Origin of the sequence: Aporhodopirellula sallentina SM41 (assembly GCF_000346505.1) — a bacterium.
GTDB classification, from domain to species: Bacteria; Planctomycetota; Planctomycetia; order Pirellulales; family Pirellulaceae; genus Rhodopirellula; species Rhodopirellula sallentina.
Genome location: NZ_ANOH01000275.1, coordinates 1 through 52,411, shown reverse-complemented (window position 1 = coordinate 52,411; position 52,411 = coordinate 1). Strand labels below are relative to the sequence as shown.

Annotated in this window: 38 protein-coding genes and 2 pseudogenes; 24 read left to right on the top strand and 16 right to left on the bottom strand. The window is 58.2% G+C overall.

The features are described 5' to 3' along the window. Positions 1-279 precede the first annotated feature (279 nt). Positions 280-4,632 (top strand): FHA domain-containing protein, encoded by a 4,353-nt coding sequence (locus RSSM_RS18715; RefSeq protein WP_236621233.1) that lies wholly within the window; start codon positions 280-282, stop codon positions 4,630-4,632. Positions 4,633-4,883: 251 nt separating this feature from the next. Here RSSM_RS18715 and RSSM_RS35490 read toward each other — a convergent pair. The 3 genes and pseudogenes from RSSM_RS35490 to RSSM_RS18705 form a co-directional block, all read right to left on the bottom strand. After that, positions 4,884-6,179, bottom strand: a pseudogene (locus RSSM_RS35490) (zinc-dependent metalloprotease); the annotation flags it as partial. Between the two features lie 999 nt (positions 6,180-7,178). Then, positions 7,179-7,877: pseudogene (locus RSSM_RS35485) on the bottom strand (DUF5117 domain-containing protein); the annotation flags it as partial. A 482-nt stretch (positions 7,878-8,359) separates the two neighbouring features. Continuing rightward, on the bottom strand, positions 8,360-9,907 hold the full coding sequence (locus RSSM_RS18705; protein WP_008682183.1) for a GIY-YIG nuclease family protein: 1,548 nt from the start codon (positions 9,905-9,907) through the stop codon (positions 8,360-8,362). Between the two features lie 176 nt (positions 9,908-10,083). Between RSSM_RS18705 and RSSM_RS18700 the strand changes: the two genes are divergently transcribed. Together RSSM_RS18700 and RSSM_RS18695 are read left to right on the top strand one after the other, a co-directional pair. Then, positions 10,084-10,527 carry a hypothetical protein gene (locus RSSM_RS18700; protein ID WP_008682181.1) on the top strand — a complete coding sequence of 148 codons (444 nt, stop codon included), beginning with the start codon at positions 10,084-10,086 and terminating at the stop codon, positions 10,525-10,527. A 5-nt stretch (positions 10,528-10,532) separates the two neighbouring features. Continuing rightward, positions 10,533-11,690, top strand: a complete 1,158-nt coding sequence (locus RSSM_RS18695; protein WP_008682179.1) for a DUF4272 domain-containing protein — start codon at positions 10,533-10,535, stop codon at positions 11,688-11,690. 370 nt (positions 11,691-12,060) lie between these two features. Here RSSM_RS18695 and RSSM_RS18690 read toward each other — a convergent pair whose 3' ends face one another. The 3 genes from RSSM_RS18690 to RSSM_RS18680 form a co-directional block, all read right to left on the bottom strand. Beyond that, positions 12,061-12,489 (bottom strand): hypothetical protein, encoded by a 429-nt coding sequence (locus RSSM_RS18690; protein ID WP_008682177.1) that lies wholly within the window; start codon positions 12,487-12,489, stop codon positions 12,061-12,063. Then, on the bottom strand, positions 12,490-12,819 hold the full coding sequence (locus tag RSSM_RS18685; RefSeq protein ID WP_008682175.1) for a hypothetical protein: 330 nt from the start codon (positions 12,817-12,819) through the stop codon (positions 12,490-12,492). Between the two features lie 797 nt (positions 12,820-13,616). Then, positions 13,617-14,540 (bottom strand): helix-turn-helix domain-containing protein, encoded by a 924-nt coding sequence (locus RSSM_RS18680; RefSeq protein WP_008682171.1) that lies wholly within the window; start codon positions 14,538-14,540, stop codon positions 13,617-13,619. A 212-nt stretch (positions 14,541-14,752) separates the two neighbouring features. On the opposite strand from RSSM_RS18680, the gene RSSM_RS18675 reads away from it, so the two are divergent. From RSSM_RS18675 to RSSM_RS18665, 3 genes are all read left to right on the top strand, one after another. After that, entirely contained in the window at positions 14,753-16,048 is a 1,296-nt protein-coding gene (locus RSSM_RS18675) for an L-rhamnose isomerase (protein ID WP_008682170.1), read from the top strand. A gap of 123 nt (positions 16,049-16,171) precedes the next feature. After that, positions 16,172-17,611 (top strand): purine-cytosine permease family protein, encoded by a 1,440-nt coding sequence (locus RSSM_RS18670; protein WP_008682168.1) that lies wholly within the window; start codon positions 16,172-16,174, stop codon positions 17,609-17,611. 168 nt (positions 17,612-17,779) lie between these two features. Beyond that, on the top strand, positions 17,780-17,977 hold the full coding sequence (locus RSSM_RS18665; RefSeq protein WP_008682166.1) for a hypothetical protein: 198 nt from the start codon (positions 17,780-17,782) through the stop codon (positions 17,975-17,977). A gap of 28 nt (positions 17,978-18,005) precedes the next feature. Here RSSM_RS18665 and RSSM_RS18660 read toward each other — a convergent pair whose 3' ends face one another. The 4 genes from RSSM_RS18660 to RSSM_RS18645 all read right to left on the bottom strand — a co-directional run bounded on the left by RSSM_RS18660 (position 18,006) and on the right by RSSM_RS18645 (position 21,731). Further along, complete coding sequence (locus tag RSSM_RS18660; protein WP_144059936.1) at positions 18,006-18,653, bottom strand: class I SAM-dependent methyltransferase; 648 nt, start codon at positions 18,651-18,653, stop codon at positions 18,006-18,008. 322 nt (positions 18,654-18,975) lie between these two features. Continuing rightward, entirely contained in the window at positions 18,976-19,401 is a 426-nt protein-coding gene (locus RSSM_RS18655) for an Rrf2 family transcriptional regulator (protein WP_044302995.1), read from the bottom strand. 106 nt (positions 19,402-19,507) lie between these two features. Further along, positions 19,508-20,125 carry a 5-formyltetrahydrofolate cyclo-ligase gene (locus RSSM_RS18650; RefSeq protein ID WP_008682160.1) on the bottom strand — a complete coding sequence of 206 codons (618 nt, stop codon included), beginning with the start codon at positions 20,123-20,125 and terminating at the stop codon, positions 19,508-19,510. 88 nt (positions 20,126-20,213) lie between these two features. Beyond that, complete coding sequence (locus RSSM_RS18645) at positions 20,214-21,731, bottom strand: rhamnulokinase (protein ID WP_044302994.1); 1,518 nt, start codon at positions 21,729-21,731, stop codon at positions 20,214-20,216. Positions 21,732-22,394: 663 nt separating this feature from the next. Between RSSM_RS18645 and RSSM_RS18640 the strand changes: the two genes are divergently transcribed. Further along, positions 22,395-23,216, top strand: a complete 822-nt coding sequence (locus RSSM_RS18640; RefSeq protein WP_236621231.1) for an NIPSNAP family protein — start codon at positions 22,395-22,397, stop codon at positions 23,214-23,216. A 47-nt stretch (positions 23,217-23,263) separates the two neighbouring features. Then, positions 23,264-25,921 carry a DNA mismatch repair protein MutS gene (gene mutS / locus RSSM_RS18635; protein ID WP_044302993.1) on the top strand — a complete coding sequence of 886 codons (2,658 nt, stop codon included), beginning with the start codon at positions 23,264-23,266 and terminating at the stop codon, positions 25,919-25,921. 94 nt (positions 25,922-26,015) lie between these two features. Here the strand turns inward: mutS and RSSM_RS18630 are convergent, their stop codons facing one another. Then, positions 26,016-27,257 (bottom strand): hypothetical protein, encoded by a 1,242-nt coding sequence (locus RSSM_RS18630; RefSeq protein ID WP_008682148.1) that lies wholly within the window; start codon positions 27,255-27,257, stop codon positions 26,016-26,018. Between the two features lie 303 nt (positions 27,258-27,560). Here RSSM_RS18630 and RSSM_RS18620 point away from each other — a divergent pair, with 303 nt between their 5' ends. Continuing rightward, positions 27,561-28,298, top strand: coding sequence for a WecB/TagA/CpsF family glycosyltransferase (locus RSSM_RS18620; protein ID WP_044302986.1), 738 nt, complete (start codon positions 27,561-27,563; stop codon positions 28,296-28,298). Between the two features lie 309 nt (positions 28,299-28,607). Here RSSM_RS18620 and RSSM_RS18615 read toward each other — a convergent pair whose 3' ends face one another. After that, positions 28,608-30,113: an ammonium transporter gene (locus RSSM_RS18615; protein WP_044302985.1), complete on the bottom strand. Its 1,506-nt coding sequence runs from the start codon at positions 30,111-30,113 to the stop codon at positions 28,608-28,610. Positions 30,114-30,288: 175 nt separating this feature from the next. Here RSSM_RS18615 and RSSM_RS18605 point away from each other — a divergent pair, with 175 nt between their 5' ends. The 9 genes from RSSM_RS18605 to fliO all read left to right on the top strand — a co-directional run bounded on the left by RSSM_RS18605 (position 30,289) and on the right by fliO (position 38,565). Then, positions 30,289-31,605 (top strand): PDZ domain-containing protein, encoded by a 1,317-nt coding sequence (locus RSSM_RS18605; RefSeq protein ID WP_236621230.1) that lies wholly within the window; start codon positions 30,289-30,291, stop codon positions 31,603-31,605. Then, positions 31,602-32,813, top strand: coding sequence for an A/G-specific adenine glycosylase (gene mutY / locus RSSM_RS18600; protein ID WP_008682136.1), 1,212 nt, complete (start codon positions 31,602-31,604; stop codon positions 32,811-32,813). The genes RSSM_RS18605 and mutY overlap by 4 nt, the downstream gene beginning before the upstream one ends. A 981-nt stretch (positions 32,814-33,794) precedes the next feature. Continuing rightward, entirely contained in the window at positions 33,795-34,499 is a 705-nt protein-coding gene (locus RSSM_RS18590; protein WP_044302983.1) for an RNA polymerase sigma factor, read from the top strand. A gap of 406 nt (positions 34,500-34,905) precedes the next feature. Further along, entirely contained in the window at positions 34,906-35,169 is a 264-nt protein-coding gene (locus tag RSSM_RS18585) for a flagellar FlbD family protein (protein ID WP_008682130.1), read from the top strand. 12 nt (positions 35,170-35,181) lie between these two features. Next, a complete protein-coding gene (locus RSSM_RS18580; RefSeq protein ID WP_008682128.1) occupies positions 35,182-35,943 on the top strand; it encodes a motility protein A in 762 nt (253 codons plus the stop codon). Further along, positions 35,943-36,695, top strand: coding sequence for an OmpA/MotB family protein (locus RSSM_RS18575; RefSeq protein WP_008682126.1), 753 nt, complete (start codon positions 35,943-35,945; stop codon positions 36,693-36,695). Before RSSM_RS18580 ends, RSSM_RS18575 begins: the two co-directional genes overlap by 1 nt. A gap of 81 nt (positions 36,696-36,776) precedes the next feature. Beyond that, on the top strand, positions 36,777-37,334 hold the full coding sequence (locus tag RSSM_RS18570) for a hypothetical protein (RefSeq protein ID WP_008682125.1): 558 nt from the start codon (positions 36,777-36,779) through the stop codon (positions 37,332-37,334). Positions 37,335-37,351: 17 nt separating this feature from the next. Then, positions 37,352-37,771 carry a flagellar motor switch protein FliN gene (gene fliN, locus RSSM_RS18565; RefSeq protein ID WP_044302981.1) on the top strand — a complete coding sequence of 140 codons (420 nt, stop codon included), beginning with the start codon at positions 37,352-37,354 and terminating at the stop codon, positions 37,769-37,771. A 2-nt stretch (positions 37,772-37,773) separates the two neighbouring features. Then, positions 37,774-38,565: a flagellar biosynthetic protein FliO gene (fliO, locus tag RSSM_RS18560; protein ID WP_008682122.1), complete on the top strand. Its 792-nt coding sequence runs from the start codon at positions 37,774-37,776 to the stop codon at positions 38,563-38,565. A 68-nt stretch (positions 38,566-38,633) separates the two neighbouring features. On the opposite strand, the gene RSSM_RS18555 is transcribed toward fliO, so the two are convergent. Further along, a complete protein-coding gene (locus tag RSSM_RS18555) occupies positions 38,634-40,730 on the bottom strand; it encodes a multiheme c-type cytochrome (RefSeq protein WP_008682120.1) in 2,097 nt (698 codons plus the stop codon). Between the two features lie 351 nt (positions 40,731-41,081). Here RSSM_RS18555 and RSSM_RS18550 point away from each other — a divergent pair, with 351 nt between their 5' ends. The 3 genes from RSSM_RS18550 to RSSM_RS18540 all read left to right on the top strand — a co-directional run bounded on the left by RSSM_RS18550 (position 41,082) and on the right by RSSM_RS18540 (position 46,092). After that, entirely contained in the window at positions 41,082-42,731 is a 1,650-nt protein-coding gene (locus RSSM_RS18550; RefSeq protein WP_236621228.1) for a M12 family metallo-peptidase, read from the top strand. Positions 42,732-43,022: 291 nt separating this feature from the next. Next, a complete protein-coding gene (locus RSSM_RS31785) occupies positions 43,023-44,600 on the top strand; it encodes a TlpA family protein disulfide reductase (protein WP_144059935.1) in 1,578 nt (525 codons plus the stop codon). Between the two features lie 148 nt (positions 44,601-44,748). Next, positions 44,749-46,092, top strand: coding sequence for a hypothetical protein (locus RSSM_RS18540; protein WP_008682113.1), 1,344 nt, complete (start codon positions 44,749-44,751; stop codon positions 46,090-46,092). 1 nt (position 46,093) lies between these two features. Here RSSM_RS18540 and RSSM_RS18535 read toward each other — a convergent pair whose 3' ends face one another. Further along, positions 46,094-46,408 carry a DUF1294 domain-containing protein gene (locus tag RSSM_RS18535; RefSeq protein ID WP_008682111.1) on the bottom strand — a complete coding sequence of 105 codons (315 nt, stop codon included), beginning with the start codon at positions 46,406-46,408 and terminating at the stop codon, positions 46,094-46,096. 48 nt (positions 46,409-46,456) lie between these two features. On the opposite strand from RSSM_RS18535, the gene RSSM_RS18530 reads away from it, so the two are divergent. Continuing rightward, entirely contained in the window at positions 46,457-48,712 is a 2,256-nt protein-coding gene (locus RSSM_RS18530) for an AAA domain-containing protein (RefSeq protein ID WP_008682109.1), read from the top strand. 195 nt (positions 48,713-48,907) lie between these two features. Here the strand turns inward: RSSM_RS18530 and RSSM_RS18525 are convergent, their stop codons facing one another. Both RSSM_RS18525 and RSSM_RS18520 read right to left on the bottom strand, forming a co-directional pair. Beyond that, a complete protein-coding gene (locus RSSM_RS18525) occupies positions 48,908-50,254 on the bottom strand; it encodes a MerR family transcriptional regulator (protein WP_008682105.1) in 1,347 nt (448 codons plus the stop codon). A 130-nt stretch (positions 50,255-50,384) separates the two neighbouring features. Continuing rightward, on the bottom strand, positions 50,385-50,906 hold the full coding sequence (locus tag RSSM_RS18520; protein WP_044302978.1) for a CBS domain-containing protein: 522 nt from the start codon (positions 50,904-50,906) through the stop codon (positions 50,385-50,387). Between the two features lie 313 nt (positions 50,907-51,219). On the opposite strand from RSSM_RS18520, the gene RSSM_RS18515 reads away from it, so the two are divergent. Continuing rightward, entirely contained in the window at positions 51,220-51,699 is a 480-nt protein-coding gene (locus RSSM_RS18515) for a hypothetical protein (RefSeq protein WP_044302977.1), read from the top strand. A 185-nt stretch (positions 51,700-51,884) separates the two neighbouring features. Beyond that, on the top strand, positions 51,885-52,411 hold a 527-nt coding region (locus RSSM_RS18510; protein WP_008682099.1), incomplete at its 3' end, for a flagellar hook-basal body complex protein.

The following is a 52,411-nucleotide window of genomic DNA, read 5'->3' as shown; positions in this document are numbered from 1 at the left end:
GATCCCACGTTTTTCACTTCGCTTCAGCGAATTTTCCGAATCAGTGGCAAAAAGTCCGCAGTTCCTTTCATGCGTATGACCCATACAACCGATCCATTGTGAAAGTGGGCTCTCGTAGCCGACTTTGAACACACCCCCGTGAGAAGGACATCCGTGGTGGCCAACGAACACTCCCCCTCCAGACCATCTGCAACGACCACCCTCGACGAAGCTGCAGCCAGCTTTGACGTCTCGTCGTGGCAGTCGGAACTCTCGCAGCCCCCGATGACAGGAAACGCCGTGAGTACAACCGCGAGTGACGTATCGCAAGGAAACCGGGACGCCGCCGACGGACACGATGCAGTCCCCACCGACCGTTGGGCGAAAACGCCGTCAACATGGCGACGCGACCCGAGCATCGAGTTCCGCGTTCGTTGCGAAGGCCAACCGACTCGCCGCCTGCGACTCTCGGGGGCACGTTACACGCTCGGGAACGGCGTCGGTTGTTCGATCCGGTTGGAAGATGATTCACTTCGGTCGCTGCATGCGGTTCTGATCCGTGACCACGAACGAATTTTGGTTCGCGCGTATTCCGTGCCGATTCAAATCAACGGCGTCCGCGTCACCGAGGGTATGATCACGCCGGGCGATCGGCTGCGTCTCGGTGCGTATGAGTTCGAATTGCTCGAAAGTGAGCCGCGTCCGGTCGACGCGGTTAGCCAAGCGGTTGCGCACGGGTTGGTCGGATTCGACGGCCATGTGGACTCACGGGGCGAATCGGCCCAGGACTGGTCAAAGTCGTTTCACGAGGAAGCCAAACAGTGGCGGGCGTTGAAACAAGACGTCCAACGTCGCGACGAATGGTGCAAAACTCGCGAGCAGGAATTGCTCGAACAGCAGCGGAAACTCGAACTGCAGATGCAGTCTTTGCAACAACGCGAAGACGAACTGCAAACGCAAGAGTCGGCCGCGATCGAAGTCCACGAGGAGTTCCAACGCCGCTACGAGGATTTGCTGAAGCATCGCGACGAACTGCAGATGCAACAGGAAGAACTCGCGACCGGTCGCGAGCACCTGCGTTTGCAACAAGAACGCCTCGACGGACGTGACCGTCTGCATCGCCAACAGATCGAACGTCTGCTCGAAGAACAAGAGCGATACAAACGACAAGAATCCGTTCACGCGCAGAAGATTGCCGAGAGCGAGGAACGCGTTCGTGCGTCTCGCATGCAAGCGGAAGCTGCCACGACGGCCGTCGAGCAAATGCGAGAGAAGTTCGCGTCGCTCAACGAGCAACTCGTTCAGTTGTCGTCCCAGCAGGAAACGCTGCAACAGCTCGAACTCGAACGCAACCGCGAACACCAACAGCGGATCGACGATCTGCAGTTTGACCGCGATGAAGCGATCTCACAGCGAAACGAAATCGCTGAAGAACGCGACGCATCCCGTGAAGCCCAAGCGAAGACGGAGGCGGAACGCAAAGAGCTCGCCTCCCGTTGCGTCGAATTGGAGTCGATCGAAGAGCAACTGCGTTCGGAGATCCAAGAGCTGCAGAGCGAAATCGCACGCACCCGGATGGACGCCGAGTCGCTCGACAAAGACTGCGAGCTCGCTCGCCGGACGATCACCAATCTCGAAGACACCATTCGCGAAAACCGCGAACGCCACGAAGCCGATCGCCAATCCTGGACCGCCGAAGTGGAAACACTCCGTAGCAGTCTCGAGGAGCTATCGGTCGACCTCGCCGGTGCTCAGGCTCAGTTGTCGAAACTGCGGGAAGAGAACGATCGACTCGTCGAACAACTCACCGGTGCCCATGCCGAACGGGATGAGGCTCGCGCCGAACGCGAAACTGCCGTGCGAGAATGTGAGATCGCTCGTGGGGAATGCGATGCCGCGAAGATCGAATGCGAGGCCGCTCGCCGTGATCTCGAAGCCGCACGCAACGAAGTCGTTCAGGCACGTCAGGAACGTGACGATGCCGCTGCGGAGCGCAACGCACTGATCGCCGAACGCGACGATTTGCTCTCGTTCAAACAACGGGCCGGCCAGGATCGCGAAAGTGCCGAGCGGACTCGCGAACAGTGGGCTCTGCAACAAGAGCAAGCCGAACGTCGCTACCAGGAAGCGCAAACGCATCTCGCCGACGCTCGTCAAAAGTGCGAGCAAGCGGTACGGGTTCGCGACGAAGCCGAGTCGGCGCGCCAGGCCGCCGAAGCGAAACTCGAATCGGCGATGGAAGAGCTGAAGGCGATGCAAGCCGAACGCGACCTCGCGATCCGTGAACAAGACGAACTTCGTCGCCAACGTGACGATGCGTTGAAGGACGCCAAGGACTCTCGCGAGCTGTTTGATCGTTCCAACCGCGATCACGACGACACGTTGGATCGGATCGAATTCCTCGAACAACAGACGCGTGAGATCATCGGGGCACCCGGCGCACCGGAGCAACCAACGACTACGCCGAAACTCGGCTTGGTCGGCGGCGGTCTGGACGTCGCCGAAGACAACATCACGGAGAACGATGTTGAGGCCAGTAGCGTCAAGGCCAGTAACCTCGAGGCCAGTAACCTCGACGCCAGCAGCGTCGCCAATGAAGAGGACGCGCCTCAGTGGAGTGTCGAGGATTCGGCTGAGACGCCTGAGGTCGCTGCATCGACAGCTTTTGAAACTGAACAACCTGAAGCCGGGCAACCTGAGACCGAGCAACCCGAAACCGACGCACCGGTCTCGGCTATCGACAACATCGAAACCGAGCCGGAAACGAGTTCGCACTTTGTCGCGGATCAGCCGACCGCGATCGAGACTTCGTTTGAAACCGTTGATGACAACGGCGTCAGCACACCGGAGTCGATGGAAGACGAAGATGTCTGGCCAACCTATTCCTCCATCGAACCTGAATCCGATTCCGATTCAGTTGATGAGGAAGCACCTTCGCTCAGCATGCTCGCGACGACCACTGAGTCGGACGACGCACCGGCAGCCGAAACAGATGTGGAACCGAGTGCCATCGAAGCCCCAGGTTGGAACAGCGTTCTGATTGAAGATGAGGATGTTGTCGCGGGAACAGGCAATGTCGTCGAAGAGGAAAACATCGCCGAGCCATCTGCGTCAGAGGAAGCGACCAACGAAGCGTTCGCTGAAGATGTGCCTGCTCCTGAGATGAACGCCGAACCTGTTTGGGGCGGGAGCGAAGAACCCAGCGTCGCAGCCGAAATGAACAGCGTCGCGGACGAAGAGCCCGCCGCCGAGGAAGTCAACGCTGTTGCGGACGAACCGGTCGCGGAGGATTTGCCGCAGTGGCCGGATGAGTCGCAGACTTATCTTCTGCCGCAGGAACGTGGCGACCAGGATTGTAGCGACCTGAATCGTAGCGACGAAGTCGAACAGTACCACGAGCCAACCTTCGACTCGCCGGAAACGGATGAACGAGTAGAGGAATCGGCCAGCGAATGGGCGACGCAGGCTGCTTCGTTCGAACCTGCCCAAGATAGTGAGGCTCAGGGCAATCGGTTCGAAGACAGTGAGTTGCAAGCCTCTGCCGAGGCTGTGCAATCCGAGCCCGTCGGCGAGTACGAAACAGCGGACGATTACCAGTCCACCGAGGGTTTTGCCGGAGCCAGTGGTTTCGACCAGGGCGAATCGTTTGCTCAGTTCGAATCGCAGGAGGAGGATGAGCCGGCGGCAGGCGAAGGGTCGCTCGCCGATCAGTTGATGCGAGATCTCGGGATCGAAAAGAATCCGGCTCTCAGCATCGATGACGATGAGGAAGAATCGGCTTCCATCGAGGACACTTCCGCCACCGCGATGTGGAACAGTCGCAACGATTGGGACCAGGAAGAAGCCGACTCCGAACCGCAGTCGGAAGGTTTCTCGCAAACGATGGCGATCGATTCGGACGATGCCGATTCGAGTGAATCTCCGTACGCGGATAGCATCGACCAATATCGCGACGAAGCTACCGCGTCGTTGGCAGCACCCGCCGAGATGCCCGTCGCGGAAGAGCCTGTTGTTGAAGCTCCCGTTGCTGAAACGCCTGTCGCCGATTCGGCTGCTGCTACCGTGGTTGCGGGCGGAGCCGACGAAGGTGAACCGGAAGATGATTCGATCGAAGCGTACATGAACCGGTTGCTGCAGCGGGTTCAAGGGCAACCGGAAACGGGCGACGCACCCGCGGTTGCGGCCAAACCGGTTGAGCCCGCTCCGAAAGCGGACACGCACGTCACCGAAGAAATGCCGCCAGTCGAAGTTGCCGAAGAACCAGTGACTGAACCGGAGGTGGACCCGAACGCTCCATTGGTTCCGCGTTCGCAGGCACCGGAACGCAACAGCGATTTGTCTGCAATGCGTGAACTCGCCAACGCGTCGGCTCGCTCGGCGATCACCCGCAGCAACAAAACGCAGAGTCACACGACGCGGATGCAAGCGATGGTGAAGTTCGGCCAAGCCGGCATCGCCATGCTGTGCGGGATCGCAGCGGTCGCGTTGGTGAACCTGCCGATGTTGAAGATGATCGCTGCGGTGGCCGCACTGATCATTGCCGCGATCTGCGTGAAAGAAGGCTACTCACTGTTAACCGACTTGAACACGCGATCAAAGGACACGCCATCGGAAGGCCACGAAGAATCGCAAGAAGAAGCCGAAGCGGTCTAGGACGGGGAAAGCGGCGGGGTGGGCCGCGTTTCGTAGCTGGGCAAATTTCGTAGCTGGGCAGATTTCGTAGCTGGACAGATTTCGTAGGTGGGCTCGCCAGAGTTCAGTTCGTCCGGCCTCGTGCTACCGAAGTCTTGGCGACTCCGGCTCCGTAAGAAACACCGAAGTCGACGCGACTCCGGTTACGAAAAAGCCTCCGAAGTCTTGCGACTCCGGAGGCGTTTTTGCAGGGTCAGTATGCTCGGGGCGGGCTATTCGGTTTGCTCGCCCATGATGAACATCATCATCCCGTTGCCGGCTTGTTTGCCACCGTAGGTGTAACCGGCTTCGAGAGCACGTTGGATTCGTTCTTTGCTTTCGCTCAGGTGAGCCAACGTGTAAGCGTCCATCTTGCCTTCGCATTTTTTCAGCGTCGATTCCATTGCGGCCGCGAGAGTCCGCAATTCCATTCGAGCCAAATTACTGATCGGGCTGTAGGCTGCCGTTCCTGGTGAATCTTCCAAGATCAGGTCGACCAAACGTTGCAGGTGTTCCCGTTGGAGGTTGCGACGCAGCGATGTGATCATCGGTTTGCGATCGTTACGACCTTCCGGGCACGCATTGTCGAGTTCTGACCAAACGGCCGTCGTGACTGCGTTGAGCAATTCAGGCAGCGTCAACGCGTCTTCGTCTTCAGGTAAACGCAGTTCATTGTCGTAAACCCGACGCAGCGTGGTTGGGTTCATCAGCAGGGTCAACGTCGACGCTTGCATGTCCAAGACGCGATCGTGAATCGGCCAGGTTGCTTCATCTGACATCCGCGAATGACCGCCTCCGTCGAGCCATTTGTCGACGCCGAGACGTTCGAGGATTTCAGGTTTCAACCCGTAGGCTTCGTCACGGAAACTCGTGTCGATCACGAACTTCAACGCGTCTCGTTGATCTTTCGCCGGTACGACTTCAACCGGAACGCGGTCGCCAGGGTCGCCCTTCTTGTCACGGTTGACGAACGCGCCACCGATCCAGTTTGCCATCATGCTGACCGAACGCATTTGCAGGCCGAGCGTCAACTCGTAGCCGCGGCGAGCCTTCGCCCAACTGTCGCCGTCTTTGACGAACTTGTCGAGCAAACGGTCACGATACAGTTTGATCAGTTTGGACTGTTCCTTCGTGTACTCCAGCGGGTCTTTGCCGAAGTCGTATCGGCGTGCGTAAGGGTCCGGACCGCTGGTGTCCTCGTCGGTTGCGTATTGCAGTTCCGGTTCGGAGCATCGTTTGACGATATCTTTGAGGTCGGAATCCTTCAGCGTGTAGCCGTACTCGATCGCCCAGTAGTCATACGGACCGATGTCGATCATCGCGTAGTCGCCCTGCACATCGCCGGTTTCGTAGCGGTAATTGATCGGCATGTAGTCCATCACAGAAGAGGCAAAGGGTTTTTTGCCCTTCACTTCTTCGCCGTTAATTTCCGCAATCGTGTACAGCGACGAGGCCTTGAAGTTGTGACGCAGGCCGAGTGTGTGACCGACTTCGTGAGCGACCAAATCGGCGAGTAATGGTCCGACAAACCACTCCGGCATTCCATCGAGAAGCTCTTCGTCTTCTTTCTTGGCCGAGTCGTCTTCCTTGTCATCGTCTTCGTCGTCTGCCTCCTCGTCGTCTTTGTCATCCTTCTTGTCGTCGTCGGCATCGCCGTCTTTTTTATCCTCAGACTCTTTTTCTGAATCCGAATCGCCGTCCTTCTTCTCGTCGGAGTCTTCGGCGGATTCTTCATCCTTTTTCTTTTCGTCCTCTTCGGCTTTCTTCTTCTTTTGGCGCTCGGCTTCGAGGTCCGCGTTGAGGGTCAATGCCCAATTCATGCGGGCCATCGCGAGGTCCATGCTGCGACCCGATGCGGCCATGCACAGGCCGTTCTTTTGGCTGACATGTCCGATCAAACCGTCGAACTCATCGTCGCCGAGCATCGAGGGGTCGGCCTGCGCCATCTTGTAACCGGCCATCGGCTGGGTGGCTTGGCGAGCGTACTTGGCACGCAGCGAGTGAACGTTTTCTGGAGCACCCATGCGAACACGCGGGTCCCAGTTCGGATGCGTTCCGAGCCACGCCAACGTTTCGGCGCTGACGCCTTCCATTGCGAGGTTCGGCATCAAGTCGGCGTAGTTGAAGTTGAAGTGACGGATCCAGCCATCGGTCAGGATGATGTCCGCGTCGAGAATCTGTCCGGTTTCGGGATGCACGCGGCTCGGGCCGATCGCGGTACCAACGTCGTTATTGAGCCAACGTACAAAGTTGTAACGAACGTCCTCGGGATCCTTCTCCATGTGGATGCCACTGACGGCGTCTTGGTATTCGATCACGATCGCGTCAACGATTCCGATCTTCTCGAACGCTTTGTTCCAGTAATCGATCCCGGCCTTGATCCAACGGCGGTAGCGCACCGGGGCGGTGTGTTCGACGTAAAAACGGATCGGCTCTTTCGGTGGGCTGAGTTTGAGTTTCGGGTCGCGTTTTTCGAGCTTCCATCGGTTGATGTAACGCACCCGAGTATCATCGGAATCGTACTTGCTGAGGTCCGAAAACGAGGTGGTGAAGTACCCGACACGTTCATCGGCCAAACGTGGTTTGAATCCGGACGAACTGCGAGGCACTTCGCTGAACGAATAGTGCAGCGTTTGCAGGCGACCGCCGCTGCCGACGACCTCGAACGCGAGTTCGACGTTTTTAGGGAAGACCTTGCACGATTCGATCGTATACAAACGCGAGTTCGTGACACGAACCGATCCGCCAAAGAAACGGCTGGCACTGCCCACCAATAGGCTGTCGAGATCGATTACCGGGCCGCCTTGGGGACCGATCGCGAGGATGGGTACGTCGAGCAAAACGCGGTCGGTGAAGAGTCGTTTCACCGAGGCTTTGGATTCCGCGTCGCCGGTCGCGCGAACGTCCAGGTTCGGTGCGATCAACGCGAGGCGGTTATCGTAGCGACGCCACTGAACGACCCAGTCACCGGATTGCAAACCGGCATACCGGTCACCGCTGCTGAGCGTCAGCGCGATGAAGTAGCTCTTGCCTTTGAAGTTTTTTGGCAGTTCGCCGATGACCGCGGAGTCTTTCTCACGCTTCCAAACGTTGAACAACCCTTTTTCGATCTGTTGGTCCGAGACCGCTACTTTTTCGAATCCCTCGGAAACCTTCGAGAACTCGGGCAGCGTGCTGGCAGCCGAAACCGGCGAGGCCGATCCGACGACAGCGACCGCAAGTGGCATCGCGAGTGCGAGAAACGCGGGAAGAGCGAGCGAGCAAGAGATTCGCTGGCGAATTTGAGTCATACCAAAAATCCGATTGGTCCTAGGAAGGAAGCAGGCAAAGGTGGGAAACAGCAACATGTGAGTCTACGTCACGTGCGAGGCGCTTGGGTCGCCTTCTGTTGCCGTTTCTACCTGTTTTATCCGATATATCCGGCTTAACGCAAACAATCCGACGTACAAACCCAACGCGATCTGCGGACGCAACCGCGATAACGGCAGCGTGTTTGCCATAACCTGGTGATTGGCGAATTGTCAGACGCCCCCACGTAGCGCGGTGCTTCCGAGACCGAGGGTGCCACTGGCTTTGGCGGGTTCGTTTCGACTGAACGAGTGCGGGGTGAGTGCGTGGGTGTCCGTCTGGGAAAGACAGTCGCTACGTGGTTCGTGCGCTTTTTGGAGTGCGGCCTTGAGGCGATGGGGGCCACCCCAACGGGAACGTCTTAACCGACCGGGACGCGAGAGAGGTGCCTGTATTTTCGGCCGGCGGATTCCGGTGCGAAGCATTGTTTGAGTTCGCGTCGGTGTTTGCGAAACCAGGCCGCGACCACCGAGACCGTGTGCGGATGATCGGACGTGACCTTGCCGTTGCCTGCTGTTAAACGCGACGCCCAGGTTCGCATCAACGGTTTGATTTCGCGGTACTGCGATGCGTTGGCGGGGGCCGCGGCGACATCGATGACTTCACCGCGACGGATCAAATACCAAATCGACTTCCCGTCGTACCCGGTGGCTGCGTAGATGAACGAGTACTTTTGCCTCGCGTCGGCGAGGTGGCCGAGTTTGCGTTGGGCGTAGTTGAGTGATTTCAGCGTGTCACGCGCCCGGCCGGCTAACTCATACTGTTGGTTTGCCGCCGCGTTCTCCATGATCTGTTGTGTGGCGATCAACGGCTCTTCGTTGAACCCATCGAGGAAGCTCTCCGCTTCGCTGACCCGAGTCGCGTATTCCTGGCGGCTGCAAGCGGCGGCACACGGACCGAGGCAAGTGCCGATTTCCAATCGCAAACAACCCGGCCGTGGTGAGTCGTCAAACAAGGACAACTGTTCTGAAAACTGGAACACGGTTTGTTGGCTGCAATCGCGCAGCCGGAAGGTTTTGTTCAACGCGTCGACGACACGCGACATTCGGCCGGCGCCGAAGAACGGGCCTTCCACCGCGACGCATTCTGATGCCGCGGGTGGCGATGAAGCGATGTAGAACGTCTCGGCGGGTTTGCGACCGAGGCACAAGTAAACGGGTCGTTGGCGTTCGGGAACGCCTTGCACGTTGAACCGCGGGACCCAACGACGGATCAACGATTGTTCACGAAGTTGTGCGGCGAAATCGCTCGGTTGCGTTTCCCACTGGATCGCGCGGGTGTGTTCGATGATTCGGCCGGCTTTCTCGCCGCGTGCGGATTGGCCGAAGTAGCTCGCCAGACGGTTGCGCAGCGAGTTGCTTTTGCCGACATAAATCAACTCGCCCGATCGGTCGAACATGCCGTACACGCCCGGAACCGGCGGGCACAACGATTGAACTTGGTCGCGAAGTTCTCGACGTGTTTCGCCGCCGATCATCTCGGTCGGTCGGCCGCTGAACCCCGCGATCTCGATCCGGTCGGCGTGATACGGGTCAAACGGGTTGCCGCCGAAACCCTCGATCAACGTTTCGGAAGTGCGGATGGACCGCGAAACCGCAGGAACAGGATCGCTCCGCTGATCCACGCGGTAATTCGCTGAGGGGATGGCTTCGGAAACCCGGTCGGCGGTATCGATGGAGACGGCGTCTACGCAAGCGGCGTCCTCTGAATCGGTCACGTTCGGCGATTCGGAGGTTCTCGCCGGTGCCGGACCGCTAGGTGACAGATTGCTAGGTGACAGATTGCTGGGCATATCACTCAGCGATAGATCGCTCGGCATATCACTCAGCGGCAGCAGATCGGTTGCCGGGTCGTGATGCGAGCGTTTGCGTCGTGTCCTTTTCCCTGCCATCCGTGCCACCGCGTCCATGGAATCCTATCGCTCGGACCGCCGCTCAGGCGCTCCGTAGCGGGTTTGAGTATGACGCATCGGGGAGCGTTCACCAAGTTGAATTTGCGGAGGGGACTTCTCTAGAACGAGAATTTTACGTCTAATAGTGCTTTGATTTCCTCACAAATCCCCTCGATGAGTGTTCTCAGACTTTTATGACCACCGAGCCGACCGAAGAAGCTGAAGCCCCGCAACCCGCTCCCGAAGTTGTCCTGCAATACAACAAGGAAGACTGCGACGAGCACGGATTCACCTCCGTGTGGAACGTTGCCGCTGCGACCTGCGAAGGGGACACAGCCCGCACCCGCGAGATGGCGGGACGGATGCTTGGGTTCCTTTGCAAAAAGGATTACGAGCACGTCGTCGTCAGTTCGACCGACGCTCAGTACCTCGACGAATGGTTCGAACGGGAAAAAGCAATCCTTTACAACTGGAAAGCTGATTCGGAAACCACCGACGCGATCACCCAGCATGCTCAAGTGCCTGCGGCGTCGATGATCAGTTTCCTCAAACGCGAGAAGTTCAAACCGACCGCCAACTACAGCCCGCGTCGCGCCGACCGGGTGGCCTGGTTCCAAGAAAAGTGGGGCGTCGGCTGATCCCGGTGTCGCCGAACCATTCCACTGAAGCGGAAACGGCGGGCAATCCGCCGGCCGATGGACAATCGAGCGGCCGGCTCTATGCGGTTTCGACGCTCTGGAAGACTCCGGAGCCCTCCGCGTCGCTGGCTGAAAACGTCACCCCGATTCAACCGGGGCAGCAGGAGCAGCCCGGGGATTCTGAAACGGGAGACGTTGACGCGTGCCTCGCATGGCTCGACGATGAATCTGCTCCCGGGTTTGCGGCCCCGATCGCTAACCCGATCCGCGCCCACCTGCGACACGGCAAACAGGCGTTCGCCGTCAACGCCGCCGGCGAGGAGCTTTATCGCTGGGCAACCGAGGCGAACGCTCTGTTGGTTTCGCCCGACCATCGCGTGCTCGATCCCAACGGTCGATTGCTGCTCGATCGCGAAGCCAACGGTCCGGACGCGGAAGCCGTGATTCCATTCCCGGTCGAGTCGCGTCAGCGAAAGGCGAGTGTCGCCGTCCAATTGAACAACCGATTGATCGATCCGGTCGACGGCGTGCTGCCGATCCGCAGCAGCCTCGAGGTCGAGGTGCGATCGCCGGCAAACGTCGCTCGACGTGCGATCGCAACGTTCTTGATTGCGACGCGAGCCGAGTCGATTCTCAGTGGCCGAGTGATTGACGCTGACCGAATGAGAGAGCGATGTCCGATCGGGTACGAGGCGATGACGCCGCGCGAGCGAGCCTTCTTTGACGCGGAGGTTTCTCCAGCGACTCAGGGCGGTTTGGCACAGACCGCGTCGGAGTTGGTGTGGCGGTACGAGGCGCTGGCGACGTTGCAGTGGGCGTTGGACATGCAGTTTGAATTAACGTGGCCAGACGAGCGTGCTGATCTGACCTCGACGACGCGGCTGATGATTGACTTGCCCGATGAAGCAATCGTCGAACAAGCGAGACTGCGTGGCACGGCTGAGTTACTTGACGCCGCCGAGTTGCATTACCAGTCGTTGCACGCAATTATCGCGTCCGAGCAAACCGGAAAAGATCTTTCCAAGGTGCTCGATCCCGGCGTCGTTTGCGAACGCCTGATCGCGTTGGGATGGGTGTGCGGATTGATCGGAGAAACACCCGCCGAAGCAACCGACGATTGGGACGCGACCAGCGAATGGGTTGAACGGGGTTGCCCGATTTAGTGGCGCGTCAAAGCCTCGTTTTCGGGTAGCGAAACTCGCCAAGAGTTTGTCGATTTATTCAAGAGTCAACCTGTTTTCGTTTAACCGGTAGCCGTAGGCGACGCTTGACGGAACACAGCCTACCCTTCGGGCACGGGTTAAACGAAAATTGAACGGTATTGCCGTTAAACGAATAAATCAACAGCCTGCCAAGAACTTCGGAAGGGCTCGTGAATCACCGAAAGTCTTGGCGACTTTCGCGACGCCCTTGAACCCTCACTCTTGATTGTGACGCACCACTCGTCGTGCTCGGTCGGAAATCGGGCGAATTCAGCTGCGAGAGATTGGGGACGCATCGTCGCCGAAGTCGCCAAGACTTCGGGAGCTTCCGCTACAGTGAAACCGATTCGCCGGGGATCTGTTTTAGCGCACCGACGATTGACTCTCGCAGATCAACGTCGTTATTGATTCGAGCCTGCAAATCGCTCAATCGAGCTTGATCGGCAGGAGACGCGTCGGCGAGTTCGAGTTGCACGCCGCCGCTAACTGCGTCGAGCTGCACTTGGACCGATTCGTCGCCTTGGAACCCGAACTGACGCATCCAATCCGACAGCAACCCGCGGAGCGAATCGGTTGCCTCGGCCGAACTGTCCGCCGATCCAGAATCCGCAGCGTCTGAGCCTTGCGCAGCCGTGTCGGCGGCCTCGTTATTTCCGAGGACGTCGGCAAAGTCCGCGACCGCGTTCGCCGTGCTTTCGATCGCACGGCCGGCCAGTTGGGCGGCGCCGAGTGCTGCCGCCGGAGAGATCGGAAACGACATTTAGTGCTCGTGCTTGGTTTCGAACTTCAGGGCCTTCAACCATGCTTCGAGTTTGTGAGCATCGGCGTGTGTTTTGGCCTTATGGCTGAGCCATTTGGGGCACCGATATTTGATATCGATATGCCCGTTGTGGCTGTGTCGTTCGACTTCACATTTGAGTTTTTTCAGCGTTTCGTAGATTTGGTCGGCTTGCTTTTTATCGTGTTCGTGACGGGCGGTCCATTTCTCGCACCGGTACGAAACGATCTCGTCTGCCATCGCGGTTTGTGCGGGGGCGGTGCCGAGAGAAACGAACGCGACCGCGATGGCCAACAAAACGGGTCGAAGCATTTTCGATTGTCCTGAGGAACAGATTGGGGAGGATTCGGGGCCGAAAATCCGGCCTTCGTCAGCATCGTTGGTAGCCGGAATGCCACCGACAGGTCAAGGGCGAGTCCACTGGATACCGTTCCGGGGCCCCTCTGCAGAGCTTGTGAATCAAAGAGGCCGAACTTCGCCCACGCGACGCCGGTTTGTTGTTTCGGCGTGTGCGTCTAGGGGGAGGGGCGGAAGGCTTCGTGGTTCGCCAGTCGTCGTTGGGCTTCTACAAACCAATCCAAAAACTTATCAGCCGATCGGCATTGGCCGCGGTTTTCTAAGACGTAGCCGAAGTCGCCAGACTTCGATCGGGAGATCTTCACTGAGAACGGATCTGCCGAACGGGCTGTTGGTTTACTAGCCCGCTGCGCTAGCGAGGGATCACCCACAATCACTCGCTTTCCAGGCTGTTGATCTATTCGTCTAGCGGGCAGCCAAAGGCGACCTACTTGCTACTGCACGTCGCCTACGGCTACCGGTTAAACGAAAACGCCACAACCCGGTGCTTCATTGAACGGTATTGCGGTTAAACGAAAACAGGTTGGCTCTTGATTAAAATCAGCAGCCCTTTTCGCGTCGGGCTAGCGATGCGTCTCGATCAAGAATGAGGGGTCAAGGAACGTAGCGAACGTCGCCAAGACTTTCGGTGATTCACGAGCCCTCCAGAAACTCTTGGCGAGTTTCGCGACCCTCAAACTCGGCTTTGACGCACCACCAGCGACCCTGTCGCTAGCCACTGTTTCTTGGGACCACCTCGGCCAACGCCCGCCTTACCTCGAGGCTTCCGCAGTTTCCGGTTCGCCGGCGGTGGGCAGCGGGATTTCTCGGTACATCCGTTTGTACTCTCGTGGAGACATGCCGATGATGTCGCGGAATTTGCGGCTGAAGTAATTGCTGTCGGAGAACCCAACATCCATCGCGATTTCGGTGATGCTCTTTTCGCTCACACGCAAACGCTCGCATGCTTTGCGGATTCGCAGACGGATCAGGTATTGGATCGGCGAATCACCCATCGCGGTTTCAAACGTTCGCAGGAAATTTCTCCTGGACATGTTTGAGATTTTGATCAGTTGGTCGAGGGTGATCACTTCGGCGTAGTTGATTTCAATGTGCGCGATCGCGTCGGCAACCTCGAGCAGTCCTTGGTTGCGTGGCGTGCGGCAACGTTCGTAGCACCGAGCGAGAAACGTGATCAACTGCATCATCAACGTCATCGATTGCACGCGGAAACCGGCGGAACGTTCGTTGAGTTCGTGCTCGAGTTTCTCGATCGTTTCAATGGCGAACGCCAGGTCCATTGGCTCGAGCCGCAGGCGGCTGTCGAAGCGGTGGCGTTGCCGGAACGCGGGTTCGAGCGTGAACAAGGTGTGGTAGCCGGGCATCTCGCTGAGGTCACCGAGATCCCATGGCAGCTCATCGTTGTCGAAGAGGATGTTGATCAGCCGCAGTTCTTCGAGGTCTTGGTAGTCGTGCGGCCTGGCCCCACCGATCACGAACGCATCGCCGGCCGACAACTCGTACGAGTCGACGCCGGTGACGTGACGCCCCTTGCCACCGGTGATGATCACGATCTCCCAGAACTCGTGGGCATGCAGTCCGAACGGTTCCTGAGGGTCGCGTCGCGTGACGACAATCGGGAAGCCATCGGTGTGGAAGAACTGGTTTTTGCGGAGGACTCGAATGGGCTCAGTCATGGGAATCCGTGAAAAAATGCGAGATGTGGCACTTTTGTGCTGTCGCTGCGCACAAATGTGCGGGCATGTGGGCTCGCGATTGGCTACTGTTTGGAGCAGCTTCGGTGGAGCAGGTCTTCTTAGTGCTTGTATAGCGGGGAGAATGGCTTCCTTCGGTGCTTCTGTTAACATCAACCTAGTCTGCCGAACTCCTCGGATCCAGAGCGAAATAAATGACCAGTTCTTCTAGGCTCGAAACCGCCTACGCGTTGGCGGTTGAGCAGTATCAAAGCGTGGGCGTCGATGTCGAAGCGGCACTGGCGCGGCTTCGCGACGTCTCGGTTTCGGTCCACTGTTGGCAGGGAGACGACGTTGCCGGGTTTGAGAACACGGGCCAAACGCTCGGCAGCGGACTGGCCGTTACCGGCAATTACCCCGGTCGTGCGAGGAACCCCGAGGAACTGCGCAGCGACTTGGAAAAGGCCTACGCGTTGATCCCGGGCAGTCACCGGTTGAATCTGCACGCGATCTATGGCGAGTTCGATGAGCCCGTCGAGCGAAACGAAATCGGTGTGGAGCATTTTCAAGGGTGGATCGAATGGGCCCGCGGCCAGGGCGTCCAGCTCGATTTCAACCCTTCCTATTTTTCCCACCCCAACGCCGACGACGGATTCACGCTGGCTCACCCCGATTCGGGCATCCGTGATTTTTGGATCGAACACGGCATCGCTTGCCGACGCATTGCGGCCGCGATGGGCAAGGCGCAGGATTCGCCGTGCATGAACAACTTTTGGGTGCCGGACGGGTACAAAGACCTGCCCGCCGATCGCACCGCCCCACGGAAACGTCTCGCCGATTCGCTCGACCGTATCTTTGCCGAATCGATGAACGCGTCTGAAACGCTCGATTCGGTCGAATGCAAGCTGTTCGGCATCGGTTCGGAGAGCTACGTGGTCGGCTCGCATGAGTTCTACATGGGCTACGCGATCACGCGCAACAAAGTCCTGTGTCTCGACGCAGGTCACTTTCATCCGACCGAGGTGATCTCCGACAAGATATCCTCAACATTGTTGTATGTCCCCGAGTTGTTGTTGCACGTCAGCCGCGGTGTTCGTTGGGACAGCGACCATGTCGTCACGATGAGTGATGAGTTGCAGGCGATCATGCAGGAAATCGTTCGGGGTGATTACCTGAACCGAGTCCACATCGGGTTGGACTTCTTTGACGCGAGCATCAATCGTGTGTCTGCGTGGGTGATCGGAACACGCAACACGCTCAAGGCGTTGTTGATGGCGTTGCTCGAGCCACGCGACGAACTGCAACGGTTAGAACAGGAAGGTGACTTCACATCGCGGCTCGCGTTGATGGAAGAGCAAAAGACGATGCCGTTCGGCGCGGTTTGGGATTACTACTGCGAAACAGCGGGTGTCCCCTTTGGTCGAAACTGGATGTCGGCGGTCGCTGACTACGAATCTTCGGTACTTTCCCGACGCAGCGAATCGCATCCGGAAACGGTTGCAACCGCGTAAACCGCCCCGTAAACCGCCGTGTGAATCGGCGGTGGCGGTGTAGTCGCACCGCCTCAGCTGACTTTTTCATAACTGCTTATCCCCACGAACGCGCCCTGCGCGTACTTTGCAAGGAATGATTCATTGCGCAATGAGAACCAGGTAGAAGCGGACAATCAAGTCGAAGCGGAAACCGCGACGAGCGGTGAATTCGAACGCGAATCGGTTCCGGAATCGGCTCGACTCGGCGCGGGCAAGTTTTGGGGCATGTACGCGGGGGAGCACGCCGCCGGAACGGAGTTCATGATCGGCCCGTTGTTTCTCGCCGCCGGAGCGAGCCTACAGGATTTGCTGCTCGGGCTGTTGATCGGAAACCTCCTCGCGGTTTTGACGTGGCGTTTTCTAGTCACCCCGATCGCGATCGCCAAACGGATGACGTTGTACTATCAACTCGAACGGATCGCCGGGGACCGTTTGGTCAAGCTGTATAACGTCGTCAACGGTGTGTTGTTCTGTTTCCTCGCCGGTGCGATGGTGACGGTCTCGGCGAGTGCGGTGGGGATCCCGTTCGGGACGATGTTCGAAGTGCCGGAAGAGACCTTTGCGTTGGGCAGCACTGACTTCACGTTGATCGTGATTGGCGTTGGCGTCGTGATGTCGATCATCGCCGCGGCGGGCTATCAGGTCGTTGCCCAGGTCGCCAACATCGCCGCCCCGTGGATGATCGCAATCTTTGCGGCCTGCGGGATTGTCTCGTTGGTGCAGATGGATGCGAATTCGATTGCGGCTCTTAGCGAGGGCAAGTTTTGGCAGGATGCGATCGATTTCGTGCAAGAAAAAGACGGCGTGCAGCGGTTTGGTTTTTGGCAAATTGTTGTCTTCGCGTGGTTGTGCAATGGGGCGATGCATTTCGGAATGGCGGACCTGTCGATCTTCCGTTTCGCCCGCAGTGCCAATTCCGGTTGGGCGCCGGCGATCGGCATGTTTCTCGGACACTACATGGCGTGGATCGCGGCCGGATTGTTGCTCGCCGCTCAAATCAAACTGTCTCAGGACACGACCGCGAACCCGGGAGCACTCGCGTGGGGAGCGCTCGGTTGGACCGGGATCATTTGTGTGATCATCGCCGGATGGACGACGGCAAACCCGACGATCTATCGCGCGGGCCTCGCGTTCCAAGGAGTCTTCCCAAAGAGTCCTCGGGTCGCGATGACGTTGGTCGCCGGAACCGTTGCGACCATTGCAGGTTCGTTTCCGAATCTTTCGAATCAACTGTTGGGGTTCGTCGGCACGTACGGCACGGTGCTCGGTCCGATGGGGGCGATCATTTTTGTCGATCATTACCTGATGAAACGATTTGGGATGCGAGAAGAAAACGCGTTCCACAGCGGCCAGTCCATCAACATCGCTGTGTTGCTGGCTTGGGCGATCCCGGTCGCAATCGGTTTGTATTTGATCTTTGTTCCGACGTCGTTGTTCCCCGACAAACTGTTCGCTGCATACGCGGTGGTGCCGTGTTGGGTCGCGTCAGGAGCGATTTATTTTGTGCTTAGCAAAATGATGCAACCACGAGCCATCGCATGAACGTAGCCGGAGTCGCCGGGCTTCGGACGGGAGACTTTTGCTGAGAGTTGATCTGCCAAAGGGAGTTCGTCGCGGTTTTTGATCGAGTACCGGGGCTAACGCCCGTCGGCTGATCGAATGCTTGATCGCGATTAGGAAAACCTCAACCACTAACCGAACCGACTAGAAATGAAACCAATCCTAAAACTGATTTCCATGATCGCGATGGCGTTCGTGATCGTGCCGAGCGTCGTTTACTTCGGCGGTATGATTAGCCACGATGCGGTCAAGTGGACCGCGTTGGCCGGAACGGTCGCTTGGTTTGCGACGACGCCATTCTGGATGGGAAGAGAAATCGAAGTCGATGCCGACGCCGTGGAAATTTGACCCGCGGCAGTATGGAACTTTGCCGTACTTACACTCGTTTGGCAACGAGGACGCGGAACAACGACAGCGGGTTGTTCTTGTGAAGGCTTTCGACTTCGATCGGCAGCTCGTTGAGCAGACCGTTGACGTCGAGGTCGGTTCGCCATCCGAGTCGACGTGTGATTCCGCCGGCCGAGTCGACCACGCGGGCGATCAACGGATTTTCGCTGCGGAAGTGGTTGATCACGAGGAGACGGCCACCCGGTTTGCAGACCCGGACCATTTCACGCATCATTTTGTCAGGCCGTGACACGACGCTGATCGTGTGGAACGACGTCACGAGGTCGAAACTGGCGTCGTCGAACTGCAATTCTTCTGCATTCATGGAACGCACCTCGATGTGCTTCCAATCGTTCTTGGCGATCGAGGCTTCCGCTTCCGCCAACATCGACTCCGACAAGTCAACGCCGAGAACGTTCGCGTGTTCGGGATAGGCTTCGAGCGACATTCCGGTGCCGACGCCGACTTCGAGGACGTCGGTTCCGGCGGGGATATTCAGGTTGGAAAGGTTCGCTTGGATGCGTCGTTTCGCGACCGCTGGCCAGAGGGCTTGGTAGGCGGGAACGAGGTTGTGATAGAAATGGCTTTCGTGCGGCTGCGGCACGGATCCTTCCGACTTTGATTCCAATTTCAGCATGAATGCCCTTTCCCCGAGACGTTGCCGCGTGAGCAACTCACCCACGCCTGATTTATCGATTGTCGCATTTAGTTGGCAATTTTTCCGCCCGTATTGGGCGCCACGAGCCAATTTCGAAGCGAATTTTGCGCCACAATTACATTTCGCGGGAGAGGGAGTGTGGTCAAAACAGCGACGGACCGCTGTTCAAGCAGGAGCGGAGCCCTTGTATGCCGATCTCTCGCGGATTCCCAACCGCTCGTGCACAAACCGCAACCACGCGGAGCGATCCGAGCGGCAGAGTTTATTGCAAATTTCATAAGCCAGCCAGCGTGAGAACGGTTCAGATATAGAACATCGGTTCGTCGCTCTCTTGGATGCTGCGGATGACGTCGCCCAGACGCACGCGGCTGAGTTGGATGCGAGATTGTTCGTCGGCGGCACGCCAGTGTTTCTTGAGTGCTTGCTGAGCAGTCGGCTCGTCGTCTTTCGCCGGTGCGATCGAGTCTGGACAGCCGATCGCTTCGGCGATGTCGAGCAGCGTGATCGAATCGGGCTGGACGACGAGTTGGTAACCGCCCTGGCTGCCGCGGATGGCTTTGATCCACCCGGTCGATTTGAGTGTTCGCAGGATTTGAACCAGGAACGGGCCCGGGATATCGTTGCGGCGGATGATTTCGCTCGACCGGACAGGCGCACCGTCCTCGCCGTGGATCGCCAGATCCATCATCGCCAAGCATGCGTAGTGCACCGCCGCATTGATTACCATTTTGCCACAACTTTTCGATCGAGCCGACGCTCCCGCGTGGGCCTGCATTGACGTGTCTTCGGAATTTTATCCAACACGGTGATCGACCGTGTTTCGAAAAGATACCTCACGCTGCCGTTTCACTCACGCGGTAGACCGCCGTTTCGGTGATGACCAGGTTCATGGCAACGTCGTGCGGCATCATCGGGATCTCATCGAACAACTGGCATTCATAGGCCAACGCGACCCGGAGTGTGTCGGTCCTCGCACCGGCGAGCAGTTTATCGTAGTAGCCTTTGCCGTGGCCGATCCGTCCACCCTGTCGGTCAAAGGCGACACCGGGAACCAGGATCAGGTCGATACGATCGATCGGGACGCGTTTCTCCTTCAAGGGACGCAGCGATTCTTTTGGTTCGAGAATCCCGAACCTGCCGGTCGCCAGTTCGTCGACTGATTCTAGATGAAATAGCCCGAGTTCTTCACCGATGCAATAAGGAACAACCACGTTTTTGCCACCCTCAAGGGCTTCGGGCAACGCGTGCCGGGTCCGTGTTTCGGATCGAACATCGATGTACCACAGTACGTACTCCGCGGCGGCGTACTGAGGCAACGTGAACAGGCGGTCGGTGATCGCGCGGCTGGCGAGATCCTTGTCCGGTTCGGTATCGCGGGCCGAGTGAGCCGCCGCACGAATCTGTTGCTTCGTCCTTTCGAGATCGTCGGGCGAGGTTGAAGAAGCGGTCATGAAGTTGCAGGCGGCCGTTGATAGCGAATGGAAACTGCGGCAGGGTAGGGCCATGATGGAAAGCCAACGTGGCTCGCGTCGGTGAACGTTACAGTTCCGCAAACCGACCGGCCGGTTCGTCCCAGACCTCGCTGTTTTGCGGTGTGTAGGTTTGCGTCGGGAAACTGTTCCGGACGAGTCGGCGTGCTTCCTCGATGCTGCCCAAACGTCCCGATCCGATCATTTGCATCACGACATTTCCGATCGCGGTCGCCTCCACGGGGCCGGCGACGACCGTGCGGTTGCAGGCGTCGGCCGTCATTTGGCAGAGCAATGAGTTGAGCGAACCGCCACCGACAATATGGATCGTCCGGATCGATGACCCGGTCAACCGCTCGAGCGATTCGAGCGTCACGCGATAACGCAGCGCGAGTCCTTCGAGGGCGGCACGAAACAGTACGCCGTTGTTGGCCGCAGCGGATTGGCCGGTCTTGGTCGCGAGGCTGCCGATCGCGTCGATCATGTCGGTCGGCGCCAGCAACAATGGATCGTCCGGGTTGATCAGCATCGAGAACGGGGCGGCCGATTCGGCTTCGGCGACCATCTCCGACCACGACGGGGCCGTACCGCGACGCTGCAGCGAGGCTCGGATTTGCTGGAAGATCCACAGACCGCCGATATTCTTGAGCAACCGCGTGCTGCCGTGCACGCCGCCTTCGTTGGTGAAGTTCAGTTCGGCACACAGCGGTGTGACCTTGGGGGCGGGCAACTCAACACCCATCAACGACCAGGTTCCCGAACTGATGTAGCACCAATCCGGCGACGCGGGCGCGAACTCTTCGGCGGGAACCGACAATACCGCCGACGCCGTGTCGTGGGTGGCCGGCGTGATGACCGGCACGTTGTGCAGTCCGGTGATCTCCGCGGCGCTGCCTTGGACGACGCCGATCGGGGTTCCCGCCGGGGTCGGTTTGGGGAACCACTGCGAGGGGAAACCGAACGTGTCGAGCAATTTGGCGGACCACGTTCCGGTCTCCGGCGAGAGCAACTGGGTCGTCGACGCGTTGGTGGCTTCGATCGTCCGTTCGTTGGACAGCATCCAGTGAAACAGATCCGCCATCATCAGCAGCGAAGACGCGTTCTGGTATCCGACGTCGCGGGCCTGTTGGGCGGCGAGCAGTTGATATACCGTGTTGATTTCCATGAACTGCAGCCCCGACTCGGCGAAGATTTCTTCGCGCGACAATCGTTGCAATGCGTCGTCGAGCCGGCCGACGTTTCGCGGGTCACGGTAGCAACGCACCGGGCCGATCAATTGGTTCTTTTCATCAAGGAAACCGAAGTCGACGCCCCACGTATCGACGCCGACCGATGCGATCTCGGCGTCGCCGCTGCCGCCGACCTGGTCGTTTGCCCGGCGGAGGCCCTCGGTGATGTTTTGCCACAAACCGAGGTGATTCCACAGCAGGTCGTTCTGGACACGGACCGGTTTGTTCTCGAACCGCCAAACTTCCGCCAGCCGCAATTTTCCGCCGTCCGATGCTCCCGCGATCACCCGCCCGCTTGATGCTCCGAGGTCAACAGCGAGGTGGACGGGCCCCCTCAATGAGGCGGTGTCGGCTGCCATTGGATCGTTCAATTGGGTATTTCCTTCCGGGTTCGAGGGGCGGCGAAATGTGCGAAAGCTTGGCGGGGCGTTCGAGGATTGCCAGGGTACCCTCACGGTCGCGACGAGGCGACCCTCGGCGGTGCCCCCCGTTTGGTATTCGTGAGGAAATTTGACGGGTTTGCTGGCAAATCTTTCCCGACCGGCGATCTCGACGCAAACCTCGCTCTCGCCGCTCGTTAGAGAACAGGGTGTCCTGCACGAGTTTCGGCGGCGGGAATGCCGCTGCTCGGCGGGAATCATGAAATCGAAAAAACAGATGTTGACCCGGATGCGCAGGTACGTAGGCTAGTCCATACCTCCGCGAGTTCGCCTTCGCGTGGAGCCGAACGCGGTCAGCTCGCGGCCATGGGCTGACGTTCGTTGAATCGTCCGAAAACCACGTCAATTCCGCGAAAACAGCGTTTTCACGGGCATCCGGGGGCTTTCGGTCTCTTTTCACGACGACTCCACGGGCCGGGGACATGATGTGCCCGGTCGCGGACGCTCGCTTGGCGATTACCGTCTGCGGACACCTTCTCTCGTGGCCACTCGCCGACCGATTCACGGTTCGGCTATGCTGGGGATTCGCGAACCGTTGCGGTTCCAATTTCCCGCCTCTCTGAATTGCCCGATTGCCCCGCCATGTCGTTTCGACCTCTCCGTGTGGCCAGCCTGATGTTGGTCGCCGTGCTCTCTTTTTCTATGCCCCCCGCGCTTGCCCAAACGACCTCGAATGCTGCTGATCAAGAACCAGCCGCCGGGTCGCAGTATTACGAGATCCGCACCTACGATCTCGGTCCGAAGGGGGACGCCGCCGAAGTTGATAAGTACTTGAAACAGGCACTCGTCCCGGCACTCAACCGACACGGGATCGATGCGGTCGGCGTGTTTGCGCCCAACGAGAGTGACGACACGGGCGCCGAAGTGATCGTCGTCGTGATCCCGTACGAGTCGCTCGACCAGATCGCGTCGATCCGCGACGCCGTTTCCGCGGACGCTCAGTACACCTCCGCGGCGAAAGATTACCTCGATTGCAAACCAAAGAATGCACCGTACCGGCGGATCCGCAGCGAGGTGCTTTCGTCGATGGCGTGTTGGCCTCGTTGGAAGGTCGACGCGGAGACTCTGCAAAACGACGACCGGGTTTACGAACTGCGGTTGTACGAAAGTGCGAACGAACGGCTCGGCGATCTGAAGGTGGAGATGTTCAACAAGGGCGAAGTGCCGATCTTCCTCGACAGCGGCGTCATTCCGGTTTTCATCGGGCAGTGCGTGGTCGGACCGCAGATGCCGAACCTGACGTATCTGACGGTTTATCCGAACGAGCAGGCGCGTCAGGCGGCGTGGAAGGCGTTCCGCGTCCATCCGGATTGGAAAGTGCTGAGCAAGAATCCGCGGTTTGCCGGTACGGTCAGCCACATCGATAAATTCGTTCTCTCGCCCAAGCCTTACTCACAAATGTGATCGTCCGGTTCTGTCCGACCGGCGGACAGATCGCTAGGATTCTCGTCATGACACCGATGATGAGACAATATCACGAAGCGAAAGAGGCGTGCGGCGACGCATTGCTGTTCTTTCGCATGGGCGACTTCTACGAGTTGTTTCTCGACGACGCGAAAACCGCGGCGGGGATCCTCGGCTTGAATCTCACGAGCCGAGACAAGGACAGCGAGAATCCGACCGCAATGGCCGGGTTCCCGCATCATCAACTCGACCAATATCTGCAGAAGCTGATCCGTGCCGGTTACCGAGCCGCGGTCTGCGAACAGGTCGAAGACCCCAAACAGGCCAAAGGGTTGGTCCGTCGCGAGGTGACCCGAGTCGTCAGCGCCGGAACGTTGACCGACGAGGGGCTGCTCGATCCACGAGAGCCGAACTACATCGCCTCGGTGTTCGTGCCGAGCGCATCGGGCAAACGCAAAGGCGGCAAGGCGAACGGCAAGACACTATCCCAGGGCGAGGAACCGGCGACTCAAATGGTCGGCGTCGCGTGGGCGGAGCTCTCGAGCGGTCGTTTCGAAACCGGCGTGTTCCCTCGCGTGCGTCTCGATGACGAGTTGGCCCGGATTGCTCCGGCCGAGGTGATCTACTGCGAGGACGATCCGCACATTCATCCCGACACGACCATGCCGTGGGTTTGGACGCGGCGTCCGGCGTGGAGTTTCGCACGCGACGCGGCAGAGAAATCACTGACCAAGCAGTTGTCGGTTTCTAGCCTCGAGGGCCTCGGGTTCGAGTCCGATTCGGGACCCGCGATTCGCGCCGCCGGAGCGGTGCTGTCGTACCTGCAAGAAACCCAACGCGGTTCGCTCGATCACTTCCGCACGCTGGCCTGTCATAACCGCAGCCCGGTGTTGCAGATCGATGCCGCGACGCGCCGCAGTCTCGAGATCAATCGAACGATGCGCAGCGGTAGCCGCGACGGAGCGTTGCTCGGCGTGGTCGACCGGACCGTGACCCCGATGGGATCGCGGTTGCTCAGTGACTACCTCGCCGCGCCACTCATTTCGCCAGACGACATCGCCTACCGAGCCGATGCGGTTTCGGAATTCGTGTCGAATCATTCGCTCCGCAGCGACGTGCGAAAGATCTTGGGCGAAACCTACGACCTCACTCGGTTGCTCGCCCGGATCGCGACCGGACGAACCGGGCCGCGGGATCTGCAACAGATTGCGGTGACGCTCTGCGGCCTGCCGACTCTCAAAGCACGACTGACTGATCGAGTCAGCCATTGCCTGACCGAGATCGAATCGCACCTGCATTTGTGTCCTGAACTTCGCACCAATCTCGAGAACGCTCTCGCGGATGAATGTCCCATCGCCGCGGCCGACGGAAACTTCATCCGCCCCGGCTATGACGAGGAACTCGATTCGCTGCGTGAACTCGCAAAAGGGGGCAAACAATGGATTGCCTCTTATCAGCAGCGTCAGATGGACGAAACCGGGATCGTGAACCTGAAGGTCGGCTACAACCGAGTTTTTGGTTACTACCTCGAGGTCTCCAACGCCCACAAAGACAAAGTCCCCGACGACTTTATCCGCAAGCAAACGCTCAAGAACGCCGAACGCTACATCACGCCGGAACTCAAAGAGTACGAGGAGAAAGTCCTCGCCGCCGATGAACAGGCGACCGTTCGCGAACAGAATATTTTCCAACAACTGCGTCAGATGGCGCACGCGAACCTCGCCGTGTTGCAGGAAGTCGCTGACGCGATCGCGCGGGTGGATGTTCTCGCCGCGTTCGCCGAAGTCGCCGCGCAGCATCATTGGAATCGGCCGAAGATTACCGACGACAGCGTGCTGCGGATCGAAGGCGGGCGCCACCCGGTTCTCGACGTGTCGATGCCGCATGGCGAGTTTGTGCCGAACGACTGCATGCAGAGTCCCGAAACGGGAATGATCCTGTTGATCACGGGGCCGAATATGGCGGGTAAGAGCACGTACATTCGGCAGGTCGCGTTGATCACTTTGCTCGCTCAAACGGGCAGTTTTGTGCCGGCGGAATCGGCCGAAATCGGTGTCGCCGATCGGATCTTTGCACGCGTCGGTGCGAGCGACGAACTCAGCCGTGGGCAGAGTACGTTCATGGTCGAGATGGTCGAAACGGCTCGCATCCTCAACACCGCTACCTCACGCAGTCTGGTGATTCTCGATGAGATCGGTCGCGGCACCAGCACGTACGACGGTTTGTCGCTCGCGTGGGCAATCACCGAGCATTTGCACGAACAAATCGGCTGTCGAACGCTGTTTGCAACGCACTACCATGAACTCGCCGCGTTGGAAGAAACCCTCCCGCGTGTTTGTAATTTAAACGTCGCGGTGAAAGAGTGGCAGGAAGAGGTGGTGTTCCTGCACCGGATCGTCAGCGGGAGTGCGGACAAGAGTTACGGTATCCAGGTTGCTCGGTTGGCGGGCATCCCACCGGAAGTCAACGAGCGTGCCAAAGACATTCTGTTCCAACTCGAAACCGATCATCGGGACAACCACGACCGGCCAACGATCGCGCCGCCTGCCCCCAGCAAATCAGGCGACACGTTCCAGTTGACTTTGTTTGGTTATGCCGATCATCCGTTGATTCAACAGATCGAGAACGCGGATCTCGACAGCATGACACCGATGGAAGCGTTGCAGTTCCTGCAGAAAGCCAAGCAGGAACTCGCTCCGTCATAATCGGGCCCGGTCGTTGCGGACGCTCCTGAGTTGGGCGTCGCTGTGTTGAGAAGGCTGTTTCGTTGTCAGGGACAGTGACTCTTCGCATATGGAATTACGATGCGAGTGTTTCTTCGAGTTCTTCGGTCACATCGTGCCTCAGCCGCGCGACGTCGTTGGTGTCATTGAGATCGTCGGGTTTGAGAAACAGGTTGCCCATGCCGTCATGCACGCCGAGCGGCGAATCATACGATTGAGGATCCGTGGCGGAATCATCCTCGGAGTTCGACAGGATTTCGGCGTTTGCGTTTTCGCGGACATAGAACCAATTCTCGGTCGTGATCGCGACGTTCGACTCGCCGAGTTGGGTGACGACCTGCGGCGTTATATCGGTCGTTTGCGATGGTTCGCTCGCGCCGCCCGCCCAGATCTGCGGAGAGATGGGCGGCGTTGAGGCGTTGTCGCTCAACATGTTCATGACGTCGGGAAGGATGTCCGCTGAGCTGACCCGCCGGTCGCGAATGCCAATGCCGCTAGGTTTCTGAGTGTCCCCTTTTGGAAAGCCGATCGACAACAGTGGCACGTGCAGGTGACACGACCGGAGCGGTCCGCTGCGGTGTCCGATTGCACCATTTTGCCCCAGCGCGAATCCGCTCGATCCGGCGAGAATCGCGGCTGAGTGTCCGCTCGATTCGGCGATCGAATTCATCAGGTGGGCTACCGCGTCGATCAAGCGAATCTGGCAACCATAGGTTCGCATCCACGCCATGACCCAATCGGGATCATCGTCCGGATGGATGATCCGACGAGGCGGTTCGGTGTCATCGAGAATCGGCGGCACGGTGCTGCGAACGTCACCGGTGGCGTTCAATTCGTGTTCGATCGATTCGGACGGATCCATCGGTTCGAGGTCTGCTTCGTCGAGTTGATCGATCGGGAACAACTCGCGTGGTGCGTCCCAGCACCGTGTCAAAAATCGACTGTGCAGCCACACGTGTGGGTTGTCGGGAAGTTGTTCGGACGCGATCGCAGCGAGCGACGCGAGATTGGTTTCCTCCAACGTTTCAGCCAGATTGCGGGTCCGCGGCGGGATCACGATCAAATCGCCGATCCGGTCGGCAGCGGGCAATTCGGCGATCCGTTCGTCGTCCGTCACGACGGTCATGTTGTCGGCAGGAAACTGTTTCGACGTCAGCCATCGATCGATCTGCTCGGTCGGGTCGACGACCGGGGTGACCACCCGATCCCAAGCCGTCCCGTGGGCCGCCATCGCGTCAATCGTTTCGGTGCGATTCCAGGATGCTCCATAACACGAAAGTGCCGCGGGCGAGAAACCTTCAAGAGTGAAAACAAACATCCCGAATACTGCCTTCAGATCGGAAACTGTGACGTAGAGTTGAGCAGCTAGTCTACCGCGAAACCTCGCGATCCCGTACCGACCTTGTTTGCTCCGCGATCCATGCCCGCTACTTTCGATACGACCGTCACGACCCCGTCATCCGTACCCGTTATCGTGCCCGCAAAGGCACCGAGGAAACCCACGCCCCAACGGCGTGGCTCCGGTTCGGTGACGTTTGCGGATCGGACATCTGACGCAATCGCACCGCTGCCGCCTCGCGATACGGTCGATGTTTGGGACATCCCGTTTGACCGGCTCGATATGGACCAAAGTATTGACGCGATCGATCGTCTGATCGAGCGTCGCGAGCCGAGCTACGTGATTACGGCGAACCTGAACTATTGCATGCTGAACGCAGAAGACACGACGGTTCGCCAGATCACGAAGGACGCCGATCTGATTCTCGCCGACGGTCAGCCGATCGTTCTCCGCAGTCGACTCAAACCGAACCCGCTGCCCGAACGGGTCGCCGGTAGCGAGATGATTTTGCATCTTTGTCGTCGTGCTTCCGAAAAGGGGCACCGAGTGTATTTCTTGGGCGGCGTCGAGGGAGTCGCCGAGGCGTGTGCGAATCGCCTGCAATCGATGTTTCCGGGATTGCAAGTCGCGGGAACCGAATGCCCGCCGTTTCGTAAACTGTCCGACGAAGAGCACGCGGCTCAGTTGAAACGCATCCGCGATGCCAAGACCGATCTGTTGTTCGTGGCATTTGGGCAGCCCAAGGGGGAGAAATGGATTCACGAAAACTACCGTGAACTCGGTGTTACCGTGAGCATCCAACTCGGCGCGTCGTTCGACTTCATCGCCGGAACGGCCACGCGGGCTCCCGAGATCTACCAAAAGCTCGGCCTGGAATGGGCGTATCGCATGTGCAGCGACCCCAAACGGCTCGTGCCACGCTACGCAGGGAACGCGTGGTATTTAGGCAAAGCATTGGTGCGAGATTGGAAAGAGCAAGTCAACCGCTGGGGTATGTCCCCCGATGGCCATTCAACCTAACCCGCGAGATTGGTCATCGCTTCGCGTAGCCGAGTTTTTGTTGCGTGGGTGAGCGGCATGGCCGTCAGGCCTCGGGTTGGAGCGTGGTCGACGTTGTATAGCCCAACACGGCCAAACCCGAGTGCTCACGCACTTCGGCTCACTGGTGGACAAACCACTGCTGAGTTCGCGAGCCGATCAACGCACATCGATTCATCAAGGTAACCGACGCCTGTCCTCGGTCTTGGAAAGCCCGAGCTACGTGGGGACAAAAAAAAGATGGGCCGACTTTTGCCTGCCCATCTTTCGTTTCGCTAGTTGCGGATTCGCTTATGCGAACTGATAGCCTTCTTCGCCGTGGTCGGCGATGTCGAGGCCGCGTTGTTCGTGCTCGGCAGCGACTCGGAGGCCGAACGCCAGATCCAGAATCTTCAACAAGATCAAACTGCCGACGCCTGCGAACACGTACGTGATCAAGACGGCCACGATTTGGCCGATCAGCAGTGCTGGGTCTCCTCCCGATTCAATCAAGCCGATCGGCACGCCCTCACTGACATCCCAGGCGGCGCGGGTTGCGAACACGCCCGTCAGCACGGCGCCGAGCGTTCCGCCGATGCCGTGGACACCGAACGCATCCAACGCATCGTCGTAACCGAACATGTGCTTCAAACGCGAGCACGACCAGAAACAGATGAATCCGGCCAACGCACCCATGATCAGGGCAGGCATCGGTTGCACAAAGCCTGCCGCAGGAGTGATGCACACCAATCCTGCGACCGCGCCACTGCTCGCGCCGAGAACCGTCGGTTTGCCCAACCAGATCCACTCGGCGATCGCCCACGCGACCGCGCCGGCGGCGGCGGAGAAGTGCGTCACCATGAACGCGCTGCTGGTCAAATCATCCGACAGCAATTCGCTGCCCGCGTTGAAGCCGAACCATCCCACCCACAGCATCGCGGCGCCGAGTGCGGTGTAGGTCAGGTTGTGTGGTTGCAACGGTTCGCTCGGGTAGCCCATCCGCGGGCCGATCAACATTGCCGCGACCAACGCCGAGATGCCGCTGCTGATGTGAACCACGGTTCCGCCGGCGAAGTCCAACGCCCCGCCCGCGATGCTGCCCTCGTTGTACGAAAGAGGTCCACCGTCCCAAACCCAGTGACACAGCGGGCAGTAGATGAACGTGCCCCAAAGGATCGAGAACATCACCATCACGCTGAACTTCATCCGTTCGGCGAACGCACCGCAAATCAGGGCCGGTGTGATGATAAAGAACATGCCTTGGAACAGCATGTGGGTCATTCGAGTGATGCCGCCTTCCATCGGAGTGATCGCGGCTCCGGTGGCATCGTCCCAGTATCGTTGGACGCCATTCATGAAAAGGTATTCGGTATTTCCGATCCAGCCACCGTCGTCGCCGCCAAACGCGAGCGAGTATCCGTAGAGAGCCCACAGGACCGTCATCAGGCCCATCAAAAAGATGCACTGCATCATCACGCTGAGGACGTTCTTGCGACGAACCAATCCGCCGTAGAACATCGCCAATCCGGGCGCGGTCATGAACAGCACCAACGCACAACAAACCAGCATCCAACCGTTGTGTCCGGCGAGGGCGGCGACTTCCACTTCCGCCTTCAGGCTCTCGAGCGTCAACTCCTCGGCGGCCTCTTCCTCAACCGCCGCTTCGTCGGCAACCGCTGCGACTCCCTCGGCCGGTTGCGTCACTTCCACAGTCGAGCCACCGGTATCGTCTTGAGCCGAAACGGTCGGTGACAAAATGACAAATGCGACGGCTAGGGACCAGCCGAGCAGGATGATCCAGGATGGGCGGAGAGACATCGGTAATTCGGACTCACTGATAGGGAAGGATGAGGTGATGTTGGTCAGGGCGACTAATGCGTTAGAATAGTGGGGCGGTCGTCCTGCGTGTACCCGAGAGATGCACGAAGATACACGTTCGCATGACCTGTTTGGACGACCACGCCACCCTCGATCCCAATGCCCCCGAGTTCTCGTGAAATTCCACGCCGCCTTCCGCCGTCGGGCCAGCCAACCGTTGCGATGCCGGTCCCGTATGTCCGGCGTGGCCCGTATGTCAGGCGTGGCCCGGTCGATCGCCGCCGGACTGTGCGTGACGACGATCGCGATGCCCGGCATTGTCTCCCTCCGCGGAGACGCCGCCTGCTGTCATGCCGAGGAGGCTCAGGCGACCGAGAGCGAAGACGTTTCGATTGAACAAATTGAGCGTTGGGTCAAGCAATTATCGAGCGATTCGTACCTGCGACGCAAACGAGCCACCGCCGATTTAACGCGTGCCGGCCAAGTCGCCGTCCGCCCGTTGGTCAGCGAACTCGAAACCGGCGATCTCGAAACTACCGAACGCGTGATCAGCATCCTGCAGGAAATCGCATCAACGGCATCGATTATCCCACCCAAAACTCAGCCGCAAAACGAGCCTGCTAGCGAGCCTTCCGAGGCAGCCGATGAGGCGACGGCCGAGCCGACCGCGTGGGACGAACTGCTGCGGATATCGACGCTCGGCGGCAGTCGAGGCACGCGTGCGAAAATTGCAACCAAAGAGGTGCGAGACGTGCGTCGGGCGCTCGCGGTCGATTTGCTCAGCGACGCTGGTGTGTTCGTCGGCACAACCGAATTCATCATCGGTGCCCGCAGCGAACTAAAACGGATCGTCGAATTCGACGGCGTCTACGAAGGCGACCCCGCGTTGCTCGATCTGCTGCAGTGGGTCGACGGCATCGAATATGCCCGGCTCAAAGGCGACGCCATCCGGCTCGATATTCTCGAAGGCGTTGTTCGCATGCCCGACCTAAAAACGTTGGCACTGCTGCACGGTGATGTTGACGCGGATGAACTGCGGACGCTCGGTGCGATCACCGAACTCCGCCGACTGGAGTTACGGTACGTTCCGATGAGCGGTGAATTGATCGACCAACTCGCCACGTTGCCGATTCGTGTCTCGCTGACTCTGAACGGTACCGCCGCTCCTGCCGAACGAGTCGACGCGTTGCGGAAAACGGTTCCGGGGCTCGAAATCATTTTCAAACAGGGCGGCTTTCTCGGCGTGCAATGTTACGACAACTTCAATGAGTGTTTGATCAACGAAGTGCTGCGGGGGCAGGCGGCCGAGAAAGCGGGACTGTTGCCCGGCGATGTCGTGCTGCAGGTCGATGGCAAACCCATCAAACAATTCAAGGACCTTCAAAAAGCGATCGACGCGCACATGCCAGGCGAAGAAATCGACATCGTCTATCAACGCGGCCAGCAGGAAAAGCGAACGACCGCGCGGCTCGGGAAACTCGAGGAACAGTGAGCGGTCCGGCTGCGAAGAAGAAACGCAAACCCGGCGGCGTGAACGAAACAGACGATCGCGACGCGGCGGCGACCGGCCAAACGGAACTGCCCGACGCCCGTTGGCGCAGCCTCGTGCGAAAACGGTTGCTCGACTGGTTCGCTGAACACGCTCGTGACATGCCGTGGCGTCGTGAACCGACCCCCTATCGTGTTTGGGTCAGCGAGATCATGTGCCAGCAGACTCAGGTCGCGACCGTGATTCCGTACTTCCTTCGGTTCGTCGAACGTTACCCGGACGCAACCGCACTCGCCGCCGCTGACGAAAGTAAATTGATGCGAATGTGGGAAGGGCTCGGTTATTACCGACGTGCCCGGTCCATGCACGCGGCCGCACAGAAGATTGTCGAGGAGCACGACGGCGAGTTCCCGATGCAGTACCGCGACGCCCTCGCGTTGCCCGGCATCGGACGCTACACCGCCGGAGCGATCCTTTCGATTTCGTCGAACCAATCATTGCCGATTCTCGAAGGGAACACGATCCGCGTGTTCAGTCGCTTGATCGGGATGCGTGATTGCGTTGACGAGAAAAAATCCGTCGACACGCTTTGGCAGTTCTCCGAGCAACTGTTGCCGCCTCGGTTTGCGCCCGATGACCGATCACGCGGTCCGGCATCGTTGAACCAAGCCGCGATGGAACTCGGGGCGTTGGTCTGCACACCGCGTGACCCGAAGTGTTTGGTGTGTCCCGTTTCTGACCGGTGTCAGGCTCGGGCGGCCGGTTTGGAAAACGAGATCCCGACGAAAACGCAAAAAATCCGGTACGAGGCCCGTTCGGAGTTCGCGGCACTGATCACCGACGCAAAAGGCCGGTGGCTGGTCAGGCAGATTCCCGCCGGCAACCGTTTCGCCGGAATGTGGGACTTTCCCAAAGCCGGCCCGCCTGACGCCGGTGATGTGCAGCAGTTCCAATCGTGGTTGTCGGACCAAATCGATCCCAAGGTCCGCGTCGAGGAGCAAGTGAAAACGATGAAACATGCGGTGACGAAGTATCGGATCACGTTGCATGTGCATCGCGCCGTCCGTCCGGGCAAAGTTCGGAAACTTCCCCAGCCGTGGGCATGGAAGACCGCTGAGCAACTGCACCATCTCCCGATGAGCACGACCGGGCGTCGGCTGCTCGATTGGGTCGAGAAGTCCGGTGCGATTCTCGAACGTGTTGGAAGATGACGCAGCCGATGTCGCCAGACTTCGGGAGCCTGAGTTCTGGCGTATCCAGCTACGAAGGTCGGACACGTCGCATTTCAATACCCGCCCGCGTATCAATCACCCACCCACGTATCAACACAAACCCACGTTGCGAAACTCGCCAAGAGTTTCGGCTGCCCCCCGCAAATCGCCGAAAGTCGTGGCGGTTTGTTGAATCAATCGGAACGCCAGACACCAGCGATAGGTTATTAGCCCGCAGCGCAACGCTTTGTCGATTGAATCAAGAGTCAACCTGTTTTCGTTTAACGGCAATACCGTTCAATGAAGCACCGGGTTGTGGCGTTTTCGTTTAACCGGTAGCCGTAGGCGACGCTTGACGGAACACAACCTACCCTTCGGGCACGGGTTAAACGAAAATTGAACGGTATTGCGTTTAACCGGTATCCGTAGGCGACGTGCAGTGGCAAGTAGGTCGCCTTTGGCACGTTAAACAAATGAGTCAACAGCCCGTTGCCCAGCGGGCTAGCAGATCGAAACCCACCGAGAACTTTGGCGTATCCCCCGCCAATTGCCGAAAATCTTGGCGACTTTCGCTACGGTCTGAACTCGATTTCTATCTGCAATATTGTCTGTTTAACCGGCCGTAGATTGGTTCTGCGGATCCCGTACGGCGGTGCTGACCCCGCTCCCGAGCGGTTCGCATAGGTTGACTTTTCGGCTGGTCGCAGGATAATGAAGGTGCGTTGTCCACCGCTGGTGGGCTCCGAATGGAAGTTATGCCGCCAAAAACAGGGTTCTCAGGTGCTTTGTGGCTAGGTGAATCCACCCGGTTTCGGGGATTATCCGGATTCTAGGGCCATACCAGCCCCTTTTCGTGGCGGACGCTCCCCTCTCGGTACGCATTTATTCTACAGAGAAGTTGACCTTCTCCGGCGTATTAACCAGAATCCATTCGCGCCGATCCTCATGTTCTTTTCATCCTCCCTTCCCAAGACGGAACCAATGAACTTTTCTACGAGCGCCACCGCTCACGAGAAGCCGACAAACGTTCCTACGAAACTGGCCACTGGACAGGTTCGAAGCCGTGCGGCATCGGTTGCTCCGGAGCAGGATATTACCGACGAAGACCTCATCGCTCGCTATCGTCAAACCGGCGATCGTGCGATTTACGAGACGCTGATGCGTCGATATGAACGAGAAATTTACGCCTATCTTCGCCGTTACATGGGTAACGCCGAGATGGCCGAAGACGCCTTTCAGGGAACCTTCCTCCAGGTTCACCTGAAGTGTCAGCAGTTCGACCTTACCCGCCGTTTCCGTCCTTGGTTGTACGCGATCGCGACCAACCAAGCGATCGACGTGCAGCGCCGAAACAAACGTCACCGCATGGTCAGCCTGGATCGCCCCAGCGGCGCACAGGATGACGACCGTGGTGGCAGTTGGTCGGAAAAGCTCGTCGGTGCGAGTGCCGACCCGCTGGCTGAGGCTTCGCGAGAGGAAAACGGACGTTGGGTCCATGACGCGGTTGCGTCGCTCGGCGAACCGATGCAGCAAGTGGTTGAATTGGTGTACTACCGCGGTTTGAAATACCGTGAAGCCGCCGAGGCCCTCGGCATCCCAGTCGGAACGGTCAAGAGCCGTCTGCACTCGGCCATCAATCAACTGACCGGACTGTGGAACGACAGCCACGAACCACGCGAAGCCTAATTCGCCGTTCGCTACAAACAATCCACCTCAGCCACGCTCAATACCAAGCGTGGCTTTTTTTATGCGCGCCACGTAGGTCTGTCTTTCCAGGACAGACACCCACGACACCCACGACACCGAACCCAACGTAGCCGGAGTCGCCAAGACTTCGCAGGTGCATCGGCGGTGGGGATACTGAACTCTTGGCGGGGCCAGCTGCGTGCCACAGCCCTCGCAATCCAACTTCCACCGGCGCCTTGGCTCAGGTGCAACCGGTCGTATCGGTTTTGGCGATTATCGAAACCGTACCTTTGCCGGGCGTCTTGGCGAATAGCGAAAAGGTTGACGCGTGGTCACGGATTGTGTCCTAGCCTTGCACGTAAAACCATTCGTACGTCACCAATAAGTAGCCGGGGGGCCGCTGGCGATGATCAAACTAACACGCCTGGACGGTGAGACGTTCATTCTCAACGCCGAATTAATTCGGTATGTCGATCGTCGTGGCGACACCTTTGTGACGCTCAGCAGTGGCGAACGCATCGTGGTTCGCGAGTCGATGGACGACGTTGTCGATCGTGCGATCGCGTATCAGCAACAGAAACACTTTTTGCCACCGCCGCCCGCACCGCTGCTCGGTGCCGGCACGTCGATAGCCGGCCCGTCGATAGAACCAACCAATCAATCGTTGTAGGAATCATAGACAATGGATATCGCAAGTCTCGTAGGTCTAATCCTCGCATTGGGTCTGATTCTCGCATCGATCATGTTGGGATCAGCACCGTTCTCCGCCTTCATCGACATTCCCTCGGGCCTCGTTGTGGTCGGGGGTGCGTTCGCGGCAGCTTTGATTTGTTTCCCGCTCGGCAGCATTTTGAAGAGCCCGATCATCGCGCTGAAAGTCCTTATGAACAAAGCCGAAGATCGGCTCGCCTTGATCAAATCGATTGTCGAACTCGCCGAGATCGCTCGCAAAGACGGGCTGCTCGCACTCGAAGCCAAAATCAACGACATCCAAAACCCGCTCGTCCGCAGCGGTCTGCAGATGGCTGTCGACGGGACCGCGCCGGAGATCGTCGAAGAGGTTCTGCGAACCGAAGTCGCCGGCATGGCGATGCGGCACCGCGAAGGCAAGAGCATCATGGACCAACTCGGCCGATTCGCTCCCGCCTACGGAATGATCGGGACCCTGATGGGGCTGATCATGATGTTGCAAGACATGTCCGACCCGTCCGGGATTGGAGCCGGGATGGCGGTCGCACTGATCACAACGCTCTATGGGGCGATCGTGGCCAACGTGTTCTTCAGTCCCTTTGCCGAGAAACTCGGTCTGATGAGCCGCAACGAACAACTCAGTATGGAGATCGCGATCCGCGGTGTGATGGCGATCCAATCCGGCGAGAGCCCACGGGCGATCGATCAGAAGTTGCAAACCTACCTTCCTGCCAAACAACGTGAGCTGTCGTAATGGAAATGGAAGAACCAGAAGAAATGGGCATCCCCGAGTGGGTTGTCACGTTCGGAGACATGATGAGTCTTCTGCTGACGTTCTTCATCATGTTGGTTTCGCTCAGCGAGATCAAAGAGGAAGAAACGTACCAAGCGCTCGTTGACTCGATGCAGCAACAGTTCGGATACGCCAAAACGATTGACGCGTTGACGCCCGGCAAATCGAAACCTCGCGAAACCGAGTTTGCCGTCCTTTCAACAACCGGACGTGCCAAGAAAAAGGACACCGCCAAAGGTGGCGTACCTGAAAAGGCACCTGTCGGTGAAGAACAGCATGTTCGAATCGTTCGGCCCGGTCAGATGACCGCCGTCGGCAGCGTCGTGTTTTTCGAAGTCGGTAGCGATCAACTCGGCGGCGAAGCGATCCGCGTCCTCAAGCAAACCGCGACACAACTCCGAGGCAAACCGCAACGGATCGAAGTCCGCGGACACGTTTCGGCGGAGTTCGCTGCCCGGACCGGCGGGACCGACGAAGCCATGTTGCTCGCGATTCGGCGTTCCGCTGCCGTGAAGCGTTACCTGGTGGAGTCGGAAGGAATCTCCGTCGACCGGTTCCGCGTTTCATCGGCGGAGGCGACCGAGCCGATCACTCGGAACAGCCCCGGTGGGAAGTTCGGGAACGATTCGCGGGTGGAAGTGTTCATGCTCGATGAACGTGTCGAAGACCCACGCGGGATCGCCGACTCGGCGGGAGATCGGCCGAGTCGTTAACAACGAACGTAGCCGCCGAGACCCGTTTTTAGACATCAACTTAACTTGACCCAACGTCATCGACTCCCGTAGGAGAATGCCATGGCAGACGAAGCAGCACCATCGACCGAAACAGAGGACAGCCCTCCGGCCCAACGTCCGCGCAGCAACCTGGGGCTGGTGATCGGTTTCGTCGGGATGATTGTGGTCATCGAAACCGGGATGTTCTTCTTCCTCGTTCCGAGTGCCGAGCAAGTCAGCGCGCTTGCCGAACAGCAACTGATTCAGTCCGTTCAGGAAGGCGCCGAGGAGGCCGAACAGGAGGCCTCGGACGAAAATCTCGTCGAGGAATTCGAACTCGGAATGTTCGGTGAAACCTTCAGCCCGACCGATACCGACCGATCATTCCGAGTCGAACTGCGGCTCTATGGGCTGATTCGGGCGAAAAATCGGGAAAAAATGGAGAAAGAGTTCGAAGCCAAAACCGGACGACTTCGCCATGAAATCCGCAAAAAAATTCGTAACAGCGAACTCGCCGAGCTTCAGGACAACCAATTGGGCTTGCTCGAAAGACGGATTTTGACGATATGCAACCACTTGTTAGACGAGGACATGTTGCTGGGGGTCGGTTTTAACGACTACCAACTGATCGAAGACTGATACCCAAGGACGGGGTGATGAGCACGACGGATAGTGCGGGCGGTGCCAAGGAACAGCTCAACACAGACGATATCGAAGCCCTCCTCAACGAGGCGTCGCAATCCCTTTCGGCTGCCACCGGTGACGAGGACAGCAAGGAGCGCGACGTCGCTCGCCCGTTCGCTCTCGGTGATTTGTCGCCCGCCGACCTCGAGCAGATGGCTCACGATGTCGGGTTGATCGATGAAGTTGAGATGGATCTGCGGATCGAACTCGGACGCACCTCGATGCGGCTCGAGGAAGTCCTGCGGCTACGCAAAGGCAGCGTCGTTGCACTCGATAAACTCGCCGGGGATCCCGTCGACGTCTACGCCAATGGACGTCTGATCGCACGCGGCGAAGTCTTGGTCATGAACGATAACTTTTGCGTTCGCGTTACCGAATTGGTAGGAGCGTAGACGTGAAATCGATTATCGAATCCCTACGAGTCTTCGGATGCGTCGTCGCCCTGTTGTGCCTGTCGGCTTCCACGGCGTTGGCCTGGGATGATTCGGGTTACGCCGCCGGCACCCAAGCAACCGAGTCACGCGGCACAGAAAACGATTCCCGTCCCCTTGTGATCGCACGCAGCGGCGGATTCCCCACGCTGAATCCACGTTCCAACGGCAGTGAAACAACTGGCCAACGCGACTCGAGTTCGGGATCACCGGTGTATCGTGTCCTTGATTCGGGGGCATCGAACTCGGGCGACACGTCGGCGGCTTCGTCCGATGAGATCTCGTTTGACCCCGTCGACTTGGACGCGAACCCTGAATCGTCTCGGTCGAAAATGATCGGGCCGTTGGTTACGGTCGCGTCGAGCCTTTCGATCGTACTCGCGTTGTTTTGCGCTCTCGTGTGGGCCGGGCGAAAATTCGGCGGAGGCGCCGCGGCGTCCAAACCGTTGCCCGCATCCGCGTTGAGCCCGCTCGGCCATGTGATGCTCGACCCGCGGACGAAACTCTTGCTGGTCAAATGCGGGCGCCGCATTCTCGTGCTCAGCCAAACGGCGAGTGGTGTCACGCCGATCACGGAAGTGACCCATCCCGATGAGGTTCGTGAGTTGATCGCGAGTTGTTCGTCCGAAGCTCGCGAAGTGTTTGAACGAACGCTGCGAGAGATCGAGTTGGAACCGGTCAAAGGGTTCACCGAACCGCAACCAGACGCTGCACCGAAACCACGTGCATCCGGCCGCCTTTTTGCCACGGCATAATCACGACCACCGCTGATCGGCTGCTGAGCTTATCGATAGGTTTTCAGGATGCCTTTGCGGGATCCTATCTACTTCGATTCGAGATTGGCTTGCACCGCGTTGGCACTGGCCCGGACGCGATTGGCGAGCGTGGGATCAATGGCTTGGTAGAGTTTGGTTAGAGATCGGTACGGTTGCAGGTAGCGTCCGTCGATGCGGATAGACTCTTGAAACGACTGTGCCGCTTCCGGGAACCTTCGTATCTTCCCGAACGCCAATCCCAGGTTGTATTGGTGAATCTCCGAACGCTTTGAAGCGACGAGTTCCCGGCCGACGAGGACGGCGTCTGCGTAACGTTCAGCGGCGTAGTGAACATCAAAGAGAACATCGAGAGCCTTCTGGCGATTCTCGTTGGGCGACGGTTCCACTCGGATGACCCGTTCAGCATACGCCCCCGCAATCGTCCATCGCTGTGTGGACTGCCGTTGGGAAGTCTCCGACGGATTGACGGAGAGCCACTCGGCTTCCCATCGTGCCAACGCCGCGATGTGGACCAACACATCGATGTCGGAAGGATCCTCTTTGGCGATCTGGATTAATTCTCGAAGGGGCGATGAAGGAAGCGAGACATCAGACAAATTCTCGCTCGGTTCGCGGATGTCGAGCTTGATAAGCTGCATCGCGCGGGCAAGAAAATCATTGCGTGCTTCGTTCTCGTCCGCCGATAATTCTTCGACAGGGCTACGCATACGTCGCAATACCATTGACGTTGCATCGCGGGCCTCGGGGCTAGGTTCGTCGTCGGCATTCGCGTCACTGCGTCGATGAAATCCGATCGTATGGTGCGTTGTTGCGGCGTGAGCGACCTCGCTATCGATTCGGGGCATGTGGCAGGAAACACAACGATCGTTTTCGCGTTCGACACGTTCCTGCAACGGCAACCCACACTCGGTGTGTTGATGGCACTGAATGCAGTACTGGCGTTCCACGGCATCGATGTCGGTCTTCGATGGCTTGTGGTGGGGATCGTGGCAGGAGATGCACGTCAGCGTTCCTGACTGCGTGTAGCACTTGCTCTGCCAGATCTGGTCAAAGTGGTCAACAAACGATTTCTTGGATTCCTCTTTGTTGTCGATCTTGTACGAGACCATGGTCGAGTCAAGCGGTTCGCCAGGGCGATAGTCCCAATCTGATGTCCCCGGTTGTTCAACGACAATGTCACCTTGGAGATGGCATTGAGCACAGATCGCGTCGGCGAGTTCACGGTTTAGGTTACCGGGGTGGACGATCATAGAATCCGCGATATCGGGAGCGTTGGTTCCCTTGGGGCCGTCGGTGTTCTGATAGAGCCGTGAATGCGCCTCGCCGGGACCATGGCACCGCTCGCAACTGATCGCCTGCTCGTGGATCGTGACTTTCTGTTCGTTGCCGGTGGGTGTTGAGAGGCTTCCGGCATGGCAATACAGGCACCGCGAGGTAACGACTCGAGTAAACCCGGAGTGGTGGGGCTCGTCGTAGCTCGGTGCGATCTCGTAACGCTGCGGTTTGACGTACCACGTCATCGGAGACTGCAACAAATACTCGCCGTCTTCGAGCAAATAGGCATGAGCGAACGCGCCGCTGCCCATCACGTATTTCACCGGCAGGGTGCCGGTTGGGAACAACACCGGATCATGATCGTCCGTGGTGGCGGGGATCTCGAGTTCCTCACGGTGGTAGAGTTGCCCGGCCTCCTCAAACGCCGTGTAAACCGTGAGGCTTTTCGCGTGCGTGAAGTCTTCCAAGGGTACATCACTGTCGGGTGACCACGAGGCGAGTGAACGACTGTGATCGGTCTGGCGGTACGATTCATACTGTTCGGCGTGGCATCCCGCACACGTTGCCGTGCCGACGATTCCGTCAGGTAACTCGGTCGCTTTCGCGAGCGATACGTTTGGATCGGTGGGGGCTGTATCGTCTGCAGCTATGTCTGCAGCCGAATCACTTTCTGTCGAATCGTTTGCGGTGGAGTCTATGGAGACGCCGGTTGCGGCATGGGAGTTTGAGTGAGGTGGACTGTGTTCTTCGGTCGAGGCGGTCGCATCGCTCCTGGTCTCTTCGCCGTCGCCTCTCGCGCGGAGAAACGCGAACGTTCCTGCAATCAACAACATGCCACTGAGCAGGAATGCAATCGAGGAAGCACGCATAGAAATACCTGGGCCGAAAAAAGACGAGGCGTCCAACTTACCGTGTTCACGCTCCACATTCCACGTTTTCGTTTCTTTGTCGCAAAACCAAACGTCGCAATCTATGGAGAGGAAGTTCAGATGATTGCAAGCACGACGTGGCTGTCTTGATGTTGCACGTCTCGACGGTGTTCGAGTGAACGTGTCTGCAGATTACCTGCCCATCTCCTTTATGCTGTGGCCAACTATCGGTTCTAACAGTATGCATGCCATGAAATGCTCTAGCCTTCGAGTCTGAGCAGTGTAGGCTGGTTACTGCATCCCCGCCTTTACGTTTGCCTGAACGAACCAATGCAAAAGAGACTAATGCCCATGATTCAATCTATACATCAGGTCGTGTTTGCGAGTCGTTCCTCGTGGTTGTTGTTTGCGGGAATGCTGTTGGGGTTTGCTGCCTCGCCTTTATCTGCGGTCCACGCGGAAGACGCGATTCGATTGGTGTCGAACAAAGGGGGCACCCAATCGAAAGCGACTCTGCCGCCGACGCGTGTCATGGACGTGTTGGAATATGAAATCGGTGTTGAGATTGGTTCGCGAGCTTTCTTTGAAAAGTCCGCGTACAACGGTGACCTCGAAGCCGCCAAGAAGGTTGTCGAAACGATCGTCCCGAATTTGGAACGACGCTATCTGCACGCGGCGGGCATTCAGTTTCGTCTCGGCAAAGTGATCATCCGAACGGACAAAGACAATGATCCTTTGCGGGACTTCGTCCGGGAAACCGGAGGCGGTGGCAAAGCGGGAAGCAGTTTGGCAGCGTTTCGCGATTACTGGAACAAACATCCCCAACTCGTCGGCACGACGCACGATTTGGCGTGCTATCACGTGTACTATCCGCCGTCGGGATTGGCGTATGTGAAGAGCGTCGGTTCTCGTCAACGATACGCGACGGTCGGCGGACGAGGCAAAACGAGTTGGGCGAATGGAACCTTGGCCCATGAGTTCGGACATTCGTGGGGATTGCATCATACGAACAAGAGCGGCTTCTTCTACGAATCGAGCCCGCGAGTCAAAGAAGGGGCACACACCGCCGGCGGAAAGCCCAACCCGATCAGTATCATGGTCGGCAACCGTGGCAACATCGGACGGATGGCTTCCGATGAAGCAATGAAGGTGCTCGCTACGCGGAACGAACGTCGTTCACACGGTGATCCGGTCACGCCACGTCCGGTCAAACCATTTGGAATGCGGGACGAAGTGAATATGGATAAGAACTCGATCGTGATCGACGTGATCGCGAACGACTATGACGTCAACAACGATGTGTTGGATGCGAGTTTGTTGGACACGGTCAGTTACCACGGTGGAATCGTGTCGTTGTCCAAGGCCACCAGTCCCGGCGGTCGAAACGAAATCAAGTATGTCATGCCCAAAGGTGGATTACCCAACGGAGAAGATTTCTTTCACTACACGGTGTTTGATACGACGGGAAAGACTGACTTTGGTGCGGTCTATATCCGTTCCAATAAACTGATGGTGGACCTTTCGGCGGGGAAATACAACTATGACTTTGGCACCGAAACATCACCGGTTGAACCTGGTTACACGCGCGTCTCGCCGTCAACGATTGGTGATGTCGTGTGGCGCGGTGATGTGAAGTCGGCCGACCGAGGCAGCGCGTCGGGGATCAACAAAATCAATCAAGACTTTGTCTACAGCGAGAAACCCAAAACGCTCCGCCACCGGATCGCCAACGGTGTTTACCGCGTGACGATGAACATGGGTGACCGGCAGTATTCTCACGATCGAATGGGGGTTCGAGCGGAAGGTCGTTTGATCACCGACCGGTTGAATGCAGACAAAGGTCAATATGCGTACGTGGGGCACGAAGGTGACGGGAAGCCGACCAACTTTGAGGTGAAGGTCACCGACGGTCGATTGGATCTGACGTTCTTCGATAAAGGGGGCGCCGATCCGAATTGGGTGCTCAACCGATTGTCGATCGAACGCGTCAACGGGTTGTAATCAGCGAACCCGTTCGAAAGCCATCACCAATTGATTTGCCGGTGTGCGGTTGGTCCCGTTTGTCTCGTGTTAAACGCGACAAACGGCGTTGGTTGTAGAGCTTTTCGATCCCCGTTTTGGACTGTGCGCTTCGCTGAGCGATAGAGATGAACTTTGCCGGGTGGCTTTTTCAGGGGCGCGTTGTTTGCCAACAGGTCGCGAATTAGGTTCGCGATCGCTCGTTTGGCACTTTGCGATCTTCTGTGGGAGAAAAAGACAGCGGAATCTCGCTAAAATGAACGCATCGCGTCGGTGGGGCACCCCTTCGCGATGTCACGTATCGGTGACGCACCGATGCGACGAGTTCGCCGCCTTTCCAACTCCAATCTCGGCCAACGAATGAAAATCCTCTATCTCTCTGTCGTCCTGTTTGCTGTCGCCACGCCACTGTGGAATGCTCCGGTCTTTGGACAAAGCGATACCGAATCGGTCACCGACGCAAGCGAAACACCCTCGGACGAAACCGAAACAGACGTAGCGTCGGAAGAAGCCGAGCCGACTCCCGAGGAAGCCATTCGCAAACTGATCGAGGATGGTGAGCCCGCCGAGGCCGCCGAAACGCTCGATGAAGAAATCGCGAATAGCGCACCCGACCAAGTAATTGCGTTGCAGCGTCTGCGCTCGGAAATTATGTCCGGCTTTGTGAGACAGAGAAAGTATCTGCAGGCGTTAGAGCAGGGTGAAAAGCTAGTCGATGCGTTGCTCGATACGGAAGACGCGGCGACGAATTCCGGAGTCATTTTCCAGACTGTTTCGAGAGCACGGTTTTACGGCAGCCGAGCGGGAGCGACCGAACGCGTCGGTGATTTGGTCGGACGAGTCCTTGCTGAGATATCCGAATCTACCAAAGACACACCTCTCAAACACGTTCAAATTGTAGGAACTCTCGTTCCTCTACAGGCCTCGCAGTTGGGGCTCCAGGAAAAGATCGCCGCCGCTGAAGAACTCGTCGATAGCTATCTCGCATCCATCGACGAATTGGAACTGGAAGAAGACAACGAAGTCGATCGCCTGATCACCAAGACACGGTTGTTGTTGAGCAAGACGCGTTTGCCCGATGCGAACGAAGAAGCTAAGGACGCGTTGAAACGAGTCATGACGTCGGCGATGGAGAGATATCCCGATTCAATCGAGATGTTGACGGAGTACGCCAAGATCGAAGTGTCGCTGATCGGAAGCACGGTCAGCAACGATCCCGAGGCGGCGAGTGCGCGAGTCGAAGAGCTGGATGAACTGATCGGCGATCGTTATGAAGCCAACATGGTATTGAAGTCGATCCGGGGAACGATGGGGGCCATCCAGCGTCGAATCGAATCGACGTTGAAGCTGATGGAATTGATCGGGAACCCGGCTCCCGAGTTTGAGATCGATGCGTGGGTCAATGAAGGTGAAACCACGCTGGAGACGCTGCAGGGGAAAGTGGTTCTCGTCGACTTTTGGGCGGTGTGGTGCGGTCCGTGTATCGCGGCGTTCCCGCATTTGCGTGAGTGGCGTGAGGAATTCAAAGACAAGGGGTTCGAAGTCGTCGGTGCGACTCAGTACTACGGTTACGGATGGGACGATGAAAACAATCGCATCTCTCGGGGAGAGAAAGCGTCGAATGAGGACGAACTCGTGATGTTGGAGAATTTTCTCGCCGAGCACGAATTAGAACATCCGGTGATCGTGGTCCCCGAAGACAACGAGATGTACGACAACTACGGCGTGACCGGAATTCCACAGTTGGTGGTGATTGACCGCGAAGGTGTCGTTCAAATGGTGAAGGTCGGTGCGGGGAAAGAGACCGCCGAGCAAATCCACGAAAAACTCTCTGAACTGCTCAACGATTGAGGACTCGGGGGGATACGCTGGTTCCGGATGCCGGGCTGCTCTGAACTGAGTTGCTCTGAACTGGGCTGCTTTGGGCTGGGCTGGCTGATCGGAGGCTGATTGCGAGTTTTTCAGCGCGTGTCCAAATCGAGAACGTTGACGCTCAAACGTGTATAAAGAAGTTCAGCAGACTTCGGGGGTCTGCTTCTTTCGTCACGGAGGAGTCTTCGGTTTGAGCGGTTTTGACAAACAACCCATCGAGGATTTGAATGAGGATGCTACCGGGGCTGCTTCTTTCTCCGGTGCACCGCAGGGTGCGCACACACGGTTGACGAACGCGCGGCGGCGTCGCTGTGAGGCTCTCGGTATTGATCTCTCGAGCGTTCCCGAAACGATTCATCGTGTGTGTGCGCATTCGTCGCCGCTCGTATCGGTCGTCTGCAGTCGTGTGGGGCATGATGCGAAGCGGCACCGAACCATGTCGCAGCAAATCGCGGCCTCGATGCAGCAGATCAAACGTGACGATGCGACGTTGTTGGTCTTTCGCGGTACCGCGATTGCCCCGTGGGCGATTCATGCGGCGGGCGTTTTCAGCGTTTCCATGTTGGTGCTCGACGAAACGGAGGATCGGGATCGTTTGATGATCGCGCTCGCCGACCGGGTTGATGGAGTGTACGTTCGCCCCAAAGGTAAGATCACTGGTTTGCTGAAACGACGTGCGGAGATCAATTCAGGGATCGTTCGAGTCGCGATCGATATCGGGGACCATCATCGCTCGCTCGAGTGGGATCTGCTCGGCGCGGGCGCCGTGGGGCGGTATCTCCCGACGGATCATCACACCGGTGACGAAGTGCCGATCGAGCTCCAAGATTTGATGGAGATCCCAGGGGCCCGCGCGCAACCGTCGAATCACAATGAGGTGGATTGGTCGCAGTATCTCGTTCACAGCACACGAGCAATGTCGGGGCCGTGGCCGGGACAGACGTGGGATCAATATCGCGATGACCTTTTGCTCGCCGATCCGCAGTCAGCTTCGCGAGACGCAATCGACTCACTATGCCGGATCGTTCGTCAACAGCGCATCATCGCGGGCGCGGTCACGTCGCGGCGGTCAACACCGGTTGTTTGTCTGTCGGAGGTGCCGCTTCCCGAATTGATCGGGCGTCGAACCTATCGCAGCCATCTGCACCGTTGGGACTACGAACCGTTCGGCATTGCGATCCGGCGCGACGCGGCGTTGGCGTTGGGAATCGAACCGGTCATCTACGGGGAGCCCGGCCGCGAACGTGAGTTGGCGGCAGGAGAGAAGTACCGGTTTCAGGCGACGGGAAAAACGCACGACTGGACCGCTGAACGAGAATGGCGTAGTGGTCGCGATATCGACCTATCCGCCGTCGACGCGAAAGACATCCGCATCTTCGTTCCCGACGCTCCGTCGGCGATGCGTGTTTTGCAAGCCAACCGAGTCGGTTGGCCGGTGTCGATTGTGAACGCGGACTCCATCGATCGGTGAACTAGCTCGTGACCCAGATCACGGCCGCGATGAGCACGAGGTTGATCACGATCGCGATCCCGTACTGAATCCGAAAGGAGACCTTTTGGGTTTTGTGGCGGAATTTTTGAGACGCCCACCACGCGCCCGGCCAACCTCCCAACGCGGAGATCAACAGCAAGGTTTGTTCAGGAACGCGGCTGTGTTTGGTGCGGCCGTTGTGGTCACGACCGGCTTTTCCGTTTAATTGGGCAACATGTTTGTCCCACCAGTAGAAAACGATCGCGACGGCACTGGCCAGAATCATTTCGATAGCGATGATAGGGAGATAGTTCATGGGCACCGAGTCCATTGTTTCGTTTCAGTGATTGCCCGGACTCATCGCATGTCGGCACGTTCTCGTAAAGGTCGATCCGGATCATCGGACGCCCGCAAGTCAAAAAAGAGCAACAAAAAGCAGGGAAAACTGCACTCCAGCCAATCCAGCGGGCAGGAGGTGCGTCTGGCCAAGTCGTCGGATTCGTTTGGCGACGGGATCATCGGCCAGAAGAGCAAGAAGCAACGCAGGACGAAACCGACCAAGCTCTCCGATGTGTCCGAATCGCGAACCGGGTCGGCTCCCTACCCGAACGGACTGCCCACCGATCGGCCGCTCGACGTCAACGATTACTTCGATCAACTGTATTTGTGGCTCGACCTCGAGGCCGAAGCCGAGCGGGCTCGGTTGGCCCGATTGCGTCAGATGCGATCTCAGCAGGACGTCGAACGCACCGGGCAGGCAATCGTGGGGCTCGATTTGGTCGACTATCACACCGGGCTAGCCGGTCGCTATCTGTTGGATCTCGCGAAGCCATCGGGGCAGGAACTGCCGATGAATCGGCTCAAAGTCGGTTCGCCCGTGGTGCTGTCCAATGACGCGGACCCGTCGGACGAGGGAATCGCCGGCGTGGTGAGTCAGCGAAAAAACTACCAGATCCAAATCGCCACCGAAGTCTTTCCGGACCCCGATGCGCAAACCGCCAAAAAGGGGAAATCGGCTCGGCTGAAACGCACGTCGATCGGCGAAATTCGCTATCGGTTGGATTTGTCGCCGGACGAGACGACTCGCAAACGGCAACTCGCCGCGATGGCCAAAGCGCGAGGCGAGCGTGGTCGTGGCGGAAGGCTGCGTGACGTGTTGCTCGGTATCGAGTCGCCTCGGTTCGATGGAAAAAAGATAAGTGTGTCCCCATTACCGGAGGAGGCGATCGCGGACGAACGCGGCGATATTGATTTTCGTACCGAACTGAATCCGCCTCAGAAGGATGCCGTCGCGTTCGCTCTGCTCGCCGATGACTTTGCGATCATTCACGGGCCTCCCGGTACCGGAAAAACAACAACGCTCGCGGAAGTCATCGCCCAGGCAGTCGAACGCGGCGAACGGGTACTCGCGTGTGCGGCGAGCAACACGGCGGTGGATAACCTGCTCGAACGACTCGAACGTTTGGTTCCCTACGTGGTTCGCGTCGGTCACCCGGCTCGCGTGTTTGAACACCTTCGCGATTTGACTCTCGACGGTCAGGTTGAAAAGGATCCTTCCAGCGCGGTGATTAAAGACCTGCGCCGGGAACTCGAACAGATCCTCCGTTACGCACAAAAGGACACGCGTGGTGGGCGAGCTCGCGGTGAGTTGTTTGCTGAGGCGGGACGCATCCGGTCGCAGATCCGTTCTCTCGAACGTTCGATCGTTCGTGGAGTGCTCGATCGTGCCGATGTGATTTGCACGACGATGACGATTGACGATGAGCTGCTCGGTGACGAACGGTTCGATTTGATCGTGATCGATGAAGCGTGCCAAAGTACCGAGGGAGGCATGTGGCAGGCGATCTTGCGTGCCGATCGTTTGATCATCGCGGGCGACCACTGCCAACTACCGCCGACGGTGCTCAGCGACGAGGCGGCCGCGATCGGGATGCGGGATTCTCTGATGCAGCGGCTGGTACATCGGTTTGGCGAGCCCGTCTACCGACGTTTGACGGTGCAGTACCGGATGCACGAAGCGATTATGCGATTCAGCAGCGATCATTTCTATGAGGGGAGTTTGGTCGCCGATGCGTCGGTTCGTTCGCATTTGCTGTGTGATTTGCCGGGCGTTGAAAAGTCGCCGCTGACCGAGACGCCGTTGCTGTGGATCGATACTGCCGGGGCGGGTTACGAAGAACAACTCGAACCGGACGGGCAGAGCAAAATGAATCCCGGTGAGGCGAATGTGATCGTGGAGTTGGTCCGCCAGCTCGAAGCGTCCGGAATCGAACCACACGAAATCGCGATCATCGCGCCGTATGCCGCGCAGGTGCGACTGCTGCGTTCACGGTTGGACATGGACGGGCTCGAAGTGGATACCGTTGACGGGTTCCAAGGACGTGAGAAAGAGGTCGTGTTGCTGACGATGGTGCGCAGCAATCCGGACGGAATCATCGGCTTCCTCGCCGACCGTCGACGCAGTAATGTGGCGATGACGCGTGCGAAACGAAAGTTGATCATGGTTGGTGACAGCGCGACGCTGTGCACGCATGAGTTCTATGCCGACGTTCTAAAATACGTTGAAGATGCGAACGCGTACCAAAGCGTTTTCGAATTCCAAACGTTGGTAACGGAATAGTCGTTTCGGGCAGCTCCCGTTTTACGTCGTGGATCTTGTTATAGATCCTACTCTAAAGATCCTTATGCAGCGGGATCTCTAGCAAGATCCACTACCGCCGACCCGAACATGAATACCAGCGTGGTTGCCGGAAGGGCGTCGCGGAGCCTCCTTCATCCGGCCTACGTTAAAATCAATTAGGAACACGGGTTTCACTTATGTGTCGCGGTTGCCGTGGTCGAGGCGGCCGCGGGCTTCGTCTGCCCATGGGCTGCCGGGGGCGAGTTGCAGGAAGCGGCGCCAGTGGGCTTCGGCTTCGATCGGTCGGTCGAGTTGATCGAGTAGGCGAGCGAGGTTGTATTGCACGTCGGGGTAGTCGTCGTTGAGGGCGAGTGTGCCTTGGTACGCGGCAACGGCGAGTTCGATCTGCCCGGTTTCCGCGAGGACTCCCGCGAGGCTCGATCGGGCTTCCACGAAATCGGGGTCGACCTCGATCGCGGCATAGTATCGCTCGCGAGCGGCGATCGTTTCTCCCATCCGATAAAGCAATTCGCCGATCTGGAAATGCCAATCGGCGCGAACACCTTCGCGGGCGAGGAGAGCGTGGTAGCAATCCACCGCGAACGCGAGATCGCCATCGTCTTCGGCCTCGTATGCCGATAGCAACAGGTCGTCTTCGGTTTCGGAGCCGTCATCGGGTTCGGACGGAGGGAACGACAGCACGTCGGTGTTGCCCGAGATGTGGTCCGGATCGGGGAAACGAATTGACACCGTGGTGTCGTGTTCGGATTCGTCTATCTCGGAATGTTCGTCGGTTTGGCCGAGCAAGTCGAAATCGAAACGGAGTTGCCCGCCCGGTTCAATCAGTCCTTCGCCCTGACGCAGCAGGACGTGTTTGCCCTCGACGAGAATCGAAAGCTGGTCGAGCGGTCGTCGCAGGTCGGGGACGATCTCGAGCAATTGCAGCAACCGACGTTCGATCGCCTCGGGGCTGGCACCCGACGCAACCCAGGCGGCGAGTCGTTTGGCAGTGGCGACTTCTTGGTAGTCGAAGTAGGGCAAACGATGCAGCGTTCGGACCGGTTTGATCAGCCCACGCCGGTGCCAACGCCGGATGACATGCACCGAGACGCCGAGCAGGTGAGCGAGCATCGCGGGCGTGTGAAGTTTGCGAATCGAGTGTTCGCTGTCGACCAGACCCAACCGATGCCAAAGGTCCGTCTCGTGAAGAATCTGTGCTTGGCTCTCTCGCCCGCGCCTGCGAGTGGCTTCCTCGATCAATTCGGCTTCGGCGAGCGGAGATTCTTCGGCGCCGATGACGATCCAGTCCACCGCGGCGGAGTCCGATTCAACCACGACCGCTCCGTAGGAACGCAGCAAGTTGGCTGCTTCGCGGCGGTTCATCCCGCCGAGCCGCCCGACGATCGTGATGCGACGGCCGCGAACACTGTCCGGTCCCGACTCTAGCTCATCGACGACGTCCTCGTCGCTCTCATCGAGTGCGACGTCACCGGGGTCGTCGAGTTCTTCATCATCGGGATCGAATTCGTTCATGCCGCTCATGGTAACAATTTCCGTTACTCACAACAGGCAACCACGAACGTCACGCGGCAACAAAAAACGGCCAACAACAATTCCGTTGCTGGCCGTTTTGCTTGTCGTGCGTTTTTGATTCGCGGGACTTCCGGACCGGTCAGATCCGACGTTCCTCGCTCGAAAGGATCGCACTGAAGAACAGACCCGACGCGGTGTTGGTCTTCTTCGGTGCGTTGAGGTGACTGCGGACGGCTCGCATCACGTCCCGACGCGAGATCTGGCCGAGCAATCGTCCGTCCTTATCGAGGACCGGCAATCGTCGGCAGGCTGCGTTGAGGAACGTTTGTGCGATCGTCAGCAGATCCGTCTCTTCACCGATGGTTGGCGGGTCGGTGTCGATCAGCGAGATCACGTCGGTGCTCGGCATGCCGTCGTAAGCCATCGAGACGACAAAACGCATGCAAGACTTTTCAGAGAAGATTCCCAAAAACCTTCCGTCTTCGTTGACAACCGGGGCGCCCGATATCCGATTGCGCAGCAGGACATCGAGAGCTTCCAGGGCATCCATCGCCGGATCCAGTGTGATCAAATTTCGAACCATCATCTCACGTGCGGTCACCGCTGGCATCGCGGCGGGGTCCAACACGGGAGGTTGGGTCGTGCCCATTGTCTTTGTCATCTTTGGTCTCCAAAGCGTGGAAGATCTGAAAAGAGGCATGCCGTGGCGATCCGACATGCCTGTGACGAGCGTCATCTAGCTGTCACCAATCTGATACGTGTGCTCACGGACAGTCAAGAAATTTTTTTGATCATTTTGTAGGGCTCGCGTTAACATGGTATCGCTGTTGAGAATGTCGTATTTTTCACAATCTCAGTCTGACCTCGCTTTTTGCGAGTAAATTCGTCACAACAGTGTCACGTCACGTCGCGACATCGACGCGTCGAAATCATAATGTGAAACATGTCACGAACCGGTCTTTGGAGTGAACATCATGTTCGGTCGATGGGTGGAATTCGAATTTGATTGCCTGCCGCTGCGTAGCGTCGGTCGGTTGGACGTGCCGATTGATGCGTCACCGGCGTACGAGGCGTTCGTGCTGCGACTCAAAGCCGCGGTTGCCAAACACGGCATGCACAACTCGTACTACTTGCACCACGCGGTGTGTCGTTACTACTTGACGAATGATCCCAAAAACGGGCGGGTCGAGTTCGCGGTGGAGGGGGTTGTGTTGACCGGCGAAAACGATCTGAAGACGAAAGCCGTGGACCTGACCATCACGCTCGGAAAAGAAACCTGCCCGTGGCTGAACGAACCCGCCGTCGAGTTTCTTGCCGAATCAGTCAAGCATGCAGTCGCTACCGAGTTTGACCGTTACATCCAAGCCGGCGATCTGACGAAAACGAAAGAACGGATCGACGCGATGCAGGAACAAATCGAGAAGGGCGAAGCGTTTCAAGCGATGTATTTGTAACGTCGCCGGTGACAGGTTGCAGGTCGTTGCCTTCTCCAGATCGCCTTGGTTGCCACGACCGGTCACTCGTCACCTGTAGCCTGTCCCTCTTTCCAAAAACCTCCCTTCCATTGCCCCGGCATTATTTCGTATCGACTTGAGCGTGTTTTTGTTTTTCTTCACGCAAAGTTGGGACCGGTGGCGTTATGCCTTACGGGGTTTATCTTTCGGCGGCGGGGGCTCAGGCTCAGAACCACCGGCTGCAACAGGTCAGCAACAACCTTGCCAACGTGGAAACGCCTGGCTTCAAACCCAAAGAGACGATCCTGCAGGCTCGGTTCTCCGAGATGATCGAACAAGGCATGGTCAGCCCAGGTCTCGGTGGTGCCGATGACGTCGGCGGCGGGGTGACGATCCAGCCCGAACAAACTCAATTCAAACAAGGTCCGATTCGTTCCACGGGCCGTGAAACTGACTTCGCGATCCACGACAAAGACAGTTTCTTTGTGGTCCAACGCGGCGACCAACAATTACTCTCGCGGGCGGGCGACTTTCTGTTCGACAGCACCGGAAAGTTGGTGAATTCCGGTGGCGACTTGGTCCTCGGCAGCGACGGGAACCCGATCCAAATCGATCCTCGTAAATCGTTCGAGGTGGCTCCTGATGGGCGGATCAACCAAGCCGGTGTTTCACGCGAGTTGATGCTCGCGAAACCGAAAAATCTCGGCGATTT

Excerpts from the sequence above, each read along its gene's own strand:
- RSSM_RS18615 (WP_044302985.1), bottom strand. The coding sequence starts at position 30,113 with ATGTCTCTCCGCCCATCCTGGATCATCCTGCTCGGCTGGTCCCTAGCC.
- RSSM_RS18690 (WP_008682177.1), bottom strand. The coding sequence starts at position 12,489 with ATGTCGTTTCCGATCTCTCCGGCGGCAGCACTCGGCGCCGCCCAACTG.
- RSSM_RS18705 (WP_008682183.1), bottom strand. The coding sequence starts at position 9,907 with ATGGACGCGGTGGCACGGATGGCAGGGAAAAGGACACGACGCAAACGC.
- RSSM_RS18660 (WP_144059936.1), bottom strand. The coding sequence starts at position 18,653 with ATGCTGAAATTGGAATCAAAGTCGGAAGGATCCGTGCCGCAGCCGCAC.
- RSSM_RS18655 (WP_044302995.1), bottom strand. The coding sequence starts at position 19,401 with ATGGTAATCAATGCGGCGGTGCACTACGCATGCTTGGCGATGATGGAT.
- RSSM_RS18630 (WP_008682148.1), bottom strand. The coding sequence starts at position 27,257 with ATGTTTGTTTTCACTCTTGAAGGTTTCTCGCCCGCGGCACTTTCGTGT.
- mutS (WP_044302993.1), top strand. The coding sequence starts at position 23,264 with ATGACACCGATGATGAGACAATATCACGAAGCGAAAGAGGCGTGCGGC.
- RSSM_RS18650 (WP_008682160.1), bottom strand. The coding sequence starts at position 20,125 with ATGACCGCTTCTTCAACCTCGCCCGACGATCTCGAAAGGACGAAGCAA.
- RSSM_RS18640 (WP_236621231.1), top strand. The coding sequence starts at position 22,395 with ATGTCGTTTCGACCTCTCCGTGTGGCCAGCCTGATGTTGGTCGCCGTG.
- RSSM_RS18680 (WP_008682171.1), bottom strand. The coding sequence starts at position 14,540 with ATGACTGAGCCCATTCGAGTCCTCCGCAAAAACCAGTTCTTCCACACC.
- RSSM_RS18570 (WP_008682125.1), top strand. The coding sequence starts at position 36,777 with ATGGCAGACGAAGCAGCACCATCGACCGAAACAGAGGACAGCCCTCCG.
- RSSM_RS18675 (WP_008682170.1), top strand. The coding sequence starts at position 14,753 with ATGACCAGTTCTTCTAGGCTCGAAACCGCCTACGCGTTGGCGGTTGAG.
- RSSM_RS18590 (WP_044302983.1), top strand. The coding sequence starts at position 33,795 with ATGAACTTTTCTACGAGCGCCACCGCTCACGAGAAGCCGACAAACGTT.
- RSSM_RS18555 (WP_008682120.1), bottom strand. The coding sequence starts at position 40,730 with ATGCGTGCTTCCTCGATTGCATTCCTGCTCAGTGGCATGTTGTTGATT.
- fliN (WP_044302981.1), top strand. The coding sequence starts at position 37,352 with ATGAGCACGACGGATAGTGCGGGCGGTGCCAAGGAACAGCTCAACACA.
- RSSM_RS18530 (WP_008682109.1), top strand. The coding sequence starts at position 46,457 with ATGTCGGCACGTTCTCGTAAAGGTCGATCCGGATCATCGGACGCCCGC.
- RSSM_RS18620 (WP_044302986.1), top strand. The coding sequence starts at position 27,561 with ATGGACCAAAGTATTGACGCGATCGATCGTCTGATCGAGCGTCGCGAG.
- RSSM_RS18515 (WP_044302977.1), top strand. The coding sequence starts at position 51,220 with ATGTTCGGTCGATGGGTGGAATTCGAATTTGATTGCCTGCCGCTGCGT.
- RSSM_RS18585 (WP_008682130.1), top strand. The coding sequence starts at position 34,906 with ATGATCAAACTAACACGCCTGGACGGTGAGACGTTCATTCTCAACGCC.
- RSSM_RS18550 (WP_236621228.1), top strand. The coding sequence starts at position 41,082 with ATGATTCAATCTATACATCAGGTCGTGTTTGCGAGTCGTTCCTCGTGG.
- RSSM_RS18525 (WP_008682105.1), bottom strand. The coding sequence starts at position 50,254 with ATGAGCGGCATGAACGAATTCGATCCCGATGATGAAGAACTCGACGAC.
- RSSM_RS18535 (WP_008682111.1), bottom strand. The coding sequence starts at position 46,408 with ATGAACTATCTCCCTATCATCGCTATCGAAATGATTCTGGCCAGTGCC.
- RSSM_RS18520 (WP_044302978.1), bottom strand. The coding sequence starts at position 50,906 with ATGACAAAGACAATGGGCACGACCCAACCTCCCGTGTTGGACCCCGCC.
- RSSM_RS18580 (WP_008682128.1), top strand. The coding sequence starts at position 35,182 with ATGGATATCGCAAGTCTCGTAGGTCTAATCCTCGCATTGGGTCTGATT.
- RSSM_RS18700 (WP_008682181.1), top strand. The coding sequence starts at position 10,084 with ATGACCACCGAGCCGACCGAAGAAGCTGAAGCCCCGCAACCCGCTCCC.
- RSSM_RS18645 (WP_044302994.1), bottom strand. The coding sequence starts at position 21,731 with ATGGCAGCCGACACCGCCTCATTGAGGGGGCCCGTCCACCTCGCTGTT.
- RSSM_RS18665 (WP_008682166.1), top strand. The coding sequence starts at position 17,780 with ATGAAACCAATCCTAAAACTGATTTCCATGATCGCGATGGCGTTCGTG.
- RSSM_RS18685 (WP_008682175.1), bottom strand. The coding sequence starts at position 12,819 with ATGCTTCGACCCGTTTTGTTGGCCATCGCGGTCGCGTTCGTTTCTCTC.
- RSSM_RS18575 (WP_008682126.1), top strand. The coding sequence starts at position 35,943 with ATGGAAATGGAAGAACCAGAAGAAATGGGCATCCCCGAGTGGGTTGTC.